This is a genomic window from Bradyrhizobium sp. CAR08 (genome assembly GCF_052871955.1).
This window is the reverse complement of the sequence record NZ_JBIXJX010000012.1, coordinates 84,104-139,988: the sequence shown is the minus strand read 5'-3', so window position 1 is coordinate 139,988 and position 55,885 is coordinate 84,104. Positions and strand designations below refer to the sequence as shown.

The 55,885-nt window shown below is 64.4% G+C and carries 53 protein-coding genes (1 of these 53 only partly in view); 14 read left to right on the top strand and 39 right to left on the bottom strand.

Annotation, left to right across the window (positions count from 1 at the left end; all coding sequences use genetic code 11):
• Together ACIPUD_RS24755 and ACIPUD_RS24750 are read left to right on the top strand one after the other, a co-directional pair.
• A protein-coding gene (locus ACIPUD_RS24755) for a DUF1993 domain-containing protein (protein ID WP_446481730.1) crosses the window boundary here: on the top strand, positions 1–103 show its 3' portion. 401 nt of this gene lie to the left of the window's left edge; only the last 103 of its 504 coding nucleotides appear in the window; its start codon lies beyond the left edge, outside the window; the stop codon is at positions 101–103.
• A gap of 183 nt (positions 104–286) precedes the next feature.
• Positions 287–1,387 carry an alkene reductase gene (locus ACIPUD_RS24750; protein WP_446481729.1) on the top strand — a complete coding sequence of 367 codons (1,101 nt, stop codon included), beginning with the start codon at positions 287–289 and terminating at the stop codon, positions 1,385–1,387.
• Between the two features lie 187 nt (positions 1,388–1,574).
• Here the strand turns inward: ACIPUD_RS24750 and ACIPUD_RS24745 are convergent, their stop codons facing one another.
• From ACIPUD_RS24745 to glpD, 7 genes are all read right to left on the bottom strand, one after another.
• Complete coding sequence (locus ACIPUD_RS24745; RefSeq protein ID WP_039799251.1) at positions 1,575–3,317, bottom strand: ABC transporter substrate-binding protein; 1,743 nt, start codon at positions 3,315–3,317, stop codon at positions 1,575–1,577.
• 127 nt (positions 3,318–3,444) lie between these two features.
• Positions 3,445–3,774: a DUF2160 domain-containing protein gene (locus ACIPUD_RS24740; protein WP_446481728.1), complete on the bottom strand. Its 330-nt coding sequence runs from the start codon at positions 3,772–3,774 to the stop codon at positions 3,445–3,447.
• A gap of 10 nt (positions 3,775–3,784) precedes the next feature.
• Complete coding sequence (locus ACIPUD_RS24735; RefSeq protein ID WP_018454979.1) at positions 3,785–4,591, bottom strand: carbohydrate ABC transporter permease; 807 nt, start codon at positions 4,589–4,591, stop codon at positions 3,785–3,787.
• On the bottom strand, positions 4,591–5,493 hold the full coding sequence (locus ACIPUD_RS24730) for a carbohydrate ABC transporter permease (protein WP_446481727.1): 903 nt from the start codon (positions 5,491–5,493) through the stop codon (positions 4,591–4,593). The genes ACIPUD_RS24735 and ACIPUD_RS24730 overlap by 1 nt, the downstream gene beginning before the upstream one ends.
• The gene (locus ACIPUD_RS24725) at positions 5,493–6,578 is read right to left on the bottom strand and encodes an ABC transporter ATP-binding protein (protein ID WP_018454981.1); all 1,086 of its coding nucleotides are present in this window, start codon (positions 6,576–6,578) and stop codon (positions 5,493–5,495) included. The genes ACIPUD_RS24730 and ACIPUD_RS24725 overlap by 1 nt, the downstream gene beginning before the upstream one ends.
• Positions 6,579–6,590: 12 nt before the next feature.
• Positions 6,591–7,730, bottom strand: coding sequence for an ABC transporter ATP-binding protein (locus tag ACIPUD_RS24720; RefSeq protein WP_018454982.1), 1,140 nt, complete (start codon positions 7,728–7,730; stop codon positions 6,591–6,593).
• Entirely contained in the window at positions 7,727–9,277 is a 1,551-nt protein-coding gene (gene glpD / locus ACIPUD_RS24715) for a glycerol-3-phosphate dehydrogenase (protein WP_446481726.1), read from the bottom strand. The genes ACIPUD_RS24720 and glpD overlap by 4 nt, the downstream gene beginning before the upstream one ends.
• Positions 9,278–9,507: 230 nt before the next feature.
• Here glpD and ACIPUD_RS24710 point away from each other — a divergent pair, with 230 nt between their 5' ends.
• Both ACIPUD_RS24710 and ACIPUD_RS24705 read left to right on the top strand, forming a co-directional pair.
• Positions 9,508–9,786, top strand: a complete 279-nt coding sequence (locus ACIPUD_RS24710) for a type II toxin-antitoxin system Phd/YefM family antitoxin (protein ID WP_018454984.1) — start codon at positions 9,508–9,510, stop codon at positions 9,784–9,786.
• Complete coding sequence (locus tag ACIPUD_RS24705; RefSeq protein WP_018454985.1) at positions 9,783–10,208, top strand: type II toxin-antitoxin system VapC family toxin; 426 nt, start codon at positions 9,783–9,785, stop codon at positions 10,206–10,208. The genes ACIPUD_RS24710 and ACIPUD_RS24705 overlap by 4 nt, the downstream gene beginning before the upstream one ends.
• A gap of 2 nt (positions 10,209–10,210) precedes the next feature.
• Here ACIPUD_RS24705 and ACIPUD_RS24700 read toward each other — a convergent pair whose 3' ends face one another.
• Positions 10,211–11,053 (bottom strand): DeoR/GlpR family DNA-binding transcription regulator, encoded by an 843-nt coding sequence (locus tag ACIPUD_RS24700; protein ID WP_018454986.1) that lies wholly within the window; start codon positions 11,051–11,053, stop codon positions 10,211–10,213.
• Positions 11,054–11,144: 91 nt separating this feature from the next.
• A complete protein-coding gene (locus ACIPUD_RS24695) occupies positions 11,145–11,819 on the bottom strand; it encodes an HAD family hydrolase (RefSeq protein ID WP_377790035.1) in 675 nt (224 codons plus the stop codon).
• 154 nt (positions 11,820–11,973) lie between these two features.
• On the opposite strand from ACIPUD_RS24695, the gene ACIPUD_RS24690 reads away from it, so the two are divergent.
• The gene (locus ACIPUD_RS24690; protein ID WP_026232853.1) at positions 11,974–12,450 is read left to right on the top strand and encodes a nuclear transport factor 2 family protein; all 477 of its coding nucleotides are present in this window, start codon (positions 11,974–11,976) and stop codon (positions 12,448–12,450) included.
• A 231-nt stretch (positions 12,451–12,681) separates the two neighbouring features.
• Here the strand turns inward: ACIPUD_RS24690 and ACIPUD_RS24685 are convergent, their stop codons facing one another.
• The 13 genes from ACIPUD_RS24685 to ACIPUD_RS24625 form a co-directional block, all read right to left on the bottom strand.
• Entirely contained in the window at positions 12,682–12,873 is a 192-nt protein-coding gene (locus ACIPUD_RS24685; protein ID WP_085352666.1) for a hypothetical protein, read from the bottom strand.
• A 221-nt stretch (positions 12,874–13,094) separates the two neighbouring features.
• On the bottom strand, positions 13,095–13,505 hold the full coding sequence (locus ACIPUD_RS24680) for an acyl-CoA thioesterase (RefSeq protein ID WP_018454990.1): 411 nt from the start codon (positions 13,503–13,505) through the stop codon (positions 13,095–13,097).
• Between the two features lie 51 nt (positions 13,506–13,556).
• Positions 13,557–15,653, bottom strand: coding sequence for a 3-hydroxyacyl-CoA dehydrogenase NAD-binding domain-containing protein (locus ACIPUD_RS24675; protein ID WP_446481725.1), 2,097 nt, complete (start codon positions 15,651–15,653; stop codon positions 13,557–13,559).
• 2 nt (positions 15,654–15,655) lie between these two features.
• Positions 15,656–16,939: an acetyl-CoA C-acetyltransferase gene (locus tag ACIPUD_RS24670; RefSeq protein ID WP_446481724.1), complete on the bottom strand. Its 1,284-nt coding sequence runs from the start codon at positions 16,937–16,939 to the stop codon at positions 15,656–15,658.
• Positions 16,939–19,206, bottom strand: a complete 2,268-nt coding sequence (locus ACIPUD_RS24665) for an acyl-CoA dehydrogenase (protein ID WP_446481723.1) — start codon at positions 19,204–19,206, stop codon at positions 16,939–16,941. Before ACIPUD_RS24665 ends, ACIPUD_RS24670 begins: the two co-directional genes overlap by 1 nt.
• 176 nt (positions 19,207–19,382) lie before the next feature.
• Positions 19,383–20,006: a flavin reductase family protein gene (locus ACIPUD_RS24660; protein WP_247475139.1), complete on the bottom strand. Its 624-nt coding sequence runs from the start codon at positions 20,004–20,006 to the stop codon at positions 19,383–19,385.
• Between the two features lie 170 nt (positions 20,007–20,176).
• Positions 20,177–20,776, bottom strand: coding sequence for a TetR/AcrR family transcriptional regulator (locus tag ACIPUD_RS24655; protein ID WP_085361299.1), 600 nt, complete (start codon positions 20,774–20,776; stop codon positions 20,177–20,179).
• A gap of 34 nt (positions 20,777–20,810) precedes the next feature.
• On the bottom strand, positions 20,811–23,948 hold the full coding sequence (locus tag ACIPUD_RS24650) for an efflux RND transporter permease subunit (RefSeq protein WP_317244928.1): 3,138 nt from the start codon (positions 23,946–23,948) through the stop codon (positions 20,811–20,813).
• 179 nt (positions 23,949–24,127) lie between these two features.
• Entirely contained in the window at positions 24,128–25,234 is a 1,107-nt protein-coding gene (locus ACIPUD_RS24645) for an efflux RND transporter periplasmic adaptor subunit (protein ID WP_446481722.1), read from the bottom strand.
• Positions 25,235–25,450: 216 nt separating this feature from the next.
• The gene (locus ACIPUD_RS24640; RefSeq protein WP_446481721.1) at positions 25,451–26,782 is read right to left on the bottom strand and encodes an MFS transporter; all 1,332 of its coding nucleotides are present in this window, start codon (positions 26,780–26,782) and stop codon (positions 25,451–25,453) included.
• 145 nt (positions 26,783–26,927) lie between these two features.
• Entirely contained in the window at positions 26,928–28,091 is a 1,164-nt protein-coding gene (locus tag ACIPUD_RS24635; RefSeq protein WP_247372618.1) for a winged helix-turn-helix domain-containing protein, read from the bottom strand.
• A gap of 108 nt (positions 28,092–28,199) precedes the next feature.
• Entirely contained in the window at positions 28,200–28,448 is a 249-nt protein-coding gene (locus tag ACIPUD_RS24630) for a hypothetical protein (RefSeq protein ID WP_446481720.1), read from the bottom strand.
• A gap of 119 nt (positions 28,449–28,567) precedes the next feature.
• On the bottom strand, positions 28,568–28,813 hold the full coding sequence (locus ACIPUD_RS24625) for a hypothetical protein (protein WP_018455000.1): 246 nt from the start codon (positions 28,811–28,813) through the stop codon (positions 28,568–28,570).
• Between the two features lie 512 nt (positions 28,814–29,325).
• Between ACIPUD_RS24625 and ACIPUD_RS24620 the strand changes: the two genes are divergently transcribed.
• On the top strand, positions 29,326–29,964 hold the full coding sequence (locus ACIPUD_RS24620) for an OmpA family protein (RefSeq protein WP_446481719.1): 639 nt from the start codon (positions 29,326–29,328) through the stop codon (positions 29,962–29,964).
• Positions 29,965–30,021: 57 nt separating this feature from the next.
• On the opposite strand, the gene ACIPUD_RS24615 is transcribed toward ACIPUD_RS24620, so the two are convergent.
• Positions 30,022–31,452, bottom strand: coding sequence for a phospholipid carrier-dependent glycosyltransferase (locus tag ACIPUD_RS24615; RefSeq protein WP_247299604.1), 1,431 nt, complete (start codon positions 31,450–31,452; stop codon positions 30,022–30,024).
• Between the two features lie 51 nt (positions 31,453–31,503).
• Here ACIPUD_RS24615 and ACIPUD_RS24610 point away from each other — a divergent pair, with 51 nt between their 5' ends.
• A complete protein-coding gene (locus tag ACIPUD_RS24610) occupies positions 31,504–32,205 on the top strand; it encodes a FecR family protein (protein WP_018455003.1) in 702 nt (233 codons plus the stop codon).
• A gap of 2 nt (positions 32,206–32,207) precedes the next feature.
• The gene (locus tag ACIPUD_RS24605) at positions 32,208–33,377 is read left to right on the top strand and encodes a hypothetical protein (protein ID WP_446481718.1); all 1,170 of its coding nucleotides are present in this window, start codon (positions 32,208–32,210) and stop codon (positions 33,375–33,377) included.
• A 155-nt stretch (positions 33,378–33,532) separates the two neighbouring features.
• Here ACIPUD_RS24605 and ACIPUD_RS24600 read toward each other — a convergent pair whose 3' ends face one another.
• The 3 genes from ACIPUD_RS24600 to ACIPUD_RS24590 form a co-directional block, all read right to left on the bottom strand.
• The gene (locus ACIPUD_RS24600) at positions 33,533–34,021 is read right to left on the bottom strand and encodes a VOC family protein (protein WP_018455005.1); all 489 of its coding nucleotides are present in this window, start codon (positions 34,019–34,021) and stop codon (positions 33,533–33,535) included.
• Between the two features lie 42 nt (positions 34,022–34,063).
• Positions 34,064–34,492 carry a VOC family protein gene (locus ACIPUD_RS24595; protein ID WP_026232857.1) on the bottom strand — a complete coding sequence of 143 codons (429 nt, stop codon included), beginning with the start codon at positions 34,490–34,492 and terminating at the stop codon, positions 34,064–34,066.
• 131 nt (positions 34,493–34,623) lie between these two features.
• On the bottom strand, positions 34,624–35,136 hold the full coding sequence (locus tag ACIPUD_RS24590) for a cupin domain-containing protein (RefSeq protein ID WP_085349946.1): 513 nt from the start codon (positions 35,134–35,136) through the stop codon (positions 34,624–34,626).
• Between the two features lie 127 nt (positions 35,137–35,263).
• Here ACIPUD_RS24590 and ACIPUD_RS24585 point away from each other — a divergent pair, with 127 nt between their 5' ends.
• Complete coding sequence (locus ACIPUD_RS24585; RefSeq protein WP_007606928.1) at positions 35,264–35,482, top strand: CsbD family protein; 219 nt, start codon at positions 35,264–35,266, stop codon at positions 35,480–35,482.
• Between the two features lie 58 nt (positions 35,483–35,540).
• Here ACIPUD_RS24585 and ACIPUD_RS24580 read toward each other — a convergent pair whose 3' ends face one another.
• From ACIPUD_RS24580 to ggt, 5 genes are all read right to left on the bottom strand, one after another.
• A complete protein-coding gene (locus tag ACIPUD_RS24580; protein ID WP_026232858.1) occupies positions 35,541–36,005 on the bottom strand; it encodes an FKBP-type peptidyl-prolyl cis-trans isomerase in 465 nt (154 codons plus the stop codon).
• 60 nt (positions 36,006–36,065) lie between these two features.
• Complete coding sequence (locus tag ACIPUD_RS24575) at positions 36,066–38,357, bottom strand: xanthine dehydrogenase family protein molybdopterin-binding subunit (RefSeq protein WP_446481717.1); 2,292 nt, start codon at positions 38,355–38,357, stop codon at positions 36,066–36,068.
• Between the two features lie 2 nt (positions 38,358–38,359).
• Positions 38,360–39,376, bottom strand: coding sequence for an FAD binding domain-containing protein (locus ACIPUD_RS24570; RefSeq protein WP_446481716.1), 1,017 nt, complete (start codon positions 39,374–39,376; stop codon positions 38,360–38,362).
• Positions 39,377–39,380: 4 nt separating this feature from the next.
• The gene (locus tag ACIPUD_RS24565; protein ID WP_085349950.1) at positions 39,381–39,995 is read right to left on the bottom strand and encodes a (2Fe-2S)-binding protein; all 615 of its coding nucleotides are present in this window, start codon (positions 39,993–39,995) and stop codon (positions 39,381–39,383) included.
• Positions 39,996–40,164: 169 nt separating this feature from the next.
• Positions 40,165–41,751, bottom strand: coding sequence for a gamma-glutamyltransferase (gene ggt, locus ACIPUD_RS24560; protein ID WP_247299611.1), 1,587 nt, complete (start codon positions 41,749–41,751; stop codon positions 40,165–40,167).
• Positions 41,752–41,935: 184 nt separating this feature from the next.
• On the opposite strand from ggt, the gene trhO reads away from it, so the two are divergent.
• Positions 41,936–42,703 carry an oxygen-dependent tRNA uridine(34) hydroxylase TrhO gene (trhO, locus tag ACIPUD_RS24555; protein WP_446481715.1) on the top strand — a complete coding sequence of 256 codons (768 nt, stop codon included), beginning with the start codon at positions 41,936–41,938 and terminating at the stop codon, positions 42,701–42,703.
• A complete protein-coding gene (locus tag ACIPUD_RS24550; RefSeq protein ID WP_007606917.1) occupies positions 42,693–42,911 on the top strand; it encodes a SlyX family protein in 219 nt (72 codons plus the stop codon). Before trhO ends, ACIPUD_RS24550 begins: the two co-directional genes overlap by 11 nt.
• A 2-nt stretch (positions 42,912–42,913) precedes the next feature.
• Here ACIPUD_RS24550 and ACIPUD_RS24545 read toward each other — a convergent pair whose 3' ends face one another.
• Positions 42,914–44,818, bottom strand: coding sequence for a sensor domain-containing diguanylate cyclase (locus ACIPUD_RS24545; RefSeq protein ID WP_446481714.1), 1,905 nt, complete (start codon positions 44,816–44,818; stop codon positions 42,914–42,916).
• Between the two features lie 171 nt (positions 44,819–44,989).
• On the bottom strand, positions 44,990–45,205 hold the full coding sequence (locus tag ACIPUD_RS24540) for a hypothetical protein (protein ID WP_007595236.1): 216 nt from the start codon (positions 45,203–45,205) through the stop codon (positions 44,990–44,992).
• Between the two features lie 110 nt (positions 45,206–45,315).
• Here ACIPUD_RS24540 and hemE point away from each other — a divergent pair, with 110 nt between their 5' ends.
• Complete coding sequence (hemE, locus tag ACIPUD_RS24535; protein WP_446481713.1) at positions 45,316–46,350, top strand: uroporphyrinogen decarboxylase; 1,035 nt, start codon at positions 45,316–45,318, stop codon at positions 46,348–46,350.
• Positions 46,351–46,553: 203 nt separating this feature from the next.
• Here the strand turns inward: hemE and hemC are convergent, their stop codons facing one another.
• From hemC to ACIPUD_RS24520, 3 genes are read right to left on the bottom strand one after another with little or no spacing between them, the layout of a single operon-like run.
• A complete protein-coding gene (gene hemC, locus ACIPUD_RS24530; RefSeq protein WP_446481712.1) occupies positions 46,554–47,534 on the bottom strand; it encodes a hydroxymethylbilane synthase in 981 nt (326 codons plus the stop codon).
• 25 nt (positions 47,535–47,559) lie between these two features.
• The gene (locus ACIPUD_RS24525; RefSeq protein ID WP_446481711.1) at positions 47,560–49,185 is read right to left on the bottom strand and encodes a GMC family oxidoreductase; all 1,626 of its coding nucleotides are present in this window, start codon (positions 49,183–49,185) and stop codon (positions 47,560–47,562) included.
• Between the two features lie 51 nt (positions 49,186–49,236).
• Positions 49,237–49,827 carry a TetR/AcrR family transcriptional regulator gene (locus ACIPUD_RS24520; RefSeq protein WP_446481710.1) on the bottom strand — a complete coding sequence of 197 codons (591 nt, stop codon included), beginning with the start codon at positions 49,825–49,827 and terminating at the stop codon, positions 49,237–49,239.
• Between the two features lie 100 nt (positions 49,828–49,927).
• Between ACIPUD_RS24520 and ACIPUD_RS24515 the strand changes: the two genes are divergently transcribed.
• Together ACIPUD_RS24515 and ACIPUD_RS24510 are read left to right on the top strand one after the other, a co-directional pair.
• Positions 49,928–50,293 carry a nuclear transport factor 2 family protein gene (locus tag ACIPUD_RS24515; protein ID WP_018455021.1) on the top strand — a complete coding sequence of 122 codons (366 nt, stop codon included), beginning with the start codon at positions 49,928–49,930 and terminating at the stop codon, positions 50,291–50,293.
• A gap of 344 nt (positions 50,294–50,637) precedes the next feature.
• Positions 50,638–52,599, top strand: coding sequence for a putative bifunctional diguanylate cyclase/phosphodiesterase (locus tag ACIPUD_RS24510; RefSeq protein ID WP_446481709.1), 1,962 nt, complete (start codon positions 50,638–50,640; stop codon positions 52,597–52,599).
• A gap of 145 nt (positions 52,600–52,744) precedes the next feature.
• Here the strand turns inward: ACIPUD_RS24510 and ACIPUD_RS24505 are convergent, their stop codons facing one another.
• The 3 genes from ACIPUD_RS24505 to ACIPUD_RS24495 are packed head-to-tail and all read right to left on the bottom strand — an operon-like array spanning position 52,745 to position 55,544.
• Complete coding sequence (locus ACIPUD_RS24505; RefSeq protein WP_204513795.1) at positions 52,745–53,725, bottom strand: PDR/VanB family oxidoreductase; 981 nt, start codon at positions 53,723–53,725, stop codon at positions 52,745–52,747.
• Positions 53,726–53,735: 10 nt separating this feature from the next.
• A complete protein-coding gene (locus ACIPUD_RS24500; RefSeq protein WP_204513794.1) occupies positions 53,736–54,488 on the bottom strand; it encodes a GntR family transcriptional regulator in 753 nt (250 codons plus the stop codon).
• A 6-nt stretch (positions 54,489–54,494) separates the two neighbouring features.
• Positions 54,495–55,544, bottom strand: coding sequence for an aromatic ring-hydroxylating dioxygenase subunit alpha (locus tag ACIPUD_RS24495; RefSeq protein WP_026232861.1), 1,050 nt, complete (start codon positions 55,542–55,544; stop codon positions 54,495–54,497).
• Positions 55,545–55,885 lie beyond the last annotated feature (341 nt).

Below are 55,885 nucleotides of genomic sequence, written 5' to 3'. Positions count from 1 at the left end.
GTTCTCGCTGCCGAACTTCTATTTCCACGCCGCAACCGCCCACGGCCTTCTGCGCCACGCCGGCGTCGAGATCGGCAAGCGCGATTTCCTCGGCGCGAACTGAAAGGCGATTATTCAGACGGCCGCGGCGGGAGATCCAATCTGCTGCTGCGGCTAAAATTGCACATGCTTTATGCTGCGCGGCTCGGCTGCGCATCTCGCCTGCAGTTTCTGTATGGCTCCTCCCTTGCGCTGATTGCCGCAATGCACAAGTGTTCCGGATCTCTCACCGCCTGGAAGCATTCTCATGAGCCGTTCGACCAAATTGTTTGAGACCTACAAGCTCGGCCCGATCACGCTGGCGAACCGTTTCGTGATGGCGCCGCTGACGCGCAACCGCGCCGTTCCCGGCACCTTCGTACCGGGCGCGCTCGCCGCTGACTATTACGCCCAGCGTGCCTCGGCGGGGCTTCTGATTACCGAAGCGAGCCAGGTCTCACAGCAGGGCCAAGGCTACCAGGACACCCCCGGCATCTACTCAAAGGACCAGGTCGCCGGCTGGCGCACGGTCACCGATCAGGTGCATCAGCGCGGCGGCAAGGTCTTCATCCAGCTCTGGCATGTCGGCCGCATCTCGCATGTCGACCTTCAGGCCAATGGCGCAGCCCCGGTGGCGCCGAGCGCGATCCGCGCCAAGGGCAAGACTTTCGTCAACGGCACTTTCGCCGACGTCTCCGAGCCCCGTGCGCTCGAGCTCTCCGAAATTCCAGGCATCATCGACGATTTCAGGCGCGCCACGAAGAATGCGCTCGAAGCCGGCTTCGATGGCGTCGAGATCCACGGCGCCAACGGCTATCTGCTCGAACAATTCGCCAAGGACGGCACCAACAAGCGTACCGACGCCTATGGCGGCTCCATTGAAAACCGCGCGCGGCTGATGCTGGAAATCTCCAGGGCCGTCGTAGCGGAGGCTGGCGCCGATCGCACCGGCATCCGCATCTCGCCGGTGACGCCGGCCAACGACATCTCGGATTCGAACCCGCAGGCCCTCTACGACCATATCGTCGACGGCCTCGCCGCGCTCAAGCTCGTCTATCTCCATGTCGTCGAAGGCGCCACCGGCGGTTCGCGCGACATCGCGCCGTTCGACTATGCGGGCCTGCGCAAGCGCTTCCCCGGCGCCTACATCGCCAACAACGGCTATGATTTCGACCTCGCTGCCAAGGTGCTCGAGGCGAACGCGGCCGATCTCATCGCCTTCGGCAAGCCGTTCATCTCCAATCCCGATCTGGTCGAGCGGCTGAAGCAGGGCGCGGCGCTGAACGACTGGGACAAGAACACGTTCTACGGCGGCGGCGCGAAGGGATACACGGACTATCCGACGCTGGCGGCTGAGCCGGCGGAATAAGGCGTCGTTGTCGCTCCATCCTCCGTCATTGCGAGGAGCGAGCGACGAAGCAATCCAGACTACCTCCGTGGAAAGACTCTGGATTGTTTCGCTTCGCTCGCAATGACGTGTGGAAGCAAAATCCACGACAATAAAAAGAAAAAAGGCCGGGATTGCTCCCGGCCTTTCGTCGTTATGCTGATGTGCCTTACTGCAGCGAAGCGCGCTTCGGGGGCTGTGCCGGCCACGACTTGATCAGAGTGTCGTAGTCGACCGTCTCACCCTTCGGCTTCTCGTTGGCGAGCTTGCGCTGCGGGGCAATCGTGCCGTCCTTCTGGGCCTTGGCGAACCAGAACTCGGCCGACTCCTTCTTGTGCAGCTTCGGACCGCAGGCGCCCTGCACGCCCGACTTCTCCAGACGCTCCATGACGGAGTCCTGGGCCGCGGCAAGCGAGTCCATCGCGGCCTGCGGCGTCTTGGCACCGGACGACGCATCGCCGATGTTCTGCCACCACAGCTGCGCCAGCTTCGGATAGTCGGGCACGTTGTTGCCGGTCGGGGTCCACTGCACGCGCGCGGGCGAGCGGTAGAACTCGATCAGGCCGCCGAGCTTCGGCGCACGCTCGGTGAACGACTTGTCCCAGATGTCGGATTCACGGATGAACGTGAGACCGACATGGCTCTTCTTCAGCGACACCGTCTTGGAGACGATGAACTGGAGATAGAGCCAGGCCGCCTTGCGGCGATCCGGGGGAGTCGATTTGAGCAGCGTCGCCGAGCCCGCATCCTGGTAGCCGAGCTTCATGCCTTCCTTCCAGTACGAACCGTGCGGCGACGGAGCCATACGCCACTTCGGCGTACCGTCCGCGTTCATCACGGCGATGCCCGGCTTCACCATGTCGGCGGTGAAGGCGGTGTACCAGAACATCTGCTGGGCGATGTTGCCCTGCGCCGGCACCGGACCCGACTCGGAGAAGGTCATGCCCTGGGCCTGCGGCGGAGCATACTTCTTCATCCACTCGAGGTACTTGGTGATCGAGTAGACCGCGGCCGGACCGTTGGTGTCGCCGCCACGCTCGACCGAGGAGCCGACCGGACGGCAGCCTTCCATGCGGATGCCCCATTCGTCGACCGGCAGACCGTTCGGGATGCCCTTGTCGCCGTTACCGGCCATCGACAGCCAGGCGTCGGTGAAACGCCAGCCGAGCGAGGGGTCCTTCTTGCCATAGTCCATATGGCCATAGACCTTGACGCCGTTGATCTCCTTGATGTCGTTGGTGAAGAACTCGGCGATGTCTTCGTAGGCTGACCAGTTCACGGGCACGCCGAGCTCGTAGCCATACTTGGCCTTGAACTTGGCCTTGTAGTCGGCGTTGGTGAACCAGTCGTAGCGGAACCAGTAAAGGTTCGCGAACTGCTGGTCGGGCAGCTGATAGAGCTTGCCGTCCGGCGCCGTGCCGAACGACTTGCCGATGAAGTCGTTGACGTCGAGCATGGGGTCGGTGACGTCCTTGCCCTCGCCGGTCATATAGTCCGACAGCGCGATGGTCTGGCCGTAGCGGAAGTGGGTGCCGATCAGATCGGAATCGTTGATCCAGCCGTCGTACACGTTCTTGCCGGACTGCATCTGGGTCTGCAGCTTCTCGACGACGTCACCTTCCTGGATGATGTCGTGCTTGAGCTTGATGCCGGTGAGCTCGGAGAACGCCTTGGCCAGCGTCTGCGACTCATATTCGTGGGTCGTGATGGTTTCGGAGACCACGTTGATCTCCATTCCCTTGAAGGGCTCGGCGGCCTTGGCGAACCACTCCAGCTCCTTCTTCTGGTCTTCCTTCGACAGCGTCGAGGGCTGGAATTCCGCGATCCACTTCTGGATCGCGGCGTCGTCGGCGGCGCGCACCGGCGCCGAGACGGCCAGCGACACCGCGACGATGGCGGCGACGCTGGACATCGTCAGAAAGCTATTCTTGGTCAATGGACGTTCCCTTCTCCTAAACTGCCGCATGTTATTCCTCCGTTGCAGCGACAAACTTTTTACAGGCCCGGGTTGGTCCCGGATCTGGCCGTTCCTTCGCGGGCTAGACCGTGCGGAAAATGAGTACGGCCGTGGCCAGCGAAATTCCTGATGCGATCCAAAGGCGCGAAATCTCAACTCCGTCCTCGCCGATCGGCAGCGTGGCGAGGGGGTCGGTGCCGGCGAAGGCGATCCACAGCAAGTGGATGACCGCCGCCGTGATCAGGGAGATGAACAGGCGGTCGCCGCGCGTGGTCGGGATGCGCAGCACGCCGACGCGCTCGGCTTCGGGATAAGCCACCCCGAGCCAGGTCATCACAGCCAGCGTGCAGGCGAGCGCGACAAAAAAGATCGTCGTCGGCGGCGTCCAGGCCATCCATGCAATCCATTCCATTGATGCCTCCCTAGACCCGACCGAGCGCGAAACCGCTCGCGATATAATTGCGGACGAACCAGATCACGAGTGCGCCCGGGATGATCGTCAGCACGCCGGCTGCCGCCAGCAGGCCCCAGTCCATGCCCGCAGCCGACACCGTGCGCGTCATGATCGCCGCGATCGGCTTGGCCGAGACCGAGGTCAGCGTGCGCGCGAGCAGCAGCTCGACCCAGGAGAACATGAAGCAGAAGAAGGCGGCGACGCCGATGCCGCTCGCAATCAGCGGCACCAGGATCTTGATGAAGAAGCGCGGGAAGGAATAGCCGTCGAGGAAGGCGGTCTCGTCGATCTCGCGCGGCACGCCGGAGACGAAGCCTTCCAGGATCCACACCGCCAGCGGGACGTTGAAGATGCAGTGCGCGAGCGCGACCGCCCAGGGCGTATCGAACAGCCCGATCGCCGAATAGAGATTGAAGAACGGCAGGGCATAGACCGCGGCCGGCGCCATGCGGTTCGAGAGCAGCCAGAAGAACAGATGCTTGTCGCCGAGGAAACGGTAGCGCGAGAACGCGTAGGCCGCCGGCAGCGCCACCGAGATCGAGATGATGGTGTTGAGGACGACATATTCCAACGAGTTGATATAGCCGGAATACCAGCTCTCATCGGTGAAGATGCGCTTGTAGTGCTGCAGCGTCGGCGCGTGCGGCCACAGCGTCATCGTCGAGACGATCTCGGCGTTGGTCTTGAAGCTCATGTTGACGAGCCAGTAGATCGGCAACAGCAGGAAGATCAAAAACAGCGCCATGATGAGGCGACGGCCGGGGATCGAGTGCATCACACGGCTCCTTCCTGCGGCTTCCGATCGCTGCCGGCGTTGGTCATGACGGTGTAGAAGATCCAGCAGACGATCAGGATGATGAGATTGTAGACCAGCGACAGCGCGGCGGCCTTGCCGAGGTCGAACTGGCCGAGCGCGATCTTGACCAGCTCGATCGAGACGAAAGTCGTCGAATTGCCGGGCCCCCCACCAGTCACCACGAACGGTTCGGTGTAGATCATGAAACTGTCCATGAAGCGCAGCAGCACCGCGATCAGCAGCACGCGGTTCATCTTCGGCAGCTGGATCGCCTTGAACACGGCCCAACGCGAGGCGCCATCGATCTGCGCCGCCTGGTAATAAGCCTCCGGGATCGACTTAAGTCCGGCATAGCACAGCAGCGCGACCAGGCTGGTCCAGTGCCAGACGTCCATCACGATGACCGTGACCCAGGCGTCGATGTCGTTGGAGACGTAATTATAATCGATGCCGGTCGCATTGAGGACATAGCCGAGCAGGCCGATGTCGGGACGGCCAAAGATCTGCCAGATCGTGCCGACCACGTTCCACGGGATCAGCAGCGGCAACGCGAGGATGACGAGGCAGGCCGCAACCGTCCAGCCCTGGCGCGGCATCGACAGCGCGACGACGATGCCGAGCGGCACCTCGATCGCGAGGATCACCAGCGAGAAGAACAGATTGCGGCCGAGCGAAGCGAGGAAGCGGCCGCCGAGGTCGGTCGAGGGATCGAGCAATTCCTTGAACCAGCCGACACCGTTCCAGAAGAACTGGTTGTTGCCGAAGGTGTCCTGCATCGAATAGTTCACCACCGTCATCAGCGGCAGCACTGCCGAGAAGGCGACGACCAGGAACACCGGCAGCACCAGGAACCAGGCTTTTTGGTTGACGGTCTTGTCCATCAGGCGGCTCCCTCCACCAGAAGGCTGTCGGCATAGACGTGGACGTGCGACGGATCGAATTTCAGGCCGGCCGTGCCGTCCGGGCTGGTGAAGCCGGCCGGCGCGCGCGCCGCTAGCTTGGCGTCACCGAGCCGCGCGCGCGCGAAGCGGATCCGGCCGAGGTCGTCGACGCGTTCGATCTTCGCACTGAGCAGGCCGGGCGCCGGCGCCACGGCCTCAACGAATTCCGGACGGACGCCGATCTCGATCTTCGCGCCAGCAGGCAGCTTGTCGTAGCTGCGGTTGAGCGCAATGACGTGACCGCCGATCTTGGCCTCACGGCCCCTCACCTCGGCCGGCAGGATGTTCATGCCGGGCGAGCCGATGAAATAGCCGACGAACGTGTGCGCCGGCTTGTCGAACAACTCGGCCGGCGTGCCGCTCTGCACCACGCGGCCGTCATGCATGACTACCACGGTGTCGGCGAAGGTCAGCGCCTCGGTCTGGTCGTGGGTGACGTAGATCATCGTCAGGTCGAGCTCGCGATGCAGCGCCTTCAACTTGGAGCGGAGCTGCCATTTCAGCTCGGGGTCGATCACGGTGAGCGGCTCGTCGAACAGCACGGCGGCAACGTCGGAGCGTACCAGGCCGCGGCCGAGCGAGATCTTCTGCTTGGCATCGGCCGTGAGCCGCGTCGCCTTGCGGTTCAGATAGGGCTCGAGGTCGAGCAAGCGGCCGATCTCGGCGACCCGCTTGTCGATCTCAGCCTTCGGCACGCCGCGGTTCTTCAGAGGGAACGCCAAATTTTGCCCCACCGTCATGGTGTCGTAGATCACCGGAAACTGGAACACCTGGGCGATGTTGCGCTTCTGGGTTGACAGCGGTGTGATGTCCTCGCCGTCGAACAGGATTTTCCCCCGCGACGGCGTGATGATGCCGGAGATGACGTTGAGCAGCGTGGTCTTGCCGCAGCCGGACGGCCCGAGCAGCGCATAGGCGCCGCCCTGCCGCCAGGTCATGGTGACAGGCTTGAGAGCAAAGCTGTCCTGCGGGGCATCATTGCCGCCGTAGGAGTGGGCGAGATCGACGAGGTCAATGCGGGCCATGTCGCATCCCCCTCAGGCTTTTTTCTTTGACGCGTTTTCTTCACGCGAACCGCTCGGCACTTCGCTTGAAAACGCTATGGGACCGGGTGCCGCGACCAGCCGGTCGGCAGCATCGAAAACGAACACGTCGTTGGGATCGAGCACGGCATCGAGGGTCTGGCCGGGCTCGAATTCGTGCACGCCGTGCAGCACCGCCACCCAGTTCGATCCGTCGCGGGTCAGATGCACGAAACTCTCCGAACCGGTGATCTCGGTCACCGTTACCGTGGCATGGAAGGCGTGGCGGTCAGTCTCGCCATTGGCAAGTGCGAGCTGATGGGCGCGAAATCCGACGCGATAGGCGCCGTCCGCGAGCGAGGAATAGAGACCGGACGCCGGCGCGGCAATGCCGCCCGCATATTGCACGGAACCGTTCTTCTTCTCGATGCCGACGAGATTCAGCGGCGGATCGGAGAACACCTGCGCGACCCGCAAGGTCTGCGGATGACGGTAGACCTTTGGAGTCTCGCCGATCTGGAGCGCCTCTCCCTGCCACATGCACACCGTGTTGCCGCCGAGCAGCAGCGCCTCGGTCGGCTCGGTGGTGGCATAGACGAAGATCGCGCCGGAGGCCTCGAAGATGCGCGGCAGCTCGGTGCGCAGTTCCTCGCGCAGCTTGTAGTCGAGATTGGCGAGCGGCTCGTCGAGCAGCACGAGGTCGGCGCCCTTCACCAGCGCGCGCGCCATCGCAGTTCGCTGCTGCTGGCCGCCGGAAAGCTGGAGCGGCGTGCGCTTCAGGAACGGCTCGAGCCGGAGCAGCCGGGCGGCTTCCGCAACGCGCGCCTCGATTTCGGCGCGCGGCTTGCCCTGCACGCGCAAAGGCGAAGCGATGTTCTCGTAGACCGACAGCGAGGGGTAGTTGATGAACTGCTGATAGACCATGGCGACCGAGCGCTGGCGCACGTCGACCCCGGTGACGTCCTTGCCGTTGACCAGCAGCTTGCCCGATGTCGGTTTGTCCAGGCCAGCGAGCAGCCGCATGATCGAGGTCTTGCCCGACAGCGTCGGCCCGAGCAGCACGTTGAGCGTGCCGCTCTCGAGCGTCAGCGAGACGTCGCGGATGTGTGGGACCCCGTCGACAGTCCGGGTCACGTGATCGAGTGTCACCGTCATGAGCGTCCTCCGGCTTCCAGCAGGGGACTTTGCTGCACGGCGTGGGTCCTGATCCAGTCGTCCAGCGCCGCGATCTCGTCGGCACTTAGTCGCAGGCCGAGCTTGGAACGGCGCCAGACGATATCTTCGGCAGTAACGGCCCATTCGTTGGCGATGAGATAGCGGACTTCGCGCTCGGTCAGCGTCGCACCGAAGGCCTGGCCGAGATCGACCGCCGATTTCGCATCCCCAAGCAGCTTGATCGCCCTCGTGCCATAGGAGCGCGCCAGGCGCCGCGCATGCTCGTGGCTGAGGAAAGGATAGCCGCGCTGAAGCTCGGCGATCAGGCCGTCGACATCGGACACGCCCATGTCGCCGCCGGGCAGCGGCCATTTGCCGGTCCAGCCTTCGCGTGCTTTCGCACTGCGAAGATAGGGCGCGAGCCGCTCCAGCGCCTCCTCGGCGAGACGGCGATAGGTCGTGATCTTGCCGCCATAGATCGACAGCAGCGGCACGCCGCCGGGCGTGTCGAGCTCGAACACATAGTCGCGCGTCGCGGCCTTGGCTTCGCTGGCCCCGTCGTCATAGAGCGGACGTACGCCGGAGTAGGTCCAAACCACGTCATCGGGCGTGACAGGCTTGGCCAGATATTCGCTCGCCGCCGTGCAGAGATACTGGATCTCTTCGGCCGTCGCCTTCACCTTGGCGGGATCGCCGTCATAGTCGCGGTCGGTGGTGCCGATCAGCGTAAAATCGTCCTGATAGGGAATGACGAAGATGATGCGGCCATCTGCATTCTGGAACATGTAGGCGCGGTCGTGGTCGTAGAGTTTTTTCACGACGATGTGCGAGCCCTGCACCAGGCGCACCTTGGCTTTCGCGTTGACGCCGGCGCCGCGGCCGAGCACATCCTCGACCCAGGGCCCGCCGGCATTGACAACCGCACGGGCCTGGATCGACGAGCGCGCGCCTGTCAGCGTGTCGATCATGCTGACGGTCCAGATGCCGTCTGACTGTTTGATATCCGTCGCGCGAGTGCGGGTGCGGATCTCGGCGCCCTTGTCAGCGGCATCGCGTGCGTTGAGCACGACGAGACGGGCGTCGTCGACGAAGCAGTCGGAATATTCGAACGCGCGGCCGTAGCGGTTCGGGATCAGCGGGCGGCCGACCTCGTCGCGTCGGAGGTCAACCGAGCGCGTCGCCGGCAACAGATGACGGCCACCGATGTGGTCATAGAGAAAGAGGCCGAGGCGCAGCAGCCAGGCCGGCCGCAGGCCCGCATGGTGCGGCAAAACGAAACGCAGGGGGCGAATGATGTGCGGCGCGATGCCCCAGAGAATTTCGCGCTCGATCAGCGCCTCGCGAACCAGCCGGAACTCGTAATATTCGAGATAGCGCAGGCCGCCATGCACCAGCTTGGTCGACCAGGACGACGTCCCGCTCGCCAGATCGTTCATTTCGCACAGGAAAACCGTGTTGCCGCGGCCCACCGCGTCGCGCGCGATGCCGCAGCCGTTAACACCGCCTCCAATAATGGCGAGGTCGAAAATACGATCCAACAGACGCATCCCCCGGCGACCGCCCGTTCAATCGAGCGGTTACTTTCGCTTTTGATTAGATCACACCAGAAAACGAAAGCAAGATGAAAGAGGAGAGAAACGAAGTGAAAGCGGAACTTTTAAGTGGGCACACGGGGGGCGAAATAGGCAGTTCAGGAGGGATTTGAGCGGCATTATTGCTCTTGAAAAGTCGTTGATGACCCTTATTAGTAAGAATAGTCATATTGGTCGTTATTTGCATGACAGAACACACTGCACCAGATTCACCAGCGACGGACTCTTGGACGCTTGCCAACGCCAAGGCCCGGCTCTCCGAGGTGATCGATCGTGCCCAAGCCGGCCCGCAAATCATCACCCGACACGGCAAGCCCAACGCGGTGATCGTTTCCGTCGAGGAATGGGCGCGCAAGACGGCGCGCAAAGGTACCTTGGCCGAATTCCTGCTGGCTTCGCCGCTGCGCAGCGGCGACCTCGAGCTTGAACGCGTTCACGACGCGCCGCACGACGAGCTGCCGTGAATCTACTGCTCGACACCAACGTGTTGTCGGAGGTCCAGAGGCCCGCCCCTTCGCCGAAAGTCTTGTCATGGCTTGATACGATCGACGAGGATCGTGCGTTCATCAGCGCGGCATCGATCGCCGAGCTTCGTCGCGGCATCGCGTTGCTGGAGGACGGCCGTCGCCGTGCAGCACTGGCCGCCTGGCTTGCCCGCGATCTGCCGGAGCGTTTTGCCGGGCGCACACTGCCGATCGACCACGCGGTCGCGGAACGCTGGGGTGACCTGATGGCTCAGAGTCGCAGAAGCGGCCTCGCATTGTCTGTCATGGACGGCTTCTTTGCCGCGACCGCGCTGGCAAACAACCTCATGCTCGTCACGCGCAATGTGAAGGATTTTGCGGTATTCGGCGTGCCGCTGCTGAACCCGTGGGACAACCCATAGTCCTACCTCAGCCGCACCACCGGCGCGGCCTCGGGCGCTTCTTGTGCCTCGGCCTGAGCCTCATCGACGTCCGCCCCCTTCGGCATCGCGGCCATCACCTCGATGCCCTTGCCGTGGCAGATGGTGGCGAGGCGCTCTGGCAATTCCTGGTCGGTGACGAAGGTCTGGATCTGGCTGATATGCGCGATGCGGACCGGCGCGCTGCGCCGGAGCTTGGTGGAATCAGCGACCAGCATGACGCTGCGGGCGTTGGCGATGATGGCCTGCGCCACCTGCACCTCGCGATAGTCGAAGTCGAGCAGCGCGCCCTCCTCGTCGATCGCGGACGCTCCGATGATGGCATAGTCGACCTTGAACTGGCCGATCAGCTGCGTCGCGGTCGAGCCGACCACCGCGCCGTCGGCGCGCCGCACCGTGCCGCCGGCGACCACCACCTCGATGCGGGGATGACGATAGAGCAGCATGGCGACGTTCAGATTGTTGGTGATAACGAGGAGGTCCTCGTGCGAGGTCAGCGCGCTCGCGACCTCCTCGGTCGTGGTGCCGATGTTGATGAAGAGCGAGCAGCCGTTCGGGATCAGCGAGGCGGCCGCGGCTCCAATCGCCTTCTTCTCGTCGGCGGCGACGAAGCGCCGCGCCTCGTAGGCGAGGTTTTCGACGCCGGATGCGATGATGGCGCCGCCATGAATGCGGGTCAGCGAGCGCCGCTCACAGAGGTCGTTGAGATCCTTGCGGATGGTCTGCGCCGAGACCTCGAACCGGCGCGCCAGCTCCTCGACCATGACGCGGCCCGAGGCTCGCGCGATGTTGAGGATTTCGGCTTGTCGATGAGTCAGTCCGGTCACGGCGATGGCCTCAAGTCAGGAAGCTGCATGGTGCGGCGGTTCGCGCGCTCGGTCAATGCGCGCGCCGATCACGGTTAACGGACGAAGGTCCTCACCATGCCATCGCGGCGGCGAGACGCGCCAGCAGCTCCGGATCGTCGAAGGCGCTGGCGGAGGCGATGGCCCCGGCGGCGACGAGATCAGCATGGCTGAGGCTGGTCCGGATACCGATGGTCGGAATGCCGGCCGCTGCGGCCGATTGCACGCCGGTGCGGGAGTCCTCGAACGCGATCGAGGCCATGGCGCTGGCGCCGGCAAAGCGCAACCCTTCCTGATAAGGCAGCGGATGCGGCTTGCCGTGCAACAGCTCGGCACCGATCACGAGCGCCTTGAAGCGGTGCGTGATGCCGAGGCCGGACAGCAGCAGCTCCGCATTGAGCCGCGGGGCATTGGTCACGGCAACCATGGGAATACCGGCCGCATCCGCCCTGTCGAGCAGCGCTATCAGGCCCGGCAGCGGCTCGATCTGCCCGGCAACAAGCGTGCGGAAGACTTCCTCCTTCTCATCGAGGATCAAGGCACGCCGTTCGGGCGCCTCGTCGGGCAGAAAACGCTCGCCGATCGATACATTCGCGAAGCCTTGCAGCTCTCTGGAGAAGCGCGCGTGATCGAAGACGTGGCCGCGAGGGCCGAGCACCAGATTGAACGCCTTCAAGTGCAGCGGATCGGTGTTGGCGAGCGTACCGTCGATGTCGAACAGCAACGCCCTGCCGATAGCCTCGATCATGTCCGTACTTTCCCGAATATATGACGCATCAATACGAAAGCCGTATCAATACAGCGTCAATCGCGCAATGACGCACGTGCATGAACAATACGCGACCCTCGACAAAGTCGCGTGCGACTGCAACACTCCATGCAAGACCAAAAAGGAGGAAACGATGACGATCAACCGACGCGATCTCGCTCTCTCGACTCTTGCCGTCCCAGCTCTTGCCGTCTCCACTCTTGCAGTTTCAGCGCTCACGACACCGGTGCTGGCGGCCTCGGCCGACGAGGAAGCGGTGGCGAAGAAGGTCGAGGCGTTCCGTCTTGCCCAGATCGCGGCCGATCCCAAGGCGCTCGGCGCACTCTGCGCCGAAGAGGTGAGCTACAGCCATTCCAGCGGCAAGGTCGAGGACAAGGCGACCTTCATCGCCAACGCCACCGACGGCAAATCCAAATTCCTGTCGATCGAGTACAAGGATCCGACCATCAAGGTCGTCGGCCCCGCTGCGATCGTGCGTTTCCACTGGGTGGCGGAACAGGAGATGGCGGCTGATGGGAAAAAAGTGCCGACCAACCTTCACATCCTGATGAACTGGCAGAAGCAGGGCGACGACTGGAAGCTGCTCTCACGGGCGGCGACGAAGTTATGAACAACGGCCCTTCCCCTCTCCGCTTGCGGGAGAGGGTGGCTTCGCGAAGCGAAGTCGGGTGAGGGGTTTCTCTCCGACAACGAATCCTCTCGCAGTGGAATTTGCGGAGACGACCCCTCATCCGGCGCTACGCGCCACCTTCTCCAACAAGGCGAGAAGGGAAGGCAGAGTTCGCGGCAAAAGATTCCCACCTCTCGGGCCACACGCGGCCCGGAATGACCCGCCGGAGGACTAAGCCGCTTCCTTCACATCACCGTTGACCAGCTTGCGCGCGGCGCGCTCGGCTTCGCGGGCGTTGCGGAAGAGCTGGCCTTCGAGACGGTTGAAGCGGCTGGACGAGGCGAAAAAGCAGTAGCCTCCCTGGGAACGAACGACGATACCTGCGGTCTGCGAATCGACTTCGATGATGTAGCTGTCCGACATGGTCCGTGGATTCCTCAGTGCGGGCAAACAACGGCAGTTCCGCCCAAAGGTTCCTGGGCATTTTGACGCCGTTCCACCCCGGATCGACACGCGACGGAGTACGCCGGGACCTCATCCGTTTTATGACTGGTTCTTGGCAAAGCCGCGGCGCCGTGACTCAGTCGCGCCGCGTTTGGCGTTGCCGCACGCATCAGACAGATGAGGCGCAACGCCGCGCGCGATTACGTCGCGATCGCGGTGTCGGTCGGGCGAACCGGCTGCGGGCGGCCGTGCTCGTCGATCGAGACGTAGGTGAAATTGCCGTCGGTGACGAGGAACGGTTGCTGCTCGCCGCGGCGCAGCGCCCATGCTTCCAGATGCACGGTGATGGAGGTGCGCCCGACGCGAACGAGGTGGGCGTGGACCGAAACGAGATCGCCGACATAGACGGCCTTGCGGAAGTTCATCGCCTCGATGGCGACGGTCACGGTGCGCGACTTCGCGACCTTTGACGCAAACACGCCGCCGCCGACGTCCATCTGGCTGAGCAGCCAGCCGCCGAAGATGTCACCGTTGGCGTTGGTGTCGGCAGGCATCGCCAGCGTGCGAATGCAGAGATCGCCGCCCGGCCCGGCATCGGCTTGCTCGTTCATGCCGCTCCCGCTTGAAGATTGCTCACTTGAATCTTGCTCACCTGAAACTGCTCACTTGAAAGTATCCCAGCCCGGATCCGGCGCAAAGCGCTCGCCGAATCTTCCGGCCAGCGCGCGCAAGGTGGATACGACATGATCGACGCCACGCGTGCGCGCATAATTCAACGGGCCGCCACGGAACGGTGCATAACCGGTGCCGAAGATCACGGCGCCGTCGACCATGTCGGCATCATCCACGATACCCTCGCGAAGCGCCGCGACGCAGACGTTGGACATCGGCAGCACCAGGCGGTCGATCATCTGGTCGGTGACGCGCGGACCGGTCTCGGGCAACGGCGCCTTCTCGGCCTTGCCGTCACGCCAGACGTAAAAGCCCTTGCCGGTCTTGCGGCCGAGTTCGCCCTTGGCGACCTTCTCGCGCAGCCAGGCCGGCGTCGGCGGCAGCAGATCGCCGAACTTGGTGCGCAGCATGTCGCCGACATCGAGACAAATGTCGAGCCCGACCTGGTCGGCCAGTTCGATCGGCCCCATCGGCATGCCGAACTGCTCCGCGGCGGCGTCGATCAGGCGCTGGTCGATCTTCTCGTCCAGCATCACCATCGCTTCCAGCATGTAAGGCGTCAGCGCGCGGTTGACGAGGAAGCCCGGCGAGCTCTTCACCGGCAACGGCAGCCGATCGATCGCGCCGACGAAGGCGAGTGCCTCCTTCAGCACCTGCGTATCGTTACCGTCATGGCTGACGACTTCGACCAGTTGCAACCGCGACACCGGGTTGAAGAAGTGGAGACCGACCAGCCGCTCCGGCCGCGCCAGCGTGGTGCGCAAATCCTGGAGCGGAATGCTCGACGTGTTGGTCGCGAGGATCGCGCCCGGCTTCATTCGCGGCTCGAGGCCGGCATAGACCTTCTGCTTCAGCTCGAGCTTCTCCGGGACCGCCTCAATGATGAGATCGGCGTTGCGAACACCTTCGCCATCCATGTCAGGCATGAGGCGATCGAGCGCGTCGCGCACCTCCGTGGGCTTGCGGATGATCTTGCCGTAGAGCTCGGTGGCGCGCTTGACTGCACCCGCGATCGGCTCTGCCTTCATGTCGGCGAGCGAGACGCGCAGCCCCTGCCCCGCGCACCAGGCCGCGATGTCACCGCCCATGGCGCCGGCGCCGATGACGTGGACATGCCTGATCGTGTTGCCGGAGCCTGCCGCTTTCTTCATCTGCTCGCGCAGGAAGAACACGCGGATCAAGTTCTGCGCGGTCGGCGTCACCATCAGCTTGGCGAACGAGGCCTGCTCTGCCCCGAGCATCGCGGCCTTGCTGCCGCCATGGGTCTCCCAGAGATCGATCAAGGCATAGGGCGCCGGATAATGCTCGCGGGACGCGGCCTTCGCCGCCTCCGATCGCATCCGTTTGGCCAGCAGCCCGCGCACCGGGCCGAAATTCGCCGCACGCGTCAGAAAACCCGGCCGCGCCCGCTTGAGGCGGCCGAACAGCGCATCCTTGACGGCATTGCGAACGTGGCGCTCCTGCGTCACGGTATCGACGAGGCCGAGCGATCTGGCGCGGCGGGCATCGATGGTGCGGCCGGTCAGCATCAGGGCCATCGATTGTGTCGGATTGACCAGCGCAGTGAAACGCGCGGTGCCGCCGAGACCGGGATGTAGCCCCAGCATCACCTCAGGGAAGCCGAAGCGCGCGCCGTCGATCGCGATGCGCGATTGGCAGGCGAGCGCGACTTCGAGCCCGCCGCCGAGGCAGAAGCCGTGGATCACCGCGACCGTCGGCAGCTTCAGCGCTTCAAGATGATCGACCACCGCATGGGCGGCGCGGATCCGCGTCTCCACCATCCCGGCATCACTGGCGCCGCGAAATTCGTTGACGTCGGCGCCCGCGATGAAGCCGGACGGCTTTGCGGAGCGGATCACGAGGCCGGCAGGGCGCTCGGTCTCGATCGCCGCCAGCACGGCGTCGAACTCCTCCATCACCTCCGAGGACAGCGTGTTGGCGCTGGCGTCAGTGCGGTCAAACAGCAGCCAGGCGACACCGTCGGCGTCGCGCGTCAGCTTGAAGTGCTTGTAGGGACGATCGGCGGCGGGCTTGGGCCCGAGCTCCAGCACGCGGTCGCCGAGCGCGGTCATGATCCTGGAATCCATGGTCATACCGCCTCGATCAGCATGGCGCCGCCGAGCCCGCCGCCGATGCATTCGGTGGCAACGCCGCGCCGCGTGCCGAGCCGCTTCATGGTGTTGACGAGATGCAGCACGATGCGATTGCCGGACGTGCCGACGGGATGCCCGAGCGAGATAGCGCCGCCATCGACGTTGAGTTTGTCGCGGTCGACCTCGCCGGCAGCGCCGTCCAGTCCCAAAATCTCGCGGCAGAACTTGTCGTCATTCCAGGCGGCGAGGCAGCCGAGCACTTGGGTGGCGAACGCCTCGTTGAGCTCCCAGGTCTCGACGTCCTGGATGGTGAGATCATTGCGCTTCAGTAACGGCGTCGCCGACATCACAGGACCGAGACCCATGATGCTTGGATCGAGTGCGGCCCAGTTGCTGTCGACGATGACGGCCTTCGGCGTCAGCTTGTGCCTGCCGACCGCTTCGTCGGACGCCAGGATCACCCAGGACGCGCCATCGGTGATCTGCGAGGAATTGCCGGCGGTGACCTGGCCCCAGGGACGCTCGAACACGGGCCGGAGTTTTGCGAGCCTCTCGGCCGTCGAGTCCGGACGCACGCCATCATCATGGTCGAAGAATTTTCCGTCGCGGGAGAACGCGGTTTCGACTTCGCCCTTGAGAAAACCTTCCGCCTGCGCATGCGCGAGCCGGCGATGGCTCTCGGCGGCATAGGCATCGGACTGCGCACGGGTGATGCCGAAGAGATGGCCGACGACTTCGGCCGTCTGGCCCATGTTCAGATCAGTAATGGGATCGGTCAGCCCGCGCTCGAGGCCGATGATCGGTTTGAGATAGCGCGGCCGCAGCTTGAAGGCCGCGGCAAGCTTCGCGGCGACGCCCTTGGCGGTGGCGAGGCCGGCGAACCAGCGCACGCCGGAATTGGGCCAGACCAGCGGCGCGTGGCTCAAGGCCTCGGTGCCGCCGGCCAGGATCATGTCGGCATGGCCCTCGCGGATGTAGCGGTACGCGGTGTCGATCGACTGCATGCCGGATCCGCAATTGATCTGAACGGTGAAGGCGACCATGTCCTCGCCCATGCCGAGCCGGAGCGCGGCGACGCGAGCCGGGTTCATTTCGTCCGCGATCACGTTGACGCAGCCGAGGATGACCTGGTCGAAGGTATCAGGCGAAAACGGCTGACGCGCCAGCAGTGGCCGGCCGCATTGCACGGCGAGATCGACCGGCGTGAACGGCCCCGGCCCCGAACGCGCCTTCAAAAACGGCGTCCGACTGCCGTCGACGATGAAAACCGGTCGTGCCATCAGCTCGCCGCCCTCTGTTCACCGAGTTCCTGGAAGAACTGATGCACGTCGCCGGTTTTCTTGTAAATCGGCGACAGCGCCTCCGGCGCAAAATCGTCGACCTCGATCACCTTTGTAACGGCTTCGCGGGCCGCGGCCAGCTGCTCGCCCTCCGCCTGCGTGATCACACCCTTGGCCACCGCATCCTTCCAGTCGCTCAGATGAGCCGCGCGCATGCGCCTGGCGATGGCGTCCGCACCTGCGATCAGGTTGAACGCGCGCTCCAGCCGGGCGAAGCCGCCATCGTCGTCGACATAAGCGAGATCGGGCGTGAGGCGGTCGCGCGCGGCCGACGGCTCCAGCACGAGGCTCGCGCATTGATGCACGACCCGGTCGGAGGGACCCAGCACGCGGGCGCCGAAGGGCTGGACCACGAATTTGAGGATGCCTGCGACGAAGCGGTTCGGCAGATTGGCGAGAATCTCGGCAAGCCGGTTCTCGATGGTCCGAAAGCCCGTCGCCATGCACCATTCGAGCGCGGCAAAATCCTCCTTCTGCCGGCCCTCGTCCTGCCAGCGCTTCAGCGCGGCAGAGAGCAGATACAGCTCGGACAGGATGTCGCCGAAGCGCGCCGACAGCATCTCTTTGCGCTTGAGCGCGCCGCCGAGCGTCAACAGCGCCATATCGGCGCAGAGGGCAAAAGCCGCCGAGTAGCGCGAGAGCTGACGATAGAATGGCCTGGCGTCACCCGCATCGGGTGCAAGCGCGAAGACACCAAAGCTCCAGCTCCGGCCGAACGCGCGCAAGAGTGTCTCGAAGCTGTGGCCGACATGTTTCCAGAACACCTTGTCGAAGGCGGTGAGCCCGCGCTCGCGATCGGCATCGGCAAGCGCATTCATCTCGTCGAGCAGATAGGGATGGGCGCGGATGGCGCCCTGTCCGAACACGATGAGATTGCGGGTGAGGATATTGGCGCCCTCGACGGTGATGCCGACCGGAACGGCGCGGTGGAGATTGCCGAGATAGTTTTGCGGACCGTCGATCACGGCCTTGCCGCCATGGATGTCCATAGCGTCGTCGACCGCGGTGCGCATCCGCTCGGTCGCGTGCAGCTTCATGATGCCCGAGATGACGGCGGGATGGATCCCGGCATTCAGTGCCGCGCAGGTCAGCCGTCGCGCCGCGTCGAGCTGATAGGCAGTGGCGACAATGCGGGCGAGCGGCTCCTCGACGCCCTCGAATTTGGAGATGGAGATGCCGAACTGCTCGCGGATGCGGGCATAGGCGCTGGTGGTGCGGGCGGCATAGGCGGCGCCGGCGGCGGAGAGCGACGGCAACGAGATGCCGCGGCCGGCGGCGAGCGCGGTCATCAGCATCTTCCAGCCCTGCCCCAGCCGCGCCTGGCCGCCGATGACGTAGTCGAGCGGAATGAAAACGTCGCGGCCCCAGTTCGGACCGTTCTGGAAGACCTGCATCGAGGGCAAATGGCGTTTGCCGATTTCGACGCCGGGAAGATTGGTCGGGATCAGCGCCACGCTGATGCCGAGCTCTTCCTGGTCGCCGACGAGATAATCGGGATCATAGGCCTTGAAGGCGAGGCCAAGCAGCGTCGCGACGGGGCCGAGCGTGATGTAGCGCTTGTGCCAGTTGAGCTTCAGGCCCAGCACCTCCTGGCCCTCGAAGGTGCCTTTGCAGATGATGCCGGTGTCGACCATCGAGGCGGCATCAGAGCCGGCCTCGGGGCTGGTGAGGCCGAAGCAGGGAATGTCGCGGCCATCGGCAAGACGCGGCAGCCAGCGCTGCTGCTGCTCCTTCGTGCCGAAGTGCATCAGGAGCTCGCCGGGGCCCAACGAGTTCGGCACCATCACCGTCACCGCGGCGGCGATCGAGCGGGTCGATATCTTGCGCACCACTTCCGAATGCGCATAGGGCGAGAAGCCGAGGCCGCCGAACTCCTTCGGAATGATCATGCCGAAGAATTTTTCGCGCTTGACGAAGTGCCAGACATCGGGCGGCAGGTCGCGCCATTCCCAAAAGATCTTCCACTCGTCGAGCATGGCGCAAAGCTCGTCGACGGGGCCGTTGAGGAAGGCCCGCTCCTCTTCGGTCAGCGTTGCCTGCGGGACCTTCAGCAGCTTCGACCAATCGGGGTTGCCGGTGAAGAGATCGGCGTCCCACCAGACGTCGCCGGCCTCCAGCGCCTCGCGCTCGGTGTCCGACATCGCCGGCAGCACGCCGCGCGCCCAGGAGAAAATCGGCTTGGTCAGGGTGTCGCGGCGGAAGCTCATGGCGGACCTCATGCATCGGCGCGGTGATCGGGCATTTTAGCGGAAAGTGGCCGGCGGCGGTGAAGACTTCGCCTGCGGAAAGACGCGAATTGACGCGGCCGGGCAGCCGCCCAGGGGCCATAACGGCCGAGGCGTGGTGGCAGTTCCGGGAGGGGATGGCTTCGCGGTCGGCCGGTCTAATCCGGCCGCGCCATCTCGAACATGTTTTCCGGCTTGATTTCGAAATAATCCCCGCTGCGGCCGGCGCGTACGATCGGGCGGGCGGCGGCGGTCTGGTAGACGCCGTCCTTGATCATGGCCTTGTCGATGTGGACGGCAACGACCTCGCCGAGCGTCAGCCAGGCATTGGCTTCCTTGCCGTCGGCGCCCTTGAGGCGGACGATATCGGACACCTTGCATTCGAAGGCGACGGGACTCTCGCCGACGCGCGGCACGTTGACGAGCCTGCCGGGCACGGCGGTGAGGCCCGCAACTTTGAACTCGTCGACCTCAGGGCCAACATGCGCCGCAGTCGCGTTCATGTGCCTGGCCAGGTCCATGGTGGCGAGGTTCCAGACGAACTCGCCGGTCTGCTGGATGTTTTCGACCGTGTCCTTCCAGTTGGTGGAGGAGAAGCCGATGATCGGGGGGACGTAGCAGAACGCGTTGAAGAAGCTGTAGGGCGCGAGGTTGACGTGGCCGTTGGTGTCGCGCGACGAAATCCAGCCGATCGGCCGCGGCGCGACGATGGCGTTGAAGGGATCGTGCTTAAGGCCGTGGCCCTTGGCGGGCTCGTAGAAGTGCAGGTCTTTGTCGGTCACGCGCTGTTTCCTTCTCGTCATTGCGCGAAGCAATCCAGAATCCCTCCGCAGAGACAGTCTGGATTGCTTCGCAAAGCTCGCAATGACGGAGTTGTTGATCCGTCCTTGCCCGCCATCAGCCGTGATTCCGTGGCGGTCGGCCTGCTTATAGGAGGAAATCCGCCGCCGCGTCAGTGGCGCGGGGACAATCCCGCGATGACGAAATCGATCATCTGGTCGATGGTCGGGCCCGGCTTGGTAGCGCACTGGGCGATCATCTGGGGGTGGAAAAAGCGCATCATCGCGGTGCAGGCGCACAGCGCAGCCAGTTGCAGGTCCGGCGCCTCGAACTCGCCGGAAGCCACGCCTTGCGCGATCATCTGGCCGATGACCCCGGCAATGCACTCCATGTGGTTGACGCAGACGTCCCAGTCCTCCTGCATCGCGATCTCGACCATCTCGTGCAGCTTATTGTCGCCGACATAGCGCTCGGTGTTCATGCGATTGATGGTGGTGAGCAGCTCACGGAATCGCGGCAGTACCGGACCGGGCCTGGCCACGATCCGCTGCGCTTCCAGCTCGACCTCGCCCATTAGCGAACGGGCCACCGCCTGATGGATCGCCTTCTTCGATTCGAAGAAGCGATAGACGTTGGCGGGGCTCATCTTGAGCTCCTTGGCGATGTCGCCGACCGTGGTCTTGAGATAGCCGATCTGGCGGAACAGCCTCTCGGCCACCTCGAGAATGCGTTCCCGGGTGTCGCCTTCGATATGTTCCGAAACCAGTGTCATCTGTCAGACTCGTCAATCAGCAGTTCATCTTCACTTATTCAGCCGCCTCAGCAAGCGGAATTGCGTTCTGGTCATCGCTCCCATGCTGCGGCGCGGCAGGCTGCTCGGGCGTGCCCGCCTCATCCAGGCTCTTGCGGAACCAGAGGGCGTAGAGGCCCGGCAGGTACAGCAGCGTCAGGAAGGTCGCGACGAACAAGCCACCCATGATGGTGATCGCCATCGGCCCCCAGAACGCCGAGCGCGACAGCGGGATCATGGCGAGGATGGCGGCAAGCGCCGTCAGCACCACCGGACGGGCGCGGCGGACGGTGGCCTCCACGATCGCCTCGCGGCGGGTCAGGCCGTGCGAGACGTCGGTCTCGATCTGATCCACCAAGATGACCGCGTTGCGCATGATCATGCCGGCAAGCGCGATCAGGCCGAGCAGGGCCACGAAGCCGAACGGGGCGTTGGCGATGTTGAGCCCGAAGGAGGCGCCGACAATGCCGAGCGGCGCGGTCAGGAACACCAGGATCAGGCGCGAGAAGCTCTGCAGCTGGAACATCAGCAGCGTCAGCATCACCATGACCATCAGCGGGAAGAGAATGAAGATCGAGGCGTTTCCCTTGGCGGATTCCTCGAACGCGCCGCCCGCCTCGATGCGGTAGGCCGGCTCCAGGTTGTCCTTGATTGCCTTCAGCTTCGGCGCGATCTGGCCGGTGACGTCGGGCGCCTGCACGCCGTCGACGACGTCGGAGCGCACGGTGATCGCCATGTCGCGGTTACGCCGCCACATGATCGGTTCCTCGTGCGCATACTCGATCTTGGCGATCTGCTGCAGCGGCACGGCCACGCCGTTGCGCGAGGTGATGGTGAGATCGCCGACGGCGCCGAGGTCGAGCCGCTCGGACGAGACGGCGCGCGCGACCACGCCGACCTTTTCGATGCCGTCGCGCACGGTCGTCACCTGCGAGCCCGAGATCAGCATCGACAGCGCCTGCGACACGTCCTGCGGGGTCAGGCCCATGGCGCGTGCGCGATCCTGGTCGACGACAAGCTTGAGGTAAGGCGACTGCTCGTTCCAATCGAGCTGGACGTCCTTGACGCTCTTGTTCTGCCGCATGACGTCGCGGACCTGGTAGGCGATCTCGCGCACCTTGTTGGCGTCGGGTCCGATGACGCGAAACTGCACGGGAAAACCAACGGGGGGACCGAAATTGAAGCGGTCGACGCGCACGCGGGCCTCGTTGAGCGCGCCGTCGGCAACGGCGTTTTCAAGCTTGGCCTTGATGCGCTCGCGCGCCTCGACGCCCTTTGCGACGATGACGATTTCGGCAAAAGCCTCGTTCGGAAGCTGCGGATTGAGGCCGAGCCAGAAGCGCGGCGAGCCCTGTCCGACATAGGCCGTGTAGGTCTCGATGTCCTTGTCGTCCTTGAGCATGGTCTCGGCCTTCTTCACCGCCTTTTCGGTGACGTTGAAGGCGGTGCCCTCGGGCAGGCGAAGCTGGAGGAACAGCTCGGGACGCTCGGACAGCGGGAAGAACTGCTGCTGGACGTGGCCGAAGCCGACGATCGAGGCGATGAAGACGCCGACGGTCGCGACCACCACGGTGATGCGGTGGTTGACGCACCACTGCACGATGGCGCGCAAGCCCCGATACATGCGGGTCTCGTAGACCGCGTGCGGATCGTGATTGTGGTGCACCTTGATGTTGGGCAGCAGCATGACGCCGATATAGGGCGTGAAGATCACCGCCACGAACCAGGATGCGACCAGCGCGATCGCCACGATCCAGAAGATGCTGCCGGCATATTCGCCGACCGCGGAATTGGCAAAGCCGATGGGGAGGAAGCCAGCGGCCGTGACCAGCGTTCCCGTGAGCATCGGAAACGCAGTGGATTCCCAGGCAAAGGACGCCGCACGCATGCGGTCCCAGCCCTGCTCCATCTTCACCACCATCATCTCGACGGCAATGATGGCGTCATCCACCAGCAGGCCGAGCGCGATGATCAGCGCACCGAGCGTGATGCGGTGCAGGTCGAGCGACATCGTGTTCATGACGACGAAGACGATGCCGAGCACCAGGGGCACCGACAATGCGACCACGATGCCGGTGCGCCAGCCAAGCGCCAGGAACGACACGAACAGCACGATGACGAGGGCTTCCATGAAAGAGTGTACGAACTCGCCGACCGCGTGCTCGACCACCTTGGGCTGGTCGGCGATCAGTTTGACGTCGACGCCCTGCGGCACCGCCTTCATGAATTCAGCCGTCGCCTTCTCGACCTCCTTGCCGAGATCGAGGATGTTGGCGCCCTTGGCGGTGACGACGCCGATGCCGATCGCGGCCTTGCCTTCCTGGCGCACGATGAAGCTCGGCGGGTCGACATAGCCATGGGTGACGGTGGCGATGTCGCCGAGGCGGAACACGCGGCCGTTGCTCTCGACCGGGGTTTCGGCGACGGCCTTGGCGCCGTCGAGCGCACCGGTGACGCGCAGCGGCACGCGCTGCGACGAGGTCTCGACCGTGCCGGCCGGCGTCACGTTGTTCTGCTTGGCGAGCGAATCGAACAGCGCCTGCGGCGTGATGCCGAGCGTGGCGAGCTTGGCATGGCTGAACTCGACGAAGATGCGCTCATCCTGGTTGCCGTAAACGTCGACCTTGGTCACGCCCGGCACCTTCAGAAGGCGCTGACGGAAACCTTCCGAGACCTTCTTGAGCTGGGCGTAGTCGGCGCCGTCGCCCGTCATCATGTAGAGGATGGAATCGACGTCGGAGAACTCGTCGTTGACGACGGGCCCGAGAATCCCTGCGGGCAGCTGGCCCTGCACGTCGACCAGCTTCTTGCGCAGCAGATAAAAGAGATACGGCACGTCCTTCGGCGGCGTAGAATCGCGGAAGGTCACCTGGAGCGCAGTGAATCCGGGCTTGGAATAGGTCTGCACCTTCTCGAAGTAGGGCAGCTCCTGGATCTTCTTCTCGATGGGATCGGCGACCTGCGCCTGCATTTCCTGCGCTGTCGCGCCCGGCCACAGCACGGAGACGTTGACCACCTTCACCGTGAAGAACGGATCCTCGGCGCGACCGAGCTTCTGATAGGAGAAGAATCCGGCGACGCCGAGTATGAGCATCAGGAACAGGATCAGCGTCGGATGGCTGACGGCCCAGGCCGAAAGATTGAAGCGCTTCATCGCACTCTCCAAAGATGATCCGGTTGCAAAAAACCACAGCCGCTCTGTTGAACGCGTCGTCGCGAGGCAGCGAAGCAATCCAGGGGGCTGGGCAGGTTCTGGATCGCTTCGCCGCTTCAGCCCCAGCATTTGCGCTCGGGCCGAAACTCACCTCACACGACGTAACTCGTAAGCGAGACTTAAAAGGACAGTGACGACACGATCCGCACCCTCTGGCCCGGATCGAGCTTCTGAACACCGAGGGCAACGATCTTGGCACCCTCTTCGACACCACCGGTGATGACGACGTCGTTGCTCTCGTAGGACTTCACCACGACCGGCTTCAGCGTCACCCCGCCGTTGTCGTCGACGACGTAGAAGGACGGCTTGCCGCCTTCGTTGAACAGCGCCGACAGCGGCAGCCGCGCGACGCGTTCGGTGGCGGCGTCCGACAGCGTCAGCGTCGCGGTCATGCCGAGCGAGACCTTGTCGTCGGCCTCGGGCAGCGAAAACTTGGCAAGATAGGTGCGCGTGGCGGGATCCGCGGTGGGCGCGATCTCGCGCAGCTTGGCCGTGTACTTTTTGCCCGGCTCCGACCAAAGAGTGACGCTGGCGGCGCCCGATTTGGCACGTCCGACCAGCGTCTCAGGGATCGCGACGACCGCTTCCTTTTCGGCAAAGCGGGCGACACGGATCGAGGTCTGGCCTGCGGCAACCACCTGGCCGGGCTCGATCAGCGTTGCGGTGACGACGCCACGGGCGTCGGCGTTGAGCGTCGCGTAGGAAAGGGAATTGTTGGTCAGCTCGACCGAGCGCTCGGCTCGGTTCAGGCGCGCACGCGCCTCGTCGGCGGCAGCGCGGCTCGAATCCAGCTGCGCGTCGGTGGTCCAGCCCTTGGCCTTCAAATCCTTGGCGCGCTGCTCGGCGGCGGCGGCCTGGGCCAGCACGCCGGTCGCAGCGGTCTGTTCGGCGACGGCTTGCTCGGCCTGGAGCTTCAGATCGACCTCATCGAGGACCGCGAGCGGCTGACCGATCTCGACGGTCTGGCCAACTTCGACCAGACGCTTGGCGACCTTGCCCGCGACCCGAAAGCCCAGATCGCTCTCGATCCGCGGCCTGATGGTGCCGACGAAGCTGCGCTCGGGCTTTTCGGCATCGTAGTGGGCGGTGGCGACCAGGACCGGCCGCGGCGGGTCGGCCTTTTCAGCGACGGTGTCATTGCACCCAGCGAGGGCGGCAGCCATCAGCGCCAGCGAAACACCGGCCAATAGCCTCGAATAGCTGGATAAAACGGATCGGACGAACATCGGAGGACACTCCCTCGGCTGCAATGAGAGGAATGTCGACTAATCACTGATGAAAGTCAATAATCGTCAGTCATCAGGAAAGCGTGATCGTTAAGGTGGTAACCTCCCCGCTGCCCTTGGCGGAAAGCCCGGACTGTTGGAAGAGAGCGTCGCGGCGCGGCCCCAGAGGGACCGCACGGAAATGGGCCTGGCTTTCGCCAGGGCGACATTTCGAGGCTACCGCCCCTGTTCGGCGAACTCGTGCTTGCTGTCGTGGCCACCGATGAAGACCAGGATGCCGGCGATCAGCGGCAGCACCGCGAGCACGAGCAGTCCGGTCGAGGTCTGCCCGGTGGCTTCCTTGACCCAGCCGATCAGATACGGTCCGCCGAACCCGGCGAGATTGCCGATCGAGTTGATCAGAGCGATGGCGCCGGCCGCCGCCGTGCCGGAGAGCCAGGCCGTCGGCAGGGTCCAGAACACGCCGAAGCAGCAGAACACGCCGATCGCGGCAACCGTCAGCACGATCATCGTCAGGGTGGGGTCGGTGAGATAACTGGAGACGCCGAGAGCGACAGCGGTGAGCGGCAACGGCGCGCCGACATGCATCACGCGTTCGCGCGTGGCATCGGAATGCCGCGCCCACAGGATCATTGCGATGGTGCCGAACAGATACGGAATCGCGGTGACGAAGCCGGTCTGGGCGTTGGTGAGGCCGAACGCCTTGACGATCTGCGGCAGCCAGAACTGCATGCCATAGAGCGCGCCGACGAAGCCGAAATAGACCAGGCTCAGCATGATCACCTTAGGTGAGGTCAGCGCCTCGCCGAGCGACATATGCTTCACCGCCTGCTTGGCCGCGATCTCGGCATCGAGCTTGGTCTTGAGCCAGGCCTTCTGCTCGGCCGAGAGCCAATCCGCCTTCTCTGGCCTGTCGGTGAGATAGAACCAGGTGACAATGCCGAGCAGCACGGAAGGAATGCCCTCGATGATGAACAGCCACTGCCAGCCCTTCAGGCCCATGGCCCCGTCGAGGCCGAGCAGCAGGCCAGAGACCGGCGCGCCGATCACGGTGGAGACCGGAACGGCGATGGCGAAGGCCGCGAGGAAGCGGGCGCGATATTCGGCCGGATACCAATAAGTGAGATAGAGGATGATGCCGGGGAAGAAGCCGGCTTCGGCGACGCCGAGCAGGAAGCGCAGCACGTAGAAGCTCGTGACCCCGCTCGTGAGCGCCATCAGCGCCGAGATGATGCCCCAGGTCACCATGATGCGGGCGATCCAGCGGCTGGCGCCGAACTTCTCCAGCGCCAGATTGCTCGGCACCTCGAAGATGAAATAGCCGATGAAGAAGATGCCGGCGCCCCAAGAGAAGATCAGCGGCGTGAATTTCAGCTCGGCATTCATGGTCAGCGCGGCGAAGCCGAGATTGACGCGGTCGAGATAGGAGAAGAAATAGGCCAGCACCAGGAACGGGATCAGGCGCCAGGAGATGGCGCGGATCGTCGAGGTCTCGATTTCCGACTTGGCTGCGCCGGTCGAACCGGCATAGGTCGTGGTCTGGCTCATGGCTTCCCCCGGGTTGTTGCTTTTATGGGCTGATCCGGGGTTTTGAGCATCGCCGCGAAAGAGTCAATGGAGCAAGCAATGCAAGGGGCGCAGCCGGCCACCACGTTGCGCTACGACTGAGCTCGGTGATCCGCGCCGCGCACAACTACTCTGCCAATTGAAACTTCGCAAAGCGATCGAGCTCCTCCTCGATCTTCCGTTTGAGCTCCTTGCGCCCCGCGGTCTTCTTCCCCTCGCCGACCCAGGTCCATTTCTGCATCAGCAGCTTCTTCGCCTGCCGGTCGGTCTTCAGATCGAGCGCGGCGACGATCTCGTCGCCGACCAGCACGGGCAGCGCGAAATAGCCGAGCTTGCGTTTGGCCTTCGGCACATAGGCCTCGAACAAATGGTTGTAACCGAAAATGAGATTGGTGCGCTTGCGCTGGATGATCAGCGGATCGAACGGCGACAGGATATGGACCAGATCCGGCGGCGCGCACTCGCCCGGCTCGAGCGCAGCCGGCACTGCCCAGTGCTCCTGCTTGCCGGCACCGTCGATGGCGACAGGCACGAGCTCGCCACGGCGGACGCGCGAGCCGATCAGGGCAGCCACCGCCGGCTTGCGCGGCGCGTTGAGATGGCAGACCGAATCGAGGCTCACGACACCTTGCGATCGCAGCGCGCGATCGAGCAGATAGACCGTGATGTCCTTTGCCGACGCCGGCCTCGGCAGCTTGTCCCAGCCGAAATGGCGCGTCATCAGCTCATAAGTCTTGAGCATGCCCTGCCGCTCGCTGACGGTCACGGCACCCATGTAGAAGGCGAGCTGCAATGCTCGCTTCGAGGGTTTTCGGCTTTGCCAGAGATGCTCCTTCTCGGTGAGCACGTCGTCCTCGATGTCGCGGATCGTCAGCGGGCCGGCGCGCACCAGCCGCATCACCTTGCGCATGTCGGCAGGTTTCACCGAGGCGAACCATTTGTGCCCCTCGCGGCGGTGCTCGCACATCGCCGGCAGGAAGAAGCGGAAGTCGCCGGCCGGCACGTAAGACAGCGCATGCGTCCAATATTCAAAGACGCTCTTGTCGACGCTCTGGGCATGGCGCAGGTCGGCGCGCCGGTAGGACGGGATCCGGCTGAACAGGATGTGATGATGGCAGCGCTCGATCACGTTGATGGTGTCGATCTGCACATAGCCGAGATGGGCGACCGCGTCGGAGACGGCTTGCGCGCCGTCACCGAACGGCGCGCGCTCGTCCAGCCGCTGGGCATGAAGCCAGATTTGCCGGGCCTGTGTCGTGGTGAGTGGAATCGGTTTGGGCGCGCGGGACATTGCGGAATGCAGTGTAGCGGGATTCGCATCCAGCCAAGAAGCCGATCCAGGAGCGGACAAGGAAAAACCGCGCCGCCATCTGCTGACAGCGCGGTCGGAAGGCGCTTGCTACTTCATCGACATGGCCCTCTGCGCCTTCATGTAATGCATGCAGGCGCTTTTCATCTTGCCGTTGCTCATGTCGGTGTTGGCCATGGCCATTTCCTTGTTCATGGCCGTCTTGGCCGGCGTATCCGCCGTGCCGCCCATCATGGCGGCGGACTTCATCATATTATCGCTGGTGCACGCCATCATCGCGGCCGATGCAGGGGAAACGGCGAACGCGACCAAAGCTGCAGCTGTGAGCAAGATTTTCATCGAAAAGTCTCCTCCGTAAAACGAAACCGGCGTCATGCCGGCCTTCGCAATACGTATTCTCCGGCGAAGACGTTTCGTGGAGAAGACAATTTCTTGCTGCGGTGCGAAGACGGGAGGACTCATCGGCCGGCTTTCGGGGCTTTGGACCGGTCGCCGACGCTGCCTGTTGCGACATCGGGTTCGCACGAGGCCTTGCCGCGCTCCTCCGCCTGGCAGCGATAGACGTTGCCGGTGAGACGATCGACCAGCCACATGTTCTCGTCGGTTGGCGCTTGAAGCCCGACATAGCGGGAGGTCAGCCCCGTGATCAGTGTCGACAGCAGGATCGCCACCGCGATCATCGCCGCCCCGATATAGATGGGCATGGAGCTCAGGGACACGGTCCGATCCGGCGGGCCACTGCGATAGAACTGATAATCACTTGGCCTCGGCACTGGGTGGAACTCGGCTCCCTTCGTTTGCGCTTGTCGGAGGCTGTGCCCTGCTAGGCGTCCATCTGGCCGAAAAATTGTTCACAGACAGGCCAACACGCGACGGCTTTGCGACAATCGGTGAGCATGGGTTTCCTGGAGTGAACCGGCCCCGCCGCCCGAGCGGCACCTCGGCGCGGCGGTCCTCAGTGATGCGGATCACGACAGGACTGCGACGGCTCGAACCATCGCCGGAGAGGTGTGCGACCACTTCTCTTCCCGCGCTGGCGCCCCTCCTCGGAGCGGACCGCGGGTCGGCTCTCTATGAACCGAAACCGCTTGAAATACGCTGCCGTGGTCCAGGACGGCCCCGTTTCCACCGTGACCAAGATCACACCAGGGCTTTTGAACCTGCCCTATGCTCGCAGCATCAAATAGCCATCAGGCGTCACAACGAGGATACGACAATGACCCGTTTCAATAAGTCTTTTGCACTGGCGGTGACCCTCTCGGCAATTCTGTCGATGACAGCCGGCCTGGCGATGGCCGGCGACGGCAATGTCTCTACCAACCAGATCCTGGATGCACTGAAGCCGAAGCCCGTGACCCGGGGTCTGTCCGCAGGTCCGCAGGTTGATCCGGCGGTCCAGGCCAAGGAATCGACGTTCCTGAACACCGTGCGCAACCGCTCGACGCGGTCGCTGTCGACGGGCGAGCGCGAGCAGATTGCCGAACTCGCCGCGACCAAGCCGAAGATCGATCTGGAGATCCAGTTCGACTACAACTCGGCCGACATCGCCAAGACGTCGGTGCCGTCGGTACAGGCGCTCGGCAAGGCGCTGTCCGATCCCTCGTTGAAGGGCTCGACCTTCGTCGTCGCCGGCCACACCGATGCGGTCGGCACCGAGGCCTACAATCAGGGGCTCTCCGAGCGGCGGGCCGACACCATCAAGAAATACCTGGTGCAGAACTACGGTCTCACCGGTACCGATCTCGTCACCGTCGGCTACGGCAAGACCAAGCTGAAGGACGCCGCCAACGGCGCCGACCCGATCAACCGCCGCGTCCAGGTCGTGAACATGGACACCAAGACCGCGTCGAAGTAATTCCCAAATTGTCGCCCATCAAGACGCCGCCTGCCGTTCTCCCGGCGGGCGGCGATTTCATATCCAGCTTTGGAAGAGCATCAGCCGATTGAAGGTCTGCATCGATGTGCCGACGAAGGCCGCCGAGATCGGCAGCATGGCGGCAAAGCCGATCGCGACGACCCCGACATAGGCCCACAACAGCCAGCCCGGTAGACCGTCCCGCCGCAGCACGTAGACCAGCGCGAGCGACGCCACGGTCGCAGCCGGCAGATAGTAATAGATGAAGGCGAGCGTACGCGGCAGCAACGCCCAGGCGAGCCAGGACCCGAAATAGAAGACCGCGATCAGGAACGCATCCCGGCGACGCGCGACGACGAAATCGCGCAGCACGACGGCGAGCGCGAGCAGCGTCGGCCACAGCACCAGGGGGTTACCGAGAAAGACGATCGCGGAGACATTGTCGTCCACGGTCTTGTCGAACAGGAACCACACCGGGCGCGCGAGCAGCGGCCATGACGGCCAGGCGCTCATATAAGTGTGGCCGGCGATGGCAGTGGTGGTGTTGTCCGCGAAGATCCGGCGCTGCGCCTCGACCAGATCCGGCAGCGACACGCCGTGGAGTGGGACGAAGGCCGCAAGATATGTCATCGCGGGCAGGACGGTGAAGCAGAGCACGACGTGATGTAATCTGAAGTCGGGCCAGAGATCAGGCCGGTACCAATCCCCCGGCTTCGCGTCGGCAAACAGGGTGTGCCAGCCCTGCATCAGGCGGATCACCGCGACGATGACGATGCAGATTCCGAGCGGAAACAGGCCGCTCCATTTGCAGGCGGCCGCACAGCCGAACAGGCTGCCGACAGCCGCGAATAATGCATGGGGACGATCCTTTCGAAAGCCATGCATGAAGGCGGCAATCGCGAGCAGGCCGAAGCCGAGTGCAAAAATGTCGAGCATCGCGACGCGCGCCTGCACGTACAGCATCTGGTTGCAGGCGGCGATCAGCGCGGCGGCGATCGCAGGCCCTTGCGCGGCGAACAGCGCGAGGCCGCACAGATAGATCGCGACGATCGCGAGCGCGCCGAACAATGTCGCGGGATAGCGCCAGCCCAGCGCGCTGTCGCCAAAGGCCGCGATCGATAGCGCGATCAGCTCTTTCGCCAAAGGTGGATGCATCGGATTGAGCATCGATTGCGACACCGCTGGTGCCAGCATCTGCCGCGCCGCCGGCACGTAGTGCACTTCGTCGAAGACGAACTTCTCCGGCGTCGTCAGGCCAATCAGCAGGGCAAGATGCGCGACCAGGAAAATCGCGACAGCAATCACTGCGCTCCGCGACACCTTCGGAACCGCAGGCAAGTCAAGTCGCGTTTGTGGGGATGTCTTGCGTGGCAATTTTGCGTCACCGCGGAGAATAATAGAGATCGCGGTTTTCATTGAACGCATTCTGCCGCAACTGTCACTAAGCATAACGCAGGTCTCGCGCTGCTTGTGATAATTCCGCCACATCGCAAGCGCGCGTGATCCGGTACGATCAGGGACACATCGATCGGTTGCGAAATGAATTTGCGTTTCTGGCTCTTCTCCACGCTGTTGTCGACCCTCTTGTGCGCGGCCCCTTGCGCCCAAGCCCAGACGCGCGTCGGTGAAGCCGTCTTGATCCAGAATGAAGTCGTTCGCGTGGCCTCGACCACGACGCCGATCAGCGTCGGCGACAGCATGCTGCGGGACGAGACCGTGCGCACCGGCGCCGGCAGCGCGGCTCGCTTCGTGATGGCCGACAGCACCAATCTGTCGCTCGGTCCGAGCGCCACGCTCAAGCTCGACCGCACCGTCTTCAACGACGAGCACAGCTATCGCGACGTCGCGATCCGCATGACGACCGGCGCATTCCGTTTCGTCACGGGACATTCCGAGAAGACCGCCTACAAGATCACGACCCCGCTCGCGACCATCGGCGTGCGCGGTACCACTCTCGATATCCTGTCCCAGCGCGGCCGCTCGGTCGTCGTGCTGCAGGACGGTGCCGCCAGCGTCTGCACGACGAGCCAGCAATGCGTGCAACTCACCCAGCCCGGCGACACCGCAATCATCACCTCGACCGGCGGCAAGATCTCCATCAGTAAGACCAATACGCCGCCCTGGACCTTTGCCGCGACCTGCGCCGCGAGCGCGGGACTGTGCGCGGTCAGCCAATATGCGGAGGCCTCGCCGACCGTCACGCCCGCCATCCATGACGACGGCATGCTGTGCGGACGCTGAAGATGGCGAATCTCACCAGCCTCAGGCGCTTCATCCTGGCGAGCGTGCTGACCGCCGTGGCTGCGTTTGCGTTTGTCGCGTTCCATGCCCGTCCGGCGGCAGCCGCCGCGATTTGCGAGTCCGAGTGCGGAGGGTCGACGCCCACCCCGGCGCCGAGCTATTCCCCCTCGCCCACGCCGACCTACAGCCCCTCGCCCTCGCCCAGCCCCACCCCGTCATCGTCGCCGAGCCCTTATCCGTCATCCTCGCCGAGCCCGACGCCGACACCGACACCAACCGGCGCGGATTCAAGCGGCAGCTCGATCGGCGGCCTTGCCAATCAGCGCTTCAACCAGATGATCACCAACCGGGTGCTTGGCACGGTGCTGCTCGGGGTCAACGAGCAGATCAATTGCAGCAACTGCGTCAGCGCGTTCGGCTCCGCAGGCTCGTTCTCGGCCGGAATCCACGGCCGCAAGGAGCTGACCAACAATCTGTCGCTGCTCGCCGGCATCGCCTACACGCAGTACAGCGAGGGCGGCTACAACATCACAAGCGCTCCCATCGCCGCGTTCGCGCTGCGCTATGATTTCACCGACTGGGGCTCGTCGCGCCCGTTCTTCGACGTCGGCACGATCCTGACGCCGTGGGAGAAGGCGCGCTACACCCGCAGCTACAACACCAGCCTCGGCCCGGTGAACGTCACGAGTTCGACCAACGCCTCGAACTACGCCGTTTATGGCCGCGCCGGCTGGATGAGCCGCGTGTCGCCCCGCGACGAGGTCGCCGCCTCGATCGAGGTCTGGCAGCTCTGGCAGCGTGTCTCGGGCTATACCGACAGCGCAGTGGCGTTCAATCCGTTCGACGCCAGCATCGCGACCGGCACCGACCGCACCAGCCTGGTCAAGATCGGCGGCCAGTGGACGCATCTCTACGGCAGCAGTATCGAGGCCAACATCAATGGTGGCTGGGTGCAGTCATTCGCCAGCCATAGCGGCATCGTCGCCACCGTGACCGGTGACGGCATGGTGGTGCCGACCATGGGTAACCAGGGCTGGTTCGAATATGGCGGCCGGCTCGGCTTCCGCGTGCAGAAGGGCTGGATCGTCGACCTGTTCGCCAACGGCACGCTCGGCCCGCAGCCGGTGGGTAACACCATCCATGGCGGCGTGGGGCTGCGGATCAATTATTAGCGGCAGGCCTTCGCTCATATTCCGCTGTCATGCCCCGGCTCGACCGGGGCATCCAGTACGCCGCGGCCTATCGATTGACCAACGACCGTCTCGGCGTACTGGATGGCCCGGTCAAGCCGGGCGATGACAGTGAGGATGTGGCAAGGGGACGCCCTTCACGCCGCCGACTTGCCATCGAACGCCCGCCGCAGCGCCTCCACGTCCAGTTTCACCATCTTCATCATGGCCTGCATCGCGCGTGCGGCAGCCGCCTTGTCGGGGCTGGAGAGGAATTCGAACATCACCTTCGGCACCACCTGCCAGGCCACGCCCCAGCGATCCCTGAGCCAGCCGCACTGCTCTTCCTTGCCGCCATGGGCCAGGAACGCATTCCAGACGCTGTCGACCTGGGCCTGATCGTCGCAATGGATCATCAGCGAGATCGCGTGGGTGTATTCCATTTTCATGCCGCCGTTAAGCGCGACCAAAGGCTGTCCCGCCACCGAGAATTCGACGACGAGCACGGAGCCTTCCTTGCCGGACGGGCCATCTGAAACGTTGCGCTGAACATGCGTGATCGCCGAATTCGGCACGAGCGAGACGTAGAACTTCGCGGCTTCCTCGGCATCGCCGTTGAACCACATGCAGGGAACGACCTTGGACATCTTGAATGCTCCTCTTCGGTTTCTTGCTGTTGTGGGGTTAGATCAGGCGTTCGCCATGTCGGACTGCGCCGCGAAGGCTGCCATGTCCATCCAGTTCACGCCCCACATGTGGCCGTCCGGATCCTCGAAGCTGCGGCCGTACATGAAGCTGTATTCGTCCTTCGGGCTGGGATCGGCCACCCCGCCTGCAGCCGCGGCCTTGCTGACGATATCGTCGACCTCGGTCCGGCTATCGGCGGACAGGCAGAACAGCGCCTGGTTTGAGGTCTTTGCATCCGAGATCGGCTTCGGCGTGAACTGCCGGAATTTCTCGTGGGTCGTCAGCATCGCGTAGATGGTCTCGGAAAAGACCATGCAACTCGCTGTTTCGTCGCTGAATTGCGGGTTCCTGGTCGCACCGACCGCCTCGTAAAAGGCAGTGGCGCGCTTGAGGTCGGTCACGGGCAGATTGAGGAAAATCATCCTGGGCATCGGAGCTCCTTGGGCGGGGTTCTGCCCAAGGACGGACGGCCAAGCGGCGATCCGACACGGCTTCCGGATCTTTTTTGGAGCCCTGCCCGCGAGGTTCTGTCACACAGAACCCGCTGGCTTTCAGGCGATCCTCACTTCTTCTCGTTCGGATCGCGGTGAATGGGATCGACCCACAGGACGGTCTCGGGCTTCTCGACCGGCTCGATATCGAGGTTGATCGCCACCGCCTCGCCGTCGCTGCGCACCAGCACGCATTCCAGCACCTCGTCCGCGCTGGCGTTGATCTCCTGATGGGGCACGTAGGGCGGCACGAAAATGAAGTCACCGGGGCCGGCCTCTGCGGTGAATTGCAGGCTCTCGCCCCAGCGCATCCGCGCCTTGCCCTTCACCACATAGATCACGCTTTCGAGATGGCCGTGGTGATGCGCGCCGGTCTTGGCGTCGGGCTTGATGCTGACCGTGCCCGCCCACAATTTCTGCGCACCGACGCGCGCGAAATTGATCGCGGCCGCGCGGTCCATGCCCGCCGTCGACGGAACGTTGGTATCGAGCTGGTTGCCGGGAATGACGCGCACGCCGTCATGTTTCCAGCGATCGTGGTGATCGTGGTCATGGTGGGAATGCGAATGGTCATGGCCGGTCATGGGACTTGCTTTCTATTGGTTCCGTGTGCGGCAAACTAACCCAAAGCCGCGACATCGAGCCATAACAAAATCGGAACCCTCATAACCGTCGAACGTTGTCTTGGCGAGCAAACCGCAGGAGAGTTTCATGGGTAGCACGACCGACAAGATCAAGGGCACCGCAAACGAGGCAATGGGCAAGGCCAAGCAGGGCGTCGGTGAAGCCACTGGATCCGAGCGCCTGAAGGGTGAAGGTGCAGTCCAGGAAGTGAAGGGCAAGGGCCAGCAGGCCATGGGCGACGCCAAGGACGCCGCGAAGGACGCGGTTGATCGCGCAGCCGCTGCGGCCAAGCGCGCGACGGAGTAACGGCGTCGCACTGAATGCGAAAAGACCGGCCGAGAGGCCGGTCTTTTTGTTTGCGGGCTTACTTCACCCCGAGCAATTCCACGTCGAACATCAGCGTCGCGTTCGGCGGGATCACGCCGCCTGCGCCCCGGGCGCCATAGCCGAGCTGCGGCGGAATGATCAGCGTGCGCTTGCCGCCGACCTTCATGGAGGCAACACCCTCGTCCCAGCCGGCGATGACGCGGCCCTTGCCGATCGGGAATTCGAACGGCTCGTTGCGGTCGACCGACGAGTCGAATTTCTTGCCCTTCTGGCCGTTCTCGTAGAGCCAGCCGGTGTAGTGCATCACGCAGATCTGGCCCGGCTTGGGCGAAGCTCCGGTGCCGGCGACGCTATCGGTAATCTGCAAACCTGAAGCTGTTGTCATGGTCTTCCCTGCGGTCTGGGCCGAGGCCGTGGTGGAAACGAAATCGGACACGCCGGCGATCACGGTGATCGCGAGTGCCGACATGATGGCGAGGAGCATGCGCTGTAAACGCTGCATAAGAGACCTTCCGTTTGAGGCGCAAGGTGTCTAGCGCAACGCTGACGCCGTTTCCACCCCTCACACCTCGATATTTTCGAGCCGCACGGGCAGCTTGCGGATGCGCTGGCCCGTGGCGTGATAGATCGCATTGCAGATCGCCGCATTGGTGCCGACATTGGCGAGCTCGCCAAGGCCTTTCACGCCGGCCGGGTTGATACGGTCGTCCTGCTCGGAGAGCAGGATCACTTCGACACCGGGCACGTCGGCATTCACGGGCACGAGATAGTCGGCGAGATTATCGTTGACGTAGCGTGCATTGCGCTCGTCGATCTCGGTGGCCTCCAGCAGCGCCGAGGACATGCCCCAGATCAGGCCGCCCATGAGCTGGCTGCGCGCCGTGCGCGGATTCATGATGCGGCCCGCCGCAAACGCTCCCACCAGCCGGGGGCAGCGGATTTCATGGGTAAAGCGGTTGACGCGGACCTCGACGAAGTCAGCACCGAAGGCATAGGCGATCTTGTCTTTCATCTGATGGCCACCGACGAGCCGCGCGTGCCCGCTGTGCATGGCCGTGAAGGAATCCAGCGGCGCGCCTTCGGGCTTCCACTCGCCGTATTCCTCGACGATGCCGACGCCGAGCGCGTCGAAGGCCCTCTCGAGATCGAGTGGACGATCGCTCTGCGCCGCCTGCGTGCTCGGCGCCTGGCTGATGCCGACAGTCTCCTTGGCCTTGTCGGCGAGGCTTTCGCTCGGCATCACGGCCTTGAACAGCCTTTGGCGAATGCGGTCGCACACCATCATCACCGCCGAGCAGGTGCTGGCAGTCGAGTTCGAACCGCCGGCAACGGGCGCCGGCGGCAGATCGCTGTCACCCAGGAAGACCGCGACCTTCTCCAAGGGCACGCCGAGCCGCTCGGCCGCGGTCTGGGCGATGACGGTATACGCACCGGTGCCGATCTCGTGACCGGCGATCTCGACCCGGGTACGGCCGTCGCGCTGGAGGCGGACGCGCGCGGCAGAGGGCGCCATCTGCGTCGGATAGCAGGTAGCGGCACAGCCATAGCCGACCAGCCAGTCGCCGTCCGACATCGATTTCGGCTGCGGCGAGCGCTGCGACCAGCCGAACGCCTTCGCGGCCTCGTCGAAGCACGCCATCAATGACCGCGATGTATAGGGCTTGCCGCCGATCGGCTCGACGGTGGTGTCGTTGATGCGGCGGAGCTCGACGGGGTCCATGTTCAGCTTCACAGCGAGCTCGTCCATCGCGCTCTCCAGCGCGAAGAGATACGGCACCTCCGGCGGCGAGCGCATGAAGCCAGGCGTATTGCGGTCGGCGCGCACGATCGACACCAGACTTGCGACGTTCGGGCAGGCATAGAGCCGCGTCGTCGTCTTGGTGCCGCCGACGCAATAGGCATCCGGACGCGACGAAACCTCCGCGCCGTCGTGCCTCAAAGCCACCAGCTTGCCGTCCCGACCCGCACCAAGCCTGATCTCATGGCGCGTCTCGGCGCGATGGGTCGCGATGGTGAAACCCTGGTCGCGCGTCGGCACCAGCTTGATCGGCCGGTTCAGGCGTTTGGCGATGCCGGCGATGACGGCGGTCCGCGGCGTCATCGAGCCGCGCGAACCAAAGCCGCCGCCGACATAGGGATTGACGACACGGACCTTGTCGGCGTCGATACCGAGCTGCTCGGCGACGCCGTTCTTCAGGCCGTAGACGTACTGGCTGCCCTCGTAGACGACGAGCTCGTCGCCCATCCAGGCGCAGCTCGTCGTAAACAGCTCCATCGGATTGTGGTGCTGGGTCGGCGTTTCATAAGAGGCGGTGAGCTTGACCTCGGCCGCGTCGAACGCCTTGGCGAAATCGCCGACCTCCGGGTCTTCCTTGAACTGTGCGTTCTGCCCCTTTGCCGCTGCCGTGGTGGTCCCCGGCGAGTCGAAGCTCGCACTCGGCGCCGCGGCCGTGTAGCTGACCTTGACGCGATTGGCGGCCTCGCGCGCCGCCTCGTAACTCTCGGCGATGACGACGGCGATGATCTGGCCGTCATGGGCGATGTCGGCCGATTTCAGCGGCTGGATCGTGGTGCCGGCATAGCCGCCATTGCTGAACAGTTTCGATTCCTTCAGCTTCGGAGCGTTCTCGTGCGTGACGATGTCGATCACGCTGCGGACCCGCTTGGCATCGTCGAGATCGAAACTGTCGATGCGGCCCTTGGCGATGGCGCTGGTGACCCGGAACGCGTAAGCTGGATTGTCGAGCGGCATGTCGGACGCATATGTCGCCCGGCCCGTGACCTTTGCGGCCGCGTCATAGCGCGGCACCGGCTTGCCCATGTTCGCTTTCGGCTCGGGAGCTGCAGCGGTCATGATCAGATCTCCATCGTTACGGCCTGCTGGAGCGCGCGCGCCACCACGCGCTTGCCGAGCGCGATCTTGAAGCTGTTGTGCTGGCGGCCCCTGGCGTCCGCAAACGCGGCATCGGCCACACGCTGCGCCAGACCGTCGTCGAATTTCTGTCCCTTCAGCAGCGCCTCCGCCTCGCGCGCCCGCCACGGCACGGTGGCGACGCCGCCGAGCGCGACACGCGCGTCCCTGATCGTGCCATCCTGCACGTCGAGCGCGACCGCAGCCGACGACAGCGCGAACTCGTAGGACTGCCGGTCGCGCGCCTTGAGATACACCGAGCGCGGCCAGCGGCCGGGAACGGAGAACGCAGAGATCAGCTCACCGGGCCGAAGCGTGGTCTCGATGTCGGGCGTCCTGCCGGGCGCCTTGTGCAAATCCGCAAACGGCAGGTTGCGCGTTCCGGACCTGCCGGTAATCTCGACCATCGCATCGAGCGCGATCAGCGCCTGCGCAAAATCGCCGGGATAGGTCGCGATGCACTGATCGGACGTACCGAGCACCGCATGCATGCGATTGACGCCGTCCATGGCGGCACAGCCCGAACCAGGATTGCGCTTGTTGCAATTCTCATAGGAAACGTCGCGGAAATAGCTGCAACGCGTTCGCTGCATCACGTTACCGCCGAGCGTCGCCATGTTGCGCAGCTGGGCGCTGGCGGCGAGCTTCAGGGAATTCGCGATCACCGGATAGTGGCGCTGGATCTCGGCATGCGCGGCCACGTCGGACATCTTCGCGAGCGCGCCGAGCCGCAAGCCGTCACTGCCGGGCTCGATCGCCGACCAGCCCCGCGCCAGCGGATTGATATCGACGATCGCGGCGGGCCGCATCACGTCGAGCTTCATCAGATCGATCAGAGTGGTGCCGCCCGCGAGCGGCTGCGCTGTAGCCTTGGTCAGCGGATTGTTCGCAGCCGCGGCAGCGCTGAGCGCCTGCACGGCCATGTCGGGGTCTGTTGCCCTTTGATACGAAAACGGTCGCATGCGCCTAGCCTTTCATGATCTCGGGCGCGGCCTGCTTCACGGCGGCGACGATGTTGGGATAGGCGGCGCAGCGGCAGATGTTGCCGCTCATGTATTCGCGGATGTCGGCCTCGCTGCCCGCATGCCCCTCCTTGACGCAGGCAACGGCGGACATGATCTGGCCCGGCGTACAATAGCCGCATTGAAACGCATCGTTGTCGACGAAGGCCTGCTGCATCGGATGCAAATGATCGTCGGTGGCAAGGCCCTCGATCGTGGTGATCTCCTGCCCCTCGGCCGCGAGCGCGAGCGTCAGGCACGACACCACGCGCCGGTCGTCGATCAGTACCGTGCAGGCACCACATTGGCCGTGGTCGCAGCCCTTTTTGCTGCCGGTGAGCTTGAGATGCTCCCGCAGCGCGTCGAGCACCGTCGTGCGGGCGTCGATGCGCAGGCGCTTGTCCTTGCCGTTGACCCGCAGCGTGACATCGACAGGAAGCGCCGGATCCTGGGCGGCCGACACGCTCGCATCCTGCGCGGCCGCACGCGCCGTCATGGGGACCAGCGCGCTGCCGGCAACGCCGGCCATGAAGGCGCGCCGATCGAATCCGGACGGTCCGGAACCTGATTTTTCGGACATGGAGGGCCTCCGCCGCTTCGAGCAAGAGCAGCGCACGCCTGCACCGCTCATCGGCCCTTAACCTGAAGCAATGAGCTCCGTTCCGAACGAGAAAGGGCGACGCAGCAAATGCCGCGTCGCCCTTCGTCAACTTTTCCTGATCTCGCGCGGGGAACTCCGTGCGCGGTGGTCAGTATCCGAGCGCGCAACCGTCTTTGCGCGGATCGGAACCGCCGGTGAGCGTGCCCTTGTCCCAGTCGATCCAGATCGCCTGCGCGCCGCCGAGCGGACCGACGACGCTGGTGGTCTTGTGGCCGAGCTTCTTCAGGCCTTCGACAATGGCGGCCGGCACGCTGTCCTCGAGCTGGTACTGACCTTCATAATGCAGGCCGCGCGGCATATCGATCGCCTCCTGCACGTCGCAGCCATAATCGAGAATGTTGGTCACCACATGGGTCTGGCCAACCGGCTGATATTGTCCGCCCATCACCGCGAACGGCATCACGGAACGGCCGCCCTTGGTGAGCAGGCTTGGCATGATCGTGTGCAGTGGACGCTTGTCGCCGGCGATGCAATTCGGGTGGCCGGGCTGGATGCGGAAGCCGCCGGCGCGGTTCTGGAGCAAAATGCCGGTCTTGTTCGAGACGATCGCCGAGCCGAAGGAATGCGCAACCGAGTTGATGAAGGAGCAGACGTTGCGGTCCTTGTCCACGACGGTGATGTAGATGGTCGACGGGTTCATCGGCGGCGCGACGTTCGGCAGGTCGAGCATGCCGTCCATGCGGATCTTGTCGATGTGCTCGTTGCAGTATTCCTTGGCGAGGATCCTGGCGACCTCGATCTGCATATGCTCGGGATCGGCGACATGCAGCTCGCGATGCATGTAGGCGATGCGCGCGGCCTCGGCTTCGAGGTGGAAGCGCTCGATGCTGAGCGGCGCGTATTTCGTCAGGTCGAAACGCGACAGGATGTTCAGCATCAGCAGCATGGTGAGGCCGGGTCCGTTCGGCGGGCACTGCCAGACGTCATAGCCCTTGTACATGGTGCCGATCGGCGTCGTCGTCTCAGTGGTGTGCGCGGCGAAATCGTCGATCGTGTGCAGGCCGCCGATCCCGCGCAGGGTCTCCACCATGTCTTCCGCGATCGGGCCCTTGTAGAAGGCGTCGCGGCCGTCCTTGGCGATCGCCCGCAGCGTCTTGCCGAGCTCGGCCTGGCGGATGACGTCGCCGGCCACCGGCGGCTTGCCGTGCGGCAGCAGATACCGCTCCGTGTTGGTGCCGGCCTTCAGCTTCTCGAACTGGTTCTTCCAGTCGAAGGCGATGCGGGGGGCGACGACGTAGCCTTCCTCGGCCGCCTTGATCGCGGGCTGAAGCAGCCGGTCGAAGCCGAACTTGCCGTGATCGCGCAAGACGGTTGCAAAGGCGTCGATCACGCCGGGGATCGAGACCGAATGCGCCGAGGTCAGCGGCACGGAGTTGATCTTGCGCTCGAGATACCAATCGGCGTTCGCCGCCTTCGGGGCGCGGCCGGAGCCGTTATAGGCGATGATCTTGCCCTCGCCGCGCGGCTGGATCAGCGCAAAGCAGTCGCCGCCGATGCCGGTCGATTGCGGCTCGATCACGCCGAGAATGGCCGAACCCGCGACGGCCGCGTCCACCGCCGTGCCGCCCTCGCGCAGCACCTCGATCGCGGCAAGCGACGCCTGCGGATGCGAGGTCGCCACCATCGCGTTGGTGGCGTGGACCGTGGACCTGCCGGGGAAATGGAAGTTTCTCATCGAATTCTGCTCTCATTGGGCGTCTGGTGCGGATGGCGCGCCATCTCGGAAAAACCGGGCCTACATGACACATTCCGGCCGGCCGGGGCAATGCTGGCATGCCAGGGAAATGGCTGCCATCCGCCGGGAATAGAGCTGCTCGATGCGGGTTTTCCGGGCGAGCCCCGCCTGCTAAACGGGCGCCATGATTTACAAGGTCGCCGCCTTCTACCAATTCGCCGCCCTGCCCGATTACCGCGAGCTGCGCGAGCCGCTGCGCGCGTTCTGCGCCGGCCTGGAGCTAAAGGGCAGCGTGCTGCTCGCGCAGGAGGGCATCAACGGCACGGTCGCGGGCGCGGGCGAGGCGATCGACGCGCTTACCCAAGAGCTCGCTCACGGCGACATGTTCGGCGGCAGGTTGAACAATCTCGAATTGAAGTTCTCGACCGCCGAGACGATGCCATTCGGCCGGCTCAAGGTGCGGTTGAAGAAGGAGATCGTCACGCTCGGCGACGAAAGCGCCGACCCGACGCGGCAGGTCGGCACCTATGTCGATGCGGCCGAATGGAACGCGCTCATCGAAGCGCCGGATACGCTGGTGCTCGACACCAGGAACGCCTTCGAGGTGGCGATGGGGACGTTCGAGGGCGCGCTCGACCCCGGCATCAGGAGCTTTGGCCAGTTCAAAGATTTTGCGGCCGAGCAGCTCGATCCCGCCAGACACCGCAGAATCGCGATGTTCTGCACCGGCGGCATCCGCTGCGAGAAGGCGAGCGCACACCTGCTCGCGCGCGGCTTTGCCGAGGTCTATCACCTCAAGGGCGGAATTCTCAAATATCTGGAAGAGGTGCCGGAGGCCGAGAGCCGCTGGCGCGGCGAATGCTTCGTGTTCGACGAGCGCGTCGCGCTCGGCCATGGTTTGCAGCAACTTGGCTCGCCCGAACGAAATAAGGACGCGGCACGTGACGAATGAAATCAAGACGCTCGGCGAGCGCATCGACACGCTGGAGACGCGCCTCGCCTATCAGGACGACGCGATCGAGACGCTGAACCAGACCATCACCGCGCAGTGGAAGCAGATCGACGCGCTGACGCGAAGGATCGCAGAACTCGGGGAGCGGCTGCAGGAGGCCGAGGCGAATGCGCCGGGAGCCGCCAATGAGCGCCCCCCGCATTATTGAGGTTACTGACCGGACGCCTTGAGCAGGAGGTTGCTCACCTCGCCCGGCATCATCAGCCGGTTGCGCCCGGCATCCTTGGCGGCATAGAGAGCCTGGTCGGCGGCCTCGACCAGCGAGGTGACGCCGGCCGTGCGCTCCAGCGCCGGCCGGCAGGCAGCCCCGCCGAGCGAAGCAGTGACGCAGCCTGCCGCATGGTTGCTGGTGTGGACGAGGCCCGCATCGCGGATCGCCCGGCGAATCCGGTCGCCGATCAGGGCGCAGCCCGCAGCGTCGGTGTTCGGCAACAGCATGGCGAACTCCTCCCCGCCGTAACGCGCCGCCAGATCGCCGGAACGATGCATCTCGGCGGCGATGATCTGCGCCACCTGCCGGAGGCAGGCATCGCCCGCGGGATGTCCGTATTCGTCGTTGTAAGACTTGAAGTGGTCGACGTCGATCATCAGCAAAGAGAGGCTGGAGCGCTCGCGATAGGCACGCGCCCACTCCTCCTTTAGTCGTTCATCGAAGCGGCGGCGATTGGCAAGCCCGGTGAGGCTGTCTTCGATCGCGAGCGTTTCGAGCCGGGTCTCGAGCTTCTTCTGCTCGGTGATGTCGCGCGAGATCGCGACCACGCCGTCGACGCGGCCATTCTCCTTGCGGGTCACCCGCATGGTCGATTCGAGCCAGACTTCCGAGTTCTGCCGGTGCACATTGCGATAGGTGACCCGCGCCTCCTCCGCATCGCCGCGCTTCATGGCGTCGACGAGGGCCTGGACCTGCGGCCGGTCGTCCGGGTGAATGCCGGCCAGCGCGAGGGTACCGATCAGTTGATTGGCGCGCCAGCCAACGACGCCAATCGATGACGGCGAGACATAGCGCAGCCGCTCGTCGAGCCCGATACGGGTCACCATGTCACTGGAGCCTTCGGCAAGCAGCCGGAAATGCGCTTCCTTCTCGACCAGCGCGGCCGCCATACTCTGGCCCCGTTGCAGCTGCCGCACCAGCACCGCACCGATGATCGCGATCAGCATGACCAGCGCGAGCACGTAGAGCATGCGGGAGATCGCCGCAGCACGCCAGGGCGCCAGCAATTCGGCCTTGTCGACGGTGGCGAGCAGGACCAGCGGATAACGGCCGGAGCGCTTGAAGAAGCTGACCCGGTCGGCACCGTCGAGCGGCGACTTGAAATGGTAGGCGCCGCCCGGCCGCTGCAAGGCGGTATCGCGGAACAGCGGCGTATCGGCAACGCTGCGACCGACGAACCTGTCGTTGCTGGGGTTACGCGCGATGATCAGCCCGTCGCCGTGCGTCAGCGCCACCGAGCTGTTGCGGCCGATCTCGAACTGTTCGTAGAAATGCGAGAGATATCCCGAGCTGATGGTCGCGAGCACCACGCCGCCGAAGCTGCCGTCGAGCTTGTTGAAACGGCGCGACAGGGTCACGACCCACTCACCGTCGAGCAGGCTCTTCACGGGACGGCCGACATGGGGCTCCCGTTTCGGCGAGAGCTGGTGATATCGGAAGAACGCGTCGTCGTTTAGCGTCGAGCCGATCGTGCCAGGCGAGGTCAACCAGTTGCCGCGCTCGTCGATGATGGCGAGGCTATGGATGCGCTCTATCGCCTTCTTTCGCGCCTCCAGCAGGTTTCGGAGCTTGGCGATCGTGGCCGGCTCACTGCCGTCCATCTCCAGCCGGCTGACGACGCCGACGACGCCTGAATCCAGGAGATCGAGGCTGTCCTCGGCATGTTGCGTCAGCGAGCGCGCAACGTTCGCCATTTCTGCCTCGGCGCCCTTGAGCACCGCGTCGCGGGCCGCCCATTCCCGCCAGCCGCTGACGCCGAGGATGGCCACGCAGGTCAGCGCGACGAACGCAGCCGCCCGCAGCGGCAGGCGGCTCCATCCGGCTCTTTGGGTCACAGCACTCATGCAGCAGAATTCTCCGATGCCCGGAAACTCTGCTGCTTCTGTTATTGAACTCTGAAACACCGGGAGAAATATGCAGTGATGTCCCCGGCTTTCCGTAGTCGTACGGACGCCGGAATCAGCGCATCGCTAACAAGACATTAGCAAACCTATCGGAATCCGGCGCTCTCCGCCTTAGCTGAAGATCGCCTTAACCTTGTCCCAGAGCGAGGGATTGTCGGCCTCCGCATCGGCCTTCGAGGGCGTCGGCTGGGCAGCGCTCACGGGGTCGGACGCCGGGAAGGTATCTTTCAGACCGGCGTCGAGCTTGGCGTGGCGATCCGCGGCGAGCGCTTCGTGCAGATCGTCGGCGTGCTTGTCATGCGGCGCGGGGTTGAATGTCTCAGCCATGGTCTCGTCCTCCGTTGGCTGGTCAACGCGGCCCAATTGCGCTTGGTTCCCCTGTTCCGCTCAGGGCCGCGTCGGTGTATCAGGAGCCCTAACCATCTTCAGGACCGTTCGTGCCCCAGTCTGCGACAAAACCGTTCATCGACGTCCTCTCCGGCCCGCGGCAGGTCGTTCCGCCGGTCTGGATGATGCGGCAGGCCGGCCGTTACTTGCCCGAATATCGCGAGGTGCGCGCCAAGGCCGGCGGCTTTCTCGATCTCTGCTTCAACCCGGAGCTTGCCGCCGAGGTGACGCTGCAACCGATCCGGAGGTTCGGCTTCGATGCGGCGATCATCTTCTCCGACATCCTGGTGATCCCCTATGCGCTCGGACGTTCCGTGCGCTTCGAGGTCGGCGAGGGTCCGCGGCTCGAACCGCTCGATGATCCCGCCAAGGTCGCAACACTGGCGAAGCACGCCGATTTCGGCAAGCTCGCGCCGGTGTTCGAGGCCCTCAAGATCGTGCGCAGCGCGCTCGATCCCAAGATCGCGCTGATCGGCTTCTGCGGCGCTCCGTGGACGGTGGCGACCTACATGGTCGCCGGCCAGGGTACGCCCGACCAGGCCCCGGCGCGGATGATGGCCTACCGGCATCCGGAGGCGTTCGCCGAGATCATCGACGTGCTGGTCGAGAACTCGATCGAATATCTGCTGGCGCAGCTTGCGGCCGGCGCCAACGCCTTGCAGATCTTCGACACCTGGGCCGGCGTGCTGCCACCCTCCGAGTTCGCGCGCTGGTCGGCCGAGCCGACCCGGCGCATCGTCGAAGGCGTGCGCGCCAAGGTGCCGGACGCCAAGATCATCGGCTTTCCGCGCGGTGCCGGTGCGCAACTGCCCGGGTTCGTCGAGGCGACCGGCGTCAACGCCGTCAGCATCGACTGGACCGCGGAGCCGGCCTTCATCCGCGAGCGCGTGCAGAGCAAGGTTGCGGTTCAGGGCAATCTCGATCCACTGGTGCTGATCACAGGCGGCGCCGCGCTCGACCGCGCGGTCGACGACACGCTGGCGAATTTCGCGCAAGGGCGGTTCATCTTCAATCTCGGCCACGGCATCCAGCCGGAGACGCCGATCGCCCATGTCGAGCAGATGCTGAAGCGGGTTCGGGGCTGATTTATTTTGCGCCTGGGGAGCGGAAAAACAAAAAAACGCGAAAACAACCCCATGCACAGTAGAGAGGCCACGCCCGATCAATGACTTAGGGCGGACGGAAATCAGGTGCGCCGTCATCGCATCGGATCGCGCCAACATTTGACCCGTCGGGCAAAACAGGCGCATGATGCCATCATCCCACCGATGCCCGCCTCGCGGCCGACTTAGCGCGGCCGGCTGCGCTCGATGATCTCCGCGGCGCCCTTGGCCAGCAGATCCAGTCCCACCGCACGGCCGAGTTCGCGTGGGCGATTGGCGGGGCCCGAACGCAAGGCTTCGATGATGGTGTTGCCGGAGAGATCGAGCACGGACGCGGTGAGCGACATCTGATCACCCGCAATGGTCGAAAAGCCCGCCACCGGCGAATTGCAATGGCCGTTCAGCACCCACAGCACCTCGCGCTCTGCATCGGCGCAGGCGTGGGCAGCGGGATCATCGATCGATGCGAGGATGCGACGCGTCTGCCAGTCCTGCGCGGCGCATTCGACGGCGACGATGCCCTGCCCCGCTGCCGGCAGCATCTCGGCTGCGGTAAACTCGTAGGCGATGCGCTGTGAAAGGCCGACGCGGTCGAGGCCGGACCGCGCCATGATGAGCGCATCCGCAGGCCCCACCGCGCCGCCATCCGGCAGGCGCTGCTTCTCGCCATTGTCGAGTTTTCGCACGCGCGTGTCCGCGGCGCCGCGGAAGTGGATGATCTCGACGTCCGGAAACAAGCGCCGCGCATAGGCGGCGCGGCGGACGGCGTTGGTGCCGATCTTGAAACCCTTGCCACGAGATTGGCGCAACGCCTCCAGCGTCACGCCGTCACGCAGCACCAGCGCGTCGTTGGGAGGATCGCGCGAGAGCGTGGCGCCGATCACGAGGCCGGGCGTGTCTTCGTTGCCGGGCATGTCCTTCAGCGAATGCATCGCCGCCTGGAGTTCGCCCGACAGCACCGCGGCGCGGATCTGCGCCACGAAGGCACCGCCCTTGCCGCCATGGGGCAACAGCTTGCTGGTCTGGTCGAGATCGCCCGTGGTGTCGAACTTGACGATCTCGACGTCGAGATCGGGCATGGCGGCGGTCAGGCGGCGCGCGATCTCTTCCGTCTGTGCCAGCGCCATCGCGCTCTTGCGTGTGCCGATCTTGAATCGCGTAGCCAAGCCCAAATCCTCTCAAGACGCGAGTTTACCGCGCATCCTCCAATATCATGTCGGAGGCCTTTTCGGCGATCATGATGATCGGCGCGTTGGTGTTCCCCGACACGAGATCGGGCATGATCGAACCGTCGACGATTCGGAGGCCTTCGAGGCCCCTCACCTTCAGCCGCTGATCGACCACCGCGAGCGCATCATTGCCCATACGACAGGTCGAGGTCGGATGGTAGATGGTGCTGCCCCGCTCACGGCAATAGTCCAGCAGCTCGGCATCCGTGGACACCTTCGCTCCGGGATCGTACTCGTCGACCACGAACGGCTTCAGCGCCGGTGCATGCAATATCTTGCGCAGGATCTTCAGGCCTTCCACGTTGGTGGTGCGGTCGGTCTCAGTCGACATGTAGTTGATGCGGATCTCCGGCGGCACTGTCGGGTCAGCGCTCTTGATGCGCAAGGACCCGCGGCTTTCGGGACGGAGCTGGCACACCGACGCCGTGAAGCCGGAGAAATCGTGCAGCTTCTCGCCCATCTTGTCGGTCGAGAACGGCAGGAAGTGGACCTGGATGTCGGGCGAGGCCAGCCGCGGACTGGTCTTGAAGAACGCGCCCGCCGTGCCGGCCGCGATCGTCAGCCAGCCTTTGCGGAACAGCGCATAGCGCGCGCCAGCCATGGTGCGGCGGAGCGGATGATTGACGGTGTCGTTCAGCGTGATCTTCTGCGAGCAGCGCATCACGATGCGGACCTGCATGTGGTCCTGGAGATCGTGCCCGACGCCCGGCGCGTCCAGCACGACGTCGATGCCGTGCCTGCGCAGGAGGTCGGCGGGTCCGACGCCGGAGAGCTGGAGCAGCTGCGGCGAGTTGTAGGCGCCGCTCGACAGCACGATCTCCTTGCGCGCACGGGCGCGGCGCAATGTGGCGCCCTGACGGTATTCAACGCCGATCGCGCGGCGGCCCTCGAACAGCACGCGCTGGCCAAGCGCGCCAGTTTCGATCTTGAGATTGCGACGGGCCTTGGCGGGGCCGAGATAGGCCACCGCCGTCGAGGCGCGGCGGCCGTTGCGCGTCGTGGTCTGGAACAGGCCGACGCCTTCCTGGGTGGCGCCGTTGAAATCAGGATTGTAGGGCAGACCGGTCTCGACCGCGGCATCGATGAAGGCCTTCGACAGCGGGTCGGTCACCACCATGTTGGAGACCGGCAGCGGGCCGCCGCTGCCGTGGTATTGATCGGCGCCGCGCGACTGGTTTTCGGCCTTCTTGAAATAGGGCAGCACGTCGTCATAGCCCCAGCCGGCGTTGCCGTGCTGACGCCATCTGTCGTAATCCTCGTGCTGACCGCGGACATAGAGCAGGCCGTTGATCGAGCTCGATCCGCCCAGCGTCTTGCCGCGCGGCTGGAACACCTGACGGCCCTTCAGCTCAGGCTCCGGTTCGGTCTGGTACATCCAGTTGACGGTCTTTTCCTTGAACAGCTTGCCGTAGCCGAGCGGCACGTGGATCCAGATGTTGGAATCCTTCGGGCCTGCCTCGAGCAGCAGCACGCTGTGCTTGCCGTTGGCCGACAGCCGGTTGGCGAGCACACAGCCGGCAGAGCCGGCACCGACGATGATGTAGTCGAATTCAGGGTCGGAGGGTGTCAGGGAGGAAGTTGCGTTCATGCGCTACTGTTCTTTTTGTTGACGGGCGTTTCCAATCATCACTTAGCACGATCATGCAGCCACGCGCAGCGCCTCGACCAGCGACCTGAACGCACGGGCATATTCCGCACCCGCCCTTGCGATATCGGCGCGTCCGGCGCAGGCGACGGCGGCCTCCGTTACCGCGCCGAGCAGCAGCCGGGCCAGCGGCTCGACCGGCTGCCGCGCGATCAGGCCGGCCTCCATCGCTGCCGCAATCGCGCGCGGCAGCTTGCCGCCAAAATGTTTGGCGTCGATCTCGCGCCAGCGCTCCCAGCCGAGCACGGCCGGGCCGTCGCGCAGGATGATCTGGCCGGTCGGGCCCTTCGCGGTCGCGGCGAAATAATGCTGGGTGCCGGCGACCATCGCGGCAAGCACGTCCTTCTCGGCACGGGCCGTGCTGTCGATTTCGGCGACGAGGTCGCGCGAGACCTCGTCGAACACCGCTTCGAACACCGCCTCCTTGGTCTTGAAGTGATGATACACCGCGCCCTTGGCGACGTTGGCGGCTTCGGCGATCTCGTCCATCGTCGTCGCGACAAAGCCTTGCGTCCCGAACAGGCGGCACGCCGCCGTCAGGATCGCCTCCGATGTCGCAGCCCGCCGCTCCGCCTGTTTCGCCATGGGTCTGCTGTAGTCGAAATGGACGAGGACAGCTAGTTGACTTTTCGACCGTCGGTCGGTATTTACCGACCAACAGTCGGTTTTATTCGTGAGGTGCACCATGCCGAGCCGTGATGTCGTCGAAGCTTTTGCCAAACGATTGGAGGACGGGGATTTCGTCGGGGCGATCCTCGACTACTACACGCCGGACGCCGCCACCTATGAAAACCAGGGCGACCCCGTGGTCGGACGCGACAAGCTCGCCGCCAAGGAGCGCGGCGTGCTGGCAGCCTTCAAAGAGGTCAAGGCGGTGCGCATCGGGCCGAGCCTGATCGAAGGCGATCATGTCGCGACGCGCTGGAGATTCAGCTTCACCAATGCCGAAGGCATCATCCGAACGTTGGATGAGATCGCATGGCAGACGTGGCGGGGCGATCAGTTGATCGAAGAACGGTTCTATTACGATCCGAAGCAGTTGGGGCGGTGATGCCTAATGCACAGCTGTCATCGCCCGGCTTGACCGGGCGATCCAGTACTCCGAGACAGGTGTGATGATCTGATAGGCTGCGACGTACTGGATGCCCCGCCCCAGTGTGCAAGTGCGCACAAGGAGGGGCATGACAGCGGAATTGGTAGCGAACATAGCCTCCCGTCACAGCCGTAACGCGAGGCGCCGCATTTGTATCGATTTGTTATCGATACAATATCGCGAACACGCAGAAGTGGTCAGAGCAATCGTCGCAAGTTTGGATAATTCATAGTTCGTCAAAGGTTTGCAGCGAATTCTCCTGACCGGGCCCGGACAAGCGGCCCATGCTGCTAGGCTCTGGAATGCGGACTCAAACGACCAGCTATTTCGCGCGGCTGTTCGCCGGCGATCTGTCGGCCTTTGGCGGTCCCGTAACCGACGAAGCCGTCGCCGGCCATATCCGCGCCGAACAGATGTCGCTGGTGCTCGGCTATTCGGTCGGCATCATGCTGGCCAATGCCTGCAACGCCGGGGTACTCGTCGTCGCGCTGTGGCATTCGCCGGACTTGAAGCTGGCCTTGATCTGGGCCGCCATCGTGGCGGGCGCCGCGATCGCGTTCGGCCTGCAATCCCATGCCGCGCGCCGCATCACCAAACCGCAATTCGTCTCGCGCCGGGCCATGCATCGGCTGGTGCGCAATGCTTTCATCCTCGGCGCCGCCTGGGGCACCGTTCCGGTCGCATTCTTCGTCAATGCCTCAACGGGCGGGCAGCTCGTCATCACCTGCCTTTGCTCGGGGATGCTGGCGGGGGGCGCGCTGGCCTTCGCCACCATCCCGATCGCCGCGATCGCATTCACGGCCCCGATCTTCGCTGGCATCGCGATCTGCCTCGGCAGGAATGGCGATCCGGCGTTTCTGCTGATCGCTTTCCTGGTGGTCGTCTACGGATCAGTGCTGCTGCGCAGCGTGTTCGTCAATTCGATCGCGTTCGCACGGCGCGTGATGCGGCAGATCGAGGCCGAGCGTACGGTGCGGCAGGACTCGCTGACCCATCTGCCCAATCGCGTCGCGTTCAACGAAACGCTCGATGCAGCCTTGAAGCGGCTCGCTCTGTCCGGCGAGGAATTCGCGGTGCTTCTGCTCGATCTCGATCGTTTCAAGGAGGTCAACGACAAGTTCGGCCATCCCGCCGGCGACGAGTTTCTGGTCCAGATCGCGAGCCGCCTGCAACGCTGCACCCGCGCGGCCGAGCATGTCGCACGCATCGGCGGCGACGAGTTCGCGCTGGTGATGGCCAATCGGGCGCGCCCGGAGGATGCGCTCGAGATCGCCGAGCGCTTCGTCGCGGCCTTCGACGAACCGTTCCAGATCGAGGGTCGCCAGATCGTCGGCGCGACCAGCGTCGGCATCGTGCTGGCGCCGCGCGACGGCAGCACGCAACTCGACATCATGAAGAACGCCGACACCGCGCTCTACCGCGCCAAGAAGGCCGGACCCGGCACGGTGTGTTTCTTCGAGGAAGCCGACGACCGCTCGTCACGCGACCGCAAAGCGCTGCAATCGGATCTGGAAGGCGCCATCGCCAGGGACGAGCTGTTCCTGGTGTTCCAGCCGTTCCTCGACCTCGGCGGCAACCGCATCACCGGCTTCGAGGCGCTGCTGCGCTGGCAGCATCCCCAGCGCGGACTGGTGCCGCCGAGCGAATTCATACCAATCGCCGAGCAAACCGGCTTGATCCACGAGATCGGCGAATGGGTCGTCCGCCGCGCCTGCGCGACGGTTGCCGAGTGGCCCGAAGAGATCAGGGTCGCTGTAAATTTCTCAGCCGCGCAGTTTCACAACAACGGCCTCCTCCAGATCATCGTGCAGGCGCTCGCGGACACGAAGATCGCCCCGCACCGGCTCGAGATCGAGATCACGGAATCGATGCTGCTGTCGAAATACGCCTCGGCCGCGTCGGTCCTGAACGCGCTGCTGGAGCTCGGCGTCACCGTGGCGCTCGACGATTTCGGCACCGGCTTCTCCTCGCTGACTTACCTGCGCAAGCTGCCGTTCAGCCGCATCAAGATCGACCAGTCCTTCATCCGCGACATGCTGGTGCAGCCCGACTGCGCCGCGATCGTGAAATCGGTGATTGGGCTCGCGCGCGACCTGCGCATCGGCGTGGTCGCCGAAGGCGTCGAGACCGCCGACCAGCTCGAATATCTGCGCCAGATCGGTTGCGACGAGGTGCAGGGTTATCTCATCAGCCGGCCGGTGTCGGCGGATGGCGTTCTGGCGCTGCTTGATCCGAAGAAGTTGCGGGCGACCTACGCGGCGTAGCCACCAAAGCATTCACGGCGTCACGGCCGGGCCTGTCCATCCACACCTACGACATCGCACGAAGAACGTGGATGCCCGGGCCTTCGCCTCGCCGAAGCGGCTCCGACCGCGCAGGCGGGACAAGCCCGGGCATGACGACCTCACCTCAGACCGGATCCGCCCGCAGCAGCGTGTCCACCGTGATGGTGCCCCGCGCGCGCGAAACGCAGGCGCAGATCTTCTGGTTGCTTTGCTTCTGATGGTCGCTGAAGAAGACGTCGCGATGGTCGATCTCGCCGTCGATGGCGACCACGTCGATGGCGCAGAGGCCGCATTCGCCGCGCTTGCAGTCGTACATCACGTCGTGGCCGCTGGCGTTGAGGACATCAAGCATCGAGCGCTCGCGCGGGATCTCCAGCTCGACATCGGAGCCCTTCAGGCGCACGCGAAATGTCTCGGTCGGCAGCGTGCCGCTCGAACCGAACGTCTCGTAGCGGAGATCGGGAAGCGGATGGCCGGCGCCGATCCAGGCGTGGCGCGCGGCATCCAGCATCCGCATCGGGCCGCAGAACAGCGCCAGCGTGTCTTTGGGCACCGAGGCGAACAGGGCGTCGAGATCGAGCCGCTTGCCCTCATCGCTGGCGTGAACGACCAGGCGATCACCCAGCGTTGCGGCGAGATCGTCGAGATAGGCGGCCTCGGTGCGCGAGCGCACCGCGTAATGCAGCGTGACATCGGTGCCGCGCCGGGCCAGCGCCTGCGCGGCACCGAGGATCGGGGTGATGCCGATGCCGCCGGCGATCAGGCAGTAGTTTTGGCGTGCCCAATCGACGGCGAGCAGCGAGGCGGGCGTCGTGATGTCGAGCCGCGCGCCCGGCCGTAACGACCACATATAGCGCGAGCCGCCACGCGAGTCCTGGGCGCGGCGCACGGCGATCCTTAGACCCTGGGACGAGGCTTCCCCGACCAGCGAATAGGACCGCGTCTCGGGCTGCCCGTCGATGGTAACGCTGATATTGATGTGGCTGCCGACCGGATAGGCCGTGCCGTCGAACTGGTCGGGCCGGATCAGGAATTCGCGGATGCCGGGTGCGAGATCGCGCATCGAGACGAGCGTCGCCGGAATCCAGGTTTCGATGAAGCGCATGGCACTCCCCTCAATCGGTTGCGGACCTGATCAGCGCGAGCGCCGGCAAGAGGTCGAGATGGGTCCGGTTGCGCAGTGCGAGCCGCAAATTGCGCACCGCGAGCCGCGCATGCTCGCGCATGACCGCTTCGGCGCGGGCGCCTTCGCGGTTCTCGATGGCGTCGATCACGACGCGGTGGTGCTCCTGCCCGATGATCAGGATTTGCTGTGCCTCGGGCAGCGCCGACTGCGCCATCACGAAACCGCTCGGGGACGCAAACGGCAGCGACGAGGCGCGGTCGATCTGCCGGATCAGCGGCGGGCTTCGCGACAATTCGGTGAGCAGGGCGTGGAAGCGCGCGTTCAAAGTGACATAGGACGAGAACGCATCCACCGAGATCGGGACCTGGCGCAACAACTCGTCGATCGCGGCGAGGCACTCCTTCAGCGGCTCGAGCTCGCGCGCGGAGACGCCGCGCTCGGCGGCAAAGCGCGCGGCGAGCCCTTCGAGCGTTCCGCGCAGCTCGATGGAATCAGAGATGTCGCGCTCGGAGAACGCCTTCACCATGAAGCCGCCGGAGGGAATCGCCTCCAAGAGGCCCTCCTCCTCCAGCCGCACCAGCGCCATGCGCACCGGGGTGCGCGAGGCGCCGGTGGTCTCCACCGCCTGGAGCTCGGAGATGCGCTCGCCCGGGCGCAACGAGCCCGACAGGAGCTGGTCGCGCAGCGCGAGCTGCGCCTTCACGGTCTGCGAGACGGAGCGGTCGACCTCGCGCTCGGCCATGTCGGCTTACTCCGCGGCCTGAAGATGCTGCGGCGGATTTTCCTTTGCCACCATCTTGTCGATCAGCTTGCGCGTCCACATCGCGCCGGCGTCGATGTTGAGATTGTAGAAGATGCGATCCGGGTTCTCGTCCATCGCGCGCTGCTGCGCCTCGAGGATCAGCTCGTCCTCGTGGAAAATGCCGGAGACGCCGTCCCGGATCTCGGTGGTGATGCGCTGCTCACCGAGCTGATAATTGCGCACGAAGGCCCAGAAATAGTGGCAGGTCTTCTCGGTCTCGGGCGTGATGGTGTTGAGCACGAAGCCGTTGACGCCCTGCGAGCGGTCGCCTTCCGGCGCGCCGGTGCCGGTCGGGGCCACGCCGACGTCGATGGCAATGGTGCAGGGCGCTTCGAAACGGATGATCTGCCAGCGGTCGACGAGGCCGGACTTGCCGAGTTGTTTCGCCCAGAACGGCGGCGCCTCGATGCCGCGCATCCAGCGCGTCACCGTGACCGTCTTTTCGCCATGGGTGACGTCGAACGGCGCCTCCGCGACCGCCTCGTTGCCGATGGAAGAGCCGTGCACGAACGTCTCGTGGGTGAGGTCCATGAGGTTGTCGAGCACGAGGCGATAGTCGCAATTGACGTGGATGGTCTTGCCGTCGCCGGCCCAGGCGGGGTCGTGATTCCAGTGCAGGTCGGGCACCAGCGCAGGATCCGCCAGCGCGGGATCGCCCATCCAGAGCCAGATGTAGCGATGACGCTCGACCACCGGATAGGCGCGCACGCAGGCCGACGGGTTGATGGTCTCTTGCGAGGGCATGAAGGTGCAGCGCCCTTGCGCGTTGTACTTCAGTCCGTGATAGCCGCAGACGACGGTGTCGCCTTCGAGCCTACCCTTGGACAGCGGCACCAGGCGGTGCCAGCAGGCATCCTCCAGCGCAGCCACCGAACCATCGGCCTTGCGGTACATCACGACATGCTTGCCGCAGATCGTCCGCGGCAGCAGTGCCGGCTTCACATCGGCGTCCCAGGCGGCGGCATACCAGGCGTTCATCGGGAAGGGTTTTGTCACCGGTTCACTCCCAAGGCTTGTGGATACGTTATGTATACAATAGCGGAGGAATGGAATCGTTCAAGGGCGGATGGGAGCGTATTATAATACCTTTATCTCGCATCGTGTATACAAATCTGTTCCGCTGTCATTCCCCGCGAAAGCGGGGAATCCAGTACTCCGCGGCGGTTGTTGGTTTACTCAACTGGCGCCACGGCGTACTGGATCACCCGCTTTCGCGGGTGATGACACCTGTTGATGCGGCGAGTCTCCCCCCCCCCCCCCCCCCCCCGGGGGGGGGGGGGGGGGGGGGGGGGGGGGGGGCCCCCCCCCCCCCCAAACGAACCTCCACAAGAGGAGGG

Excerpts from the sequence above, each read along its gene's own strand:
- ACIPUD_RS24615 (WP_247299604.1), bottom strand. The coding sequence starts at position 31,452 with ATGTGGCGGAATTATCACAAGCAGCGCGAGACCTGCGTTATGCTTAGT.
- ACIPUD_RS24590 (WP_085349946.1), bottom strand. The coding sequence starts at position 35,136 with ATGACCGGCCATGACCATTCGCATTCCCACCATGACCACGATCACCAC.
- ACIPUD_RS24540 (WP_007595236.1), bottom strand. The coding sequence starts at position 45,205 with ATGGCTGAGACATTCAACCCCGCGCCGCATGACAAGCACGCCGACGAT.
- ACIPUD_RS24505 (WP_204513795.1), bottom strand. The coding sequence starts at position 53,725 with ATGCGCTTCATCGAAACCTGGATTCCGGCGACGCTCGTCTCGATGCGC.
- ACIPUD_RS24675 (WP_446481725.1), bottom strand. The coding sequence starts at position 15,653 with ATGGATTCCAGGATCATGACCGCGCTCGGCGACCGCGTGCTGGAGCTC.
- ACIPUD_RS24570 (WP_446481716.1), bottom strand. The coding sequence starts at position 39,376 with ATGCGACCGTTTTCGTATCAAAGGGCAACAGACCCCGACATGGCCGTG.
- ACIPUD_RS24640 (WP_446481721.1), bottom strand. The coding sequence starts at position 26,782 with ATGAGCCAGACCACGACCTATGCCGGTTCGACCGGCGCAGCCAAGTCG.
- ACIPUD_RS24740 (WP_446481728.1), bottom strand. The coding sequence starts at position 3,774 with ATGGAATGGATTGCATGGATGGCCTGGACGCCGCCGACGACGATCTTT.
- ACIPUD_RS24605 (WP_446481718.1), top strand. The coding sequence starts at position 32,208 with ATGGCGAATCTCACCAGCCTCAGGCGCTTCATCCTGGCGAGCGTGCTG.
- ACIPUD_RS24750 (WP_446481729.1), top strand. The coding sequence starts at position 287 with ATGAGCCGTTCGACCAAATTGTTTGAGACCTACAAGCTCGGCCCGATC.
- ACIPUD_RS24595 (WP_026232857.1), bottom strand. The coding sequence starts at position 34,492 with ATGCCCAGGATGATTTTCCTCAATCTGCCCGTGACCGACCTCAAGCGC.
- ACIPUD_RS24620 (WP_446481719.1), top strand. The coding sequence starts at position 29,326 with ATGACCCGTTTCAATAAGTCTTTTGCACTGGCGGTGACCCTCTCGGCA.
- ACIPUD_RS24515 (WP_018455021.1), top strand. The coding sequence starts at position 49,928 with ATGCCGAGCCGTGATGTCGTCGAAGCTTTTGCCAAACGATTGGAGGAC.
- ACIPUD_RS24725 (WP_018454981.1), bottom strand. The coding sequence starts at position 6,578 with ATGGCCCGCATTGACCTCGTCGATCTCGCCCACTCCTACGGCGGCAAT.
- ACIPUD_RS24655 (WP_085361299.1), bottom strand. The coding sequence starts at position 20,776 with ATGACACTGGTTTCGGAACATATCGAAGGCGACACCCGGGAACGCATT.
- ACIPUD_RS24665 (WP_446481723.1), bottom strand. The coding sequence starts at position 19,206 with ATGAGCTTCCGCCGCGACACCCTGACCAAGCCGATTTTCTCCTGGGCG.
- ACIPUD_RS24545 (WP_446481714.1), bottom strand. The coding sequence starts at position 44,818 with ATGAGTGCTGTGACCCAAAGAGCCGGATGGAGCCGCCTGCCGCTGCGG.
- ACIPUD_RS24630 (WP_446481720.1), bottom strand. The coding sequence starts at position 28,448 with ATGAAAATCTTGCTCACAGCTGCAGCTTTGGTCGCGTTCGCCGTTTCC.
- ACIPUD_RS24520 (WP_446481710.1), bottom strand. The coding sequence starts at position 49,827 with ATGGCGAAACAGGCGGAGCGGCGGGCTGCGACATCGGAGGCGATCCTG.
- ACIPUD_RS24575 (WP_446481717.1), bottom strand. The coding sequence starts at position 38,357 with ATGACCGCTGCAGCTCCCGAGCCGAAAGCGAACATGGGCAAGCCGGTG.
- ACIPUD_RS24500 (WP_204513794.1), bottom strand. The coding sequence starts at position 54,488 with ATGGCCGAGCGCGAGGTCGACCGCTCCGTCTCGCAGACCGTGAAGGCG.
- ACIPUD_RS24695 (WP_377790035.1), bottom strand. The coding sequence starts at position 11,819 with ATGATCGAGGCTATCGGCAGGGCGTTGCTGTTCGACATCGACGGTACG.
- ACIPUD_RS24745 (WP_039799251.1), bottom strand. The coding sequence starts at position 3,317 with ATGTCCAGCGTCGCCGCCATCGTCGCGGTGTCGCTGGCCGTCTCGGCG.
- ACIPUD_RS24610 (WP_018455003.1), top strand. The coding sequence starts at position 31,504 with ATGAATTTGCGTTTCTGGCTCTTCTCCACGCTGTTGTCGACCCTCTTG.
- ACIPUD_RS24735 (WP_018454979.1), bottom strand. The coding sequence starts at position 4,591 with ATGCACTCGATCCCCGGCCGTCGCCTCATCATGGCGCTGTTTTTGATC.
- ACIPUD_RS24720 (WP_018454982.1), bottom strand. The coding sequence starts at position 7,730 with ATGACGGTGACACTCGATCACGTGACCCGGACTGTCGACGGGGTCCCA.
- ACIPUD_RS24625 (WP_018455000.1), bottom strand. The coding sequence starts at position 28,813 with ATGCCCATCTATATCGGGGCGGCGATGATCGCGGTGGCGATCCTGCTG.
- glpD (WP_446481726.1), bottom strand. The coding sequence starts at position 9,277 with ATGCGTCTGTTGGATCGTATTTTCGACCTCGCCATTATTGGAGGCGGT.
- ACIPUD_RS24635 (WP_247372618.1), bottom strand. The coding sequence starts at position 28,091 with ATGTCCCGCGCGCCCAAACCGATTCCACTCACCACGACACAGGCCCGG.
- ACIPUD_RS24510 (WP_446481709.1), top strand. The coding sequence starts at position 50,638 with ATGCGGACTCAAACGACCAGCTATTTCGCGCGGCTGTTCGCCGGCGAT.
- ACIPUD_RS24685 (WP_085352666.1), bottom strand. The coding sequence starts at position 12,873 with ATGTCGGACAGCTACATCATCGAAGTCGATTCGCAGACCGCAGGTATC.
- ACIPUD_RS24650 (WP_317244928.1), bottom strand. The coding sequence starts at position 23,948 with ATGAAGCGCTTCAATCTTTCGGCCTGGGCCGTCAGCCATCCGACGCTG.
- ACIPUD_RS24565 (WP_085349950.1), bottom strand. The coding sequence starts at position 39,995 with ATGTCCGAAAAATCAGGTTCCGGACCGTCCGGATTCGATCGGCGCGCC.
- ACIPUD_RS24680 (WP_018454990.1), bottom strand. The coding sequence starts at position 13,505 with ATGAACGAGCAAGCCGATGCCGGGCCGGGCGGCGATCTCTGCATTCGC.
- ACIPUD_RS24580 (WP_026232858.1), bottom strand. The coding sequence starts at position 36,005 with ATGCAGCGTTTACAGCGCATGCTCCTCGCCATCATGTCGGCACTCGCG.
- ACIPUD_RS24710 (WP_018454984.1), top strand. The coding sequence starts at position 9,508 with ATGACAGAACACACTGCACCAGATTCACCAGCGACGGACTCTTGGACG.
- trhO (WP_446481715.1), top strand. The coding sequence starts at position 41,936 with ATGATTTACAAGGTCGCCGCCTTCTACCAATTCGCCGCCCTGCCCGAT.
- ACIPUD_RS24690 (WP_026232853.1), top strand. The coding sequence starts at position 11,974 with ATGACGATCAACCGACGCGATCTCGCTCTCTCGACTCTTGCCGTCCCA.
- ACIPUD_RS24730 (WP_446481727.1), bottom strand. The coding sequence starts at position 5,493 with ATGGACAAGACCGTCAACCAAAAAGCCTGGTTCCTGGTGCTGCCGGTG.
- ACIPUD_RS24585 (WP_007606928.1), top strand. The coding sequence starts at position 35,264 with ATGGGTAGCACGACCGACAAGATCAAGGGCACCGCAAACGAGGCAATG.
- ACIPUD_RS24525 (WP_446481711.1), bottom strand. The coding sequence starts at position 49,185 with ATGAACGCAACTTCCTCCCTGACACCCTCCGACCCTGAATTCGACTAC.
- ACIPUD_RS24670 (WP_446481724.1), bottom strand. The coding sequence starts at position 16,939 with ATGGCACGACCGGTTTTCATCGTCGACGGCAGTCGGACGCCGTTTTTG.
- ACIPUD_RS24645 (WP_446481722.1), bottom strand. The coding sequence starts at position 25,234 with ATGTTCGTCCGATCCGTTTTATCCAGCTATTCGAGGCTATTGGCCGGT.
- ggt (WP_247299611.1), bottom strand. The coding sequence starts at position 41,751 with ATGAGAAACTTCCATTTCCCCGGCAGGTCCACGGTCCACGCCACCAAC.
- ACIPUD_RS24600 (WP_018455005.1), bottom strand. The coding sequence starts at position 34,021 with ATGTCCAAGGTCGTTCCCTGCATGTGGTTCAACGGCGATGCCGAGGAA.